The sequence below is a fragment of the Sporolactobacillus laevolacticus DSM 442 genome (assembly GCF_000497245.1).
Lineage (GTDB): Bacteria > Bacillota > Bacilli > Bacillales > Sporolactobacillaceae > Sporolactobacillus > Sporolactobacillus laevolacticus.
In genome coordinates, this window is sequence record NZ_AWTC01000023.1 from 1 (window position 1) to 47,574 (window position 47,574).

The 47,574-nt window shown below is 43.6% G+C and carries 48 protein-coding genes, 2 tRNA genes, 1 other RNA gene and 1 other annotated feature; of the genes, 19 read left to right on the forward strand and 32 right to left on the reverse strand.

The features are described from left to right. Positions 1-98: 98 nt before the first annotated feature. The 16 genes from P343_RS35025 to P343_RS35090 form a co-directional block, all read right to left on the reverse strand. Positions 99-368 (reverse strand): pro-sigmaK processing inhibitor BofA family protein, encoded by a 270-nt coding sequence (locus P343_RS35025; protein ID WP_023511587.1) that lies wholly within the window; start codon positions 366-368, stop codon positions 99-101. Between the two features lie 97 nt (positions 369-465). Then, the gene (locus P343_RS35030) at positions 466-684 is read right to left on the reverse strand and encodes a YaaL family protein (RefSeq protein ID WP_031264241.1); all 219 of its coding nucleotides are present in this window, start codon (positions 682-684) and stop codon (positions 466-468) included. 301 nt (positions 685-985) lie between these two features. Beyond that, entirely contained in the window at positions 986-1,582 is a 597-nt protein-coding gene (recR, locus tag P343_RS35035; protein WP_023511589.1) for a recombination mediator RecR, read from the reverse strand. 113 nt (positions 1,583-1,695) lie between these two features. Next, on the reverse strand, positions 1,696-2,010 hold the full coding sequence (locus tag P343_RS35040) for a YbaB/EbfC family nucleoid-associated protein (protein WP_023511590.1): 315 nt from the start codon (positions 2,008-2,010) through the stop codon (positions 1,696-1,698). Between the two features lie 21 nt (positions 2,011-2,031). Continuing rightward, positions 2,032-3,735 (reverse strand): DNA polymerase III subunit gamma/tau, encoded by a 1,704-nt coding sequence (gene dnaX, locus P343_RS35045; protein ID WP_023511591.1) that lies wholly within the window; start codon positions 3,733-3,735, stop codon positions 2,032-2,034. A gap of 161 nt (positions 3,736-3,896) precedes the next feature. After that, positions 3,897-4,163, reverse strand: an RNA gene (gene ffs, locus P343_RS36870) — signal recognition particle sRNA large type. Positions 4,164-4,184: 21 nt separating this feature from the next. Further along, positions 4,185-4,277, reverse strand: a tRNA-Ser gene (locus P343_RS35055). Between the two features lie 153 nt (positions 4,278-4,430). Next, on the reverse strand, positions 4,431-4,865 hold the full coding sequence (locus tag P343_RS35060; protein WP_023511592.1) for a GNAT family N-acetyltransferase: 435 nt from the start codon (positions 4,863-4,865) through the stop codon (positions 4,431-4,433). Positions 4,866-4,929: 64 nt separating this feature from the next. Beyond that, entirely contained in the window at positions 4,930-5,427 is a 498-nt protein-coding gene (gene tadA, locus P343_RS35065; protein WP_023511593.1) for a tRNA adenosine(34) deaminase TadA, read from the reverse strand. Positions 5,428-5,536: 109 nt separating this feature from the next. Then, positions 5,537-6,808, reverse strand: coding sequence for a uracil permease (gene uraA, locus P343_RS35070; RefSeq protein WP_023511594.1), 1,272 nt, complete (start codon positions 6,806-6,808; stop codon positions 5,537-5,539). 154 nt (positions 6,809-6,962) lie between these two features. Continuing rightward, positions 6,963-7,604: a Bax inhibitor-1/YccA family protein gene (locus tag P343_RS35075; RefSeq protein WP_023511595.1), complete on the reverse strand. Its 642-nt coding sequence runs from the start codon at positions 7,602-7,604 to the stop codon at positions 6,963-6,965. Between the two features lie 200 nt (positions 7,605-7,804). Further along, positions 7,805-7,951 (reverse strand): YpzG family protein, encoded by a 147-nt coding sequence (locus tag P343_RS36875; RefSeq protein WP_023511596.1) that lies wholly within the window; start codon positions 7,949-7,951, stop codon positions 7,805-7,807. Positions 7,952-7,954: 3 nt separating this feature from the next. After that, on the reverse strand, positions 7,955-8,125 hold the full coding sequence (gene sspK / locus P343_RS36880; protein ID WP_236620375.1) for a small acid-soluble spore protein K: 171 nt from the start codon (positions 8,123-8,125) through the stop codon (positions 7,955-7,957). 100 nt (positions 8,126-8,225) lie between these two features. Further along, on the reverse strand, positions 8,226-8,738 hold the full coding sequence (locus P343_RS35080) for a DUF6241 domain-containing protein (RefSeq protein WP_023511598.1): 513 nt from the start codon (positions 8,736-8,738) through the stop codon (positions 8,226-8,228). A gap of 99 nt (positions 8,739-8,837) precedes the next feature. Beyond that, positions 8,838-9,425 (reverse strand): ATP-dependent Clp endopeptidase proteolytic subunit ClpP, encoded by a 588-nt coding sequence (clpP, locus tag P343_RS35085; protein WP_023511599.1) that lies wholly within the window; start codon positions 9,423-9,425, stop codon positions 8,838-8,840. Positions 9,426-9,466: 41 nt separating this feature from the next. Further along, entirely contained in the window at positions 9,467-10,147 is a 681-nt protein-coding gene (locus P343_RS35090; RefSeq protein WP_023511600.1) for a sigma-70 family RNA polymerase sigma factor, read from the reverse strand. Between the two features lie 331 nt (positions 10,148-10,478). On the opposite strand from P343_RS35090, the gene P343_RS35095 reads away from it, so the two are divergent. The 4 genes from P343_RS35095 (at position 10,479) to P343_RS37560 (ending at position 14,235) form a co-directional block, all read left to right on the forward strand. Continuing rightward, complete coding sequence (locus P343_RS35095; protein WP_023511601.1) at positions 10,479-10,901, forward strand: NUDIX domain-containing protein; 423 nt, start codon at positions 10,479-10,481, stop codon at positions 10,899-10,901. Between the two features lie 298 nt (positions 10,902-11,199). Then, positions 11,200-11,640, forward strand: coding sequence for a hypothetical protein (locus P343_RS35100; RefSeq protein ID WP_023511602.1), 441 nt, complete (start codon positions 11,200-11,202; stop codon positions 11,638-11,640). Between the two features lie 278 nt (positions 11,641-11,918). Further along, the gene (locus tag P343_RS35105) at positions 11,919-13,280 is read left to right on the forward strand and encodes a ferredoxin reductase family protein (RefSeq protein ID WP_023511603.1); all 1,362 of its coding nucleotides are present in this window, start codon (positions 11,919-11,921) and stop codon (positions 13,278-13,280) included. Positions 13,281-13,296: 16 nt separating this feature from the next. Next, entirely contained in the window at positions 13,297-14,235 is a 939-nt protein-coding gene (locus P343_RS37560; RefSeq protein ID WP_236620373.1) for a cytochrome b5 domain-containing protein, read from the forward strand. Between the two features lie 180 nt (positions 14,236-14,415). Here the strand turns inward: P343_RS37560 and P343_RS35110 are convergent. After that, positions 14,416-14,488, reverse strand: a tRNA-Arg gene (locus P343_RS35110). Positions 14,489-14,629: 141 nt separating this feature from the next. Next, entirely contained in the window at positions 14,630-14,830 is a 201-nt protein-coding gene (gene cspD, locus P343_RS35115) for a cold-shock protein CspD (protein ID WP_023511604.1), read from the reverse strand. Positions 14,831-15,288: 458 nt separating this feature from the next. Between cspD and P343_RS35120 the strand changes: the two genes are divergently transcribed. Continuing rightward, positions 15,289-15,948, forward strand: a complete 660-nt coding sequence (locus P343_RS35120; RefSeq protein ID WP_023511605.1) for a deoxynucleoside kinase — start codon at positions 15,289-15,291, stop codon at positions 15,946-15,948. Positions 15,949-15,993: 45 nt separating this feature from the next. On the opposite strand, the gene P343_RS37280 is transcribed toward P343_RS35120, so the two are convergent. The 13 genes from P343_RS37280 to dnaA all read right to left on the reverse strand — a co-directional run bounded on the left by P343_RS37280 (position 15,994) and on the right by dnaA (position 32,872). After that, positions 15,994-16,143, reverse strand: a complete 150-nt coding sequence (locus tag P343_RS37280) for a hypothetical protein (RefSeq protein ID WP_023511606.1) — start codon at positions 16,141-16,143, stop codon at positions 15,994-15,996. A 41-nt stretch (positions 16,144-16,184) separates the two neighbouring features. Beyond that, positions 16,185-17,471 carry a serine--tRNA ligase gene (gene serS, locus P343_RS35125; protein ID WP_023511607.1) on the reverse strand — a complete coding sequence of 429 codons (1,287 nt, stop codon included), beginning with the start codon at positions 17,469-17,471 and terminating at the stop codon, positions 16,185-16,187. A 42-nt stretch (positions 17,472-17,513) separates the two neighbouring features. Further along, positions 17,514-17,736 (reverse strand) — a binding site (T-box leader). 50 nt (positions 17,737-17,786) lie between these two features. Continuing rightward, complete coding sequence (gene pdxT, locus P343_RS35130) at positions 17,787-18,362, reverse strand: pyridoxal 5'-phosphate synthase glutaminase subunit PdxT (RefSeq protein WP_023511608.1); 576 nt, start codon at positions 18,360-18,362, stop codon at positions 17,787-17,789. A 14-nt stretch (positions 18,363-18,376) separates the two neighbouring features. After that, positions 18,377-19,261, reverse strand: a complete 885-nt coding sequence (gene pdxS / locus P343_RS35135; RefSeq protein ID WP_031264246.1) for a pyridoxal 5'-phosphate synthase lyase subunit PdxS — start codon at positions 19,259-19,261, stop codon at positions 18,377-18,379. A gap of 179 nt (positions 19,262-19,440) precedes the next feature. Next, entirely contained in the window at positions 19,441-20,793 is a 1,353-nt protein-coding gene (locus P343_RS35140) for a serine hydrolase (protein WP_023511610.1), read from the reverse strand. A gap of 174 nt (positions 20,794-20,967) precedes the next feature. After that, positions 20,968-22,434: an IMP dehydrogenase gene (guaB, locus tag P343_RS35145; RefSeq protein WP_023511611.1), complete on the reverse strand. Its 1,467-nt coding sequence runs from the start codon at positions 22,432-22,434 to the stop codon at positions 20,968-20,970. A gap of 299 nt (positions 22,435-22,733) precedes the next feature. Then, positions 22,734-23,819, reverse strand: a complete 1,086-nt coding sequence (locus tag P343_RS35150) for an HD-GYP domain-containing protein (protein WP_023511612.1) — start codon at positions 23,817-23,819, stop codon at positions 22,734-22,736. Between the two features lie 37 nt (positions 23,820-23,856). Continuing rightward, positions 23,857-26,313 carry a DNA gyrase subunit A gene (gene gyrA / locus P343_RS35155; RefSeq protein WP_023511613.1) on the reverse strand — a complete coding sequence of 819 codons (2,457 nt, stop codon included), beginning with the start codon at positions 26,311-26,313 and terminating at the stop codon, positions 23,857-23,859. A gap of 50 nt (positions 26,314-26,363) precedes the next feature. Beyond that, positions 26,364-28,283, reverse strand: coding sequence for a DNA topoisomerase (ATP-hydrolyzing) subunit B (gene gyrB / locus P343_RS35160; RefSeq protein ID WP_023511614.1), 1,920 nt, complete (start codon positions 28,281-28,283; stop codon positions 26,364-26,366). A 178-nt stretch (positions 28,284-28,461) separates the two neighbouring features. Then, positions 28,462-29,586: a DNA replication/repair protein RecF gene (recF, locus tag P343_RS35165; protein WP_023511615.1), complete on the reverse strand. Its 1,125-nt coding sequence runs from the start codon at positions 29,584-29,586 to the stop codon at positions 28,462-28,464. Between the two features lie 16 nt (positions 29,587-29,602). Beyond that, complete coding sequence (gene yaaA, locus P343_RS35170) at positions 29,603-29,824, reverse strand: S4 domain-containing protein YaaA (protein ID WP_031264249.1); 222 nt, start codon at positions 29,822-29,824, stop codon at positions 29,603-29,605. A 253-nt stretch (positions 29,825-30,077) separates the two neighbouring features. Next, the gene (dnaN, locus tag P343_RS35175; protein ID WP_031264250.1) at positions 30,078-31,217 is read right to left on the reverse strand and encodes a DNA polymerase III subunit beta; all 1,140 of its coding nucleotides are present in this window, start codon (positions 31,215-31,217) and stop codon (positions 30,078-30,080) included. A 236-nt stretch (positions 31,218-31,453) separates the two neighbouring features. After that, positions 31,454-32,872: a chromosomal replication initiator protein DnaA gene (gene dnaA, locus P343_RS35180; RefSeq protein WP_023511618.1), complete on the reverse strand. Its 1,419-nt coding sequence runs from the start codon at positions 32,870-32,872 to the stop codon at positions 31,454-31,456. 884 nt (positions 32,873-33,756) lie between these two features. Here dnaA and rpmH point away from each other — a divergent pair. The 11 genes from rpmH to P343_RS35230 all read left to right on the forward strand — a co-directional run bounded on the left by rpmH (position 33,757) and on the right by P343_RS35230 (position 43,361). Continuing rightward, complete coding sequence (gene rpmH, locus P343_RS35185) at positions 33,757-33,891, forward strand: 50S ribosomal protein L34 (RefSeq protein WP_010025605.1); 135 nt, start codon at positions 33,757-33,759, stop codon at positions 33,889-33,891. Positions 33,892-34,243: 352 nt separating this feature from the next. Further along, positions 34,244-34,597, forward strand: coding sequence for a ribonuclease P protein component (rnpA, locus tag P343_RS35190; RefSeq protein ID WP_023511619.1), 354 nt, complete (start codon positions 34,244-34,246; stop codon positions 34,595-34,597). A 4-nt stretch (positions 34,598-34,601) separates the two neighbouring features. Further along, complete coding sequence (yidD, locus tag P343_RS36885; RefSeq protein WP_084297856.1) at positions 34,602-34,871, forward strand: membrane protein insertion efficiency factor YidD; 270 nt, start codon at positions 34,602-34,604, stop codon at positions 34,869-34,871. A 4-nt stretch (positions 34,872-34,875) separates the two neighbouring features. Next, entirely contained in the window at positions 34,876-35,655 is a 780-nt protein-coding gene (gene spoIIIJ / locus P343_RS35195) for a YidC family membrane integrase SpoIIIJ (RefSeq protein WP_023511620.1), read from the forward strand. After that, positions 35,652-36,272, forward strand: coding sequence for an RNA-binding cell elongation regulator Jag/EloR (gene jag / locus P343_RS35200; protein WP_023511621.1), 621 nt, complete (start codon positions 35,652-35,654; stop codon positions 36,270-36,272). Before spoIIIJ ends, jag begins: the two co-directional genes overlap by 4 nt. 343 nt (positions 36,273-36,615) lie before the next feature. After that, entirely contained in the window at positions 36,616-37,995 is a 1,380-nt protein-coding gene (mnmE, locus tag P343_RS35205; RefSeq protein WP_023511622.1) for a tRNA uridine-5-carboxymethylaminomethyl(34) synthesis GTPase MnmE, read from the forward strand. A 55-nt stretch (positions 37,996-38,050) separates the two neighbouring features. After that, entirely contained in the window at positions 38,051-39,940 is a 1,890-nt protein-coding gene (gene mnmG / locus P343_RS35210; RefSeq protein WP_023511623.1) for a tRNA uridine-5-carboxymethylaminomethyl(34) synthesis enzyme MnmG, read from the forward strand. A 20-nt stretch (positions 39,941-39,960) separates the two neighbouring features. Further along, positions 39,961-40,668, forward strand: a complete 708-nt coding sequence (gene rsmG / locus P343_RS35215) for a 16S rRNA (guanine(527)-N(7))-methyltransferase RsmG (protein ID WP_023511624.1) — start codon at positions 39,961-39,963, stop codon at positions 40,666-40,668. An 86-nt stretch (positions 40,669-40,754) separates the two neighbouring features. After that, the gene (noc, locus tag P343_RS35220; RefSeq protein WP_023511625.1) at positions 40,755-41,615 is read left to right on the forward strand and encodes a nucleoid occlusion protein; all 861 of its coding nucleotides are present in this window, start codon (positions 40,755-40,757) and stop codon (positions 41,613-41,615) included. A 131-nt stretch (positions 41,616-41,746) separates the two neighbouring features. Further along, the gene (locus P343_RS35225) at positions 41,747-42,508 is read left to right on the forward strand and encodes a ParA family protein (RefSeq protein ID WP_023511626.1); all 762 of its coding nucleotides are present in this window, start codon (positions 41,747-41,749) and stop codon (positions 42,506-42,508) included. Then, the gene (locus tag P343_RS35230) at positions 42,501-43,361 is read left to right on the forward strand and encodes a ParB/RepB/Spo0J family partition protein (RefSeq protein WP_023511627.1); all 861 of its coding nucleotides are present in this window, start codon (positions 42,501-42,503) and stop codon (positions 43,359-43,361) included. Before P343_RS35225 ends, P343_RS35230 begins: the two co-directional genes overlap by 8 nt. 74 nt (positions 43,362-43,435) lie before the next feature. Here the strand turns inward: P343_RS35230 and yyaC are convergent, their stop codons facing one another. After that, positions 43,436-44,041 carry a spore protease YyaC gene (gene yyaC, locus P343_RS35235; protein ID WP_023511628.1) on the reverse strand — a complete coding sequence of 202 codons (606 nt, stop codon included), beginning with the start codon at positions 44,039-44,041 and terminating at the stop codon, positions 43,436-43,438. 544 nt (positions 44,042-44,585) lie between these two features. Between yyaC and P343_RS35240 the strand changes: the two genes are divergently transcribed. From P343_RS35240 to ychF, 3 genes are all read left to right on the forward strand, one after another. Then, the gene (locus tag P343_RS35240; protein ID WP_023511629.1) at positions 44,586-45,968 is read left to right on the forward strand and encodes a glycine--tRNA ligase; all 1,383 of its coding nucleotides are present in this window, start codon (positions 44,586-44,588) and stop codon (positions 45,966-45,968) included. Between the two features lie 82 nt (positions 45,969-46,050). Then, the gene (locus P343_RS35245; RefSeq protein WP_023511630.1) at positions 46,051-46,269 is read left to right on the forward strand and encodes a DUF951 domain-containing protein; all 219 of its coding nucleotides are present in this window, start codon (positions 46,051-46,053) and stop codon (positions 46,267-46,269) included. Between the two features lie 99 nt (positions 46,270-46,368). Further along, complete coding sequence (gene ychF, locus P343_RS35250; protein ID WP_023511631.1) at positions 46,369-47,469, forward strand: redox-regulated ATPase YchF; 1,101 nt, start codon at positions 46,369-46,371, stop codon at positions 47,467-47,469. Positions 47,470-47,574 lie beyond the last annotated feature (105 nt).

Sequence of the window (47,574 nt, forward strand, 5' to 3'; positions counted from 1 at the left end):
TCTGTATAACGACTTGTCTTCCACCCGCATAGCGGGTGGTTTTTTGTTTCGCACGCTACGCGTGCTCAACGGACTAAAGTCCATAAAAAAGTTCTCGCTTAAATACCCAGCGAGAACTTGATTACGATTAACGCCGCGATGCCGGGGATTCCGAGCAGCCCGCTGACCCCGGCAGTCGCAAGATTGATGGGAATATGCATACTGAACGATTCACCAATGACATTTAGCAGGAAAAGCAGCAATGCGCCTACTACAAGACGAATCGCTAACCTACCAATCCATTTTATTGGGTGAAATGAAGCACCTGCAGCCATGATCACGATAAATAATACTAGTATACCAAGGATCAGAAATATATAGTTATTCAAAGGACATGCCTCCTCATCCATAGATAAAGAAACTCTGTGTTTATCTTCACCAATGTTTCGTTTATACAATGTATGAAAGCATGTCCTTTTTAGAACCTTATCGATCCATGAATTGTTTCAATTCGCGAACTTCTTTTAATAAGTAGAAATACTTAGCTTCCGCAAGCTTTAGCTGGTGCAGCACCTCATCGGATGGATCAATGCTGGCATCAATCACTTTCTTCTTGGTCATCCATTCTGTTTTGCATTTGTTGAGCAAATCGAGAAGGGATTCAGTCATCTCTTTGCGCAGTGCGCCCTTTTTTCTGCCAAACATCGCCAACATCTCCAATCCCCCTGCAAATCCTTTTGCAGGCGCAAACAGCCGCTAATCTTTTTAGTTAAGGCTCTGTTAAAGTTTTTATGTTGTTTTTCAGCATACAGCTCTATTTACGCATCGGTTGCTCGCATCAACAGGCGCAGCCGTGAGCAGTCCCTGAAGCATCCTCAGGCAAGACATCCGTCTGTGAGGTCTTCCCTGACCTGCATCAACTGTTTTGATCACGGATGAGTCTCGTGCCTCGCATCCTTGCTCGTCTATGGATAAAAAACAACATTAGATTTAAGTATAACTTTAGTTACAGTTCTCTGCGTCCCTCTAGCGCTTTGGAAAGCGTGACTTCGTCCGCATACTCCAGGTCACCGCCGACAGGCAGGCCGTGGGCGATCCGCGAGGTTTTCACCCCGATCGGTTTAACAAGACGCGAGATATACATCGCGGTCGCTTCACCTTCAACCGTCGGGTTGGTTGCAAGAATAATTTCTTTCACGTTTTCATCTTCCAAACGCCTAATGAGTTCTGCTACCTTGATGTCTTCAGGACCAATACCATCCATAGGTGAGATGACACCGTGAAGCACGTGATACAGACCGTGATAATCCCGCATCTTCTCAAGCGCCACCACATCCTTCGGATCTTGCACCACACAAATGGTGGAGTGATCACGAGAGGAATCATCGCAAATCGGGCACGGATCATGGTCACTGATGTTTTGGCACACAGAACAATACACTAATTTACGTTTCACATCGACAAATGCTCGTGCAAAGTCCATGACATCTTCTTCATTCATATCTACCGCAAAAAACGCCAGGCGCACGGCCGTTTTTGGTCCAATACCCGGGAGTTTCATGAAACTGTCTATAAGTTTTGCGATCGGTTCAGGATATTGCATCGCAGAATCTCCTTCCACTGGTTGTCAAAAGACCCCTGAAATGATCAGCAGCGAATTCCGGTTCCAAATTATACGGAATTCGCCGCTTTTCGATTATCAAGAGCGCCCGCGTATTAGAATCCGGGCAGATTTAAACCTTGGGTAAACTTGCCAAGCCGTTTTGTTGCTAATTCATCTGCGTGGGTAAGCGCGTCGTTAACCGCCGCAACGATTAAATCCTGCAGCATCTCCACGTCGTCCGGATCTACAGCCTCAGGCTGAATGGTAACATCGACGATTTCTTTCTGGCCGCTCGCCTTAACTGTTACAACGCCGCCGCCAGCAGTTCCTTCTACGATTTCCTCCTTCAGTTTTTCCTGGGCTTCCGCCATTTGTTTCTGCATTTTTTGCACTTGACGCATCATGTTGTTCATGTTTCCTCGCATCATATCAATCGCCTCCATAATCCATTAATCTTTAATATCAATTAAATCAGGACCAACAAGTTTTTTCGCCTCAGCGATCATTGGATCTTCTTCCGCTTTCTCGCTTTTATCTTCCTGAGAGGATTGCGAACGCTCAATGAAATCTTTTTTCATCTTCGTCCACGTTTCTTCAGGAACAGGGTACATAGTTTTTTGCTTTTTCGTTACGTCCTGTACGATAGACTGGACTAACTCCATAATATTGTTTTTATTCTCCATCACCATTTGGCAATGAAAGTCATATTTAAAAGCCTGAACAAAACCTTGTAAAGAACTGGCAACCGGCTGGCTTTCCAACATCCAGGCATGGGCAGCCACATTTTCGGCGCGGATTTTCGTCATGACTGTCGCCCACACCGATCGCAGCTCACGCAGTTCCTCTTTAGTCGCCTCATCCAGCACATGGTTAATTTGCATCGTAGGAACCCGTAGACCACTGTTTCTTCGCGGCGCACGCGTTTGACTCATTTCCGGCGGCTTTTCCTGCCGAATCATGACTTCCGGTGACTCTGACCATTTTTTTACCTGATTCTCTAATGTGGCAATTCTCTTTTCCAGTGCATCGCCAACAAACGAAGTTTCCGTTGGCACAGCTTGAGAGATATTCGCTGGCAGGCACAAACGAACAACAGCCATTTCAAGTAAAATACGCGGATGATTGGTTCGCTTCATTTCAATAAATGCGTCATTCATCTGGCTGATCACTTGGAAGAGCCGATCTGCAGCGACTCTTTCCGCTTGTTCGCGAAAAGCATCATCGACATGGGGCCGTGTCAGCAGGTCTTCTAAATCTGGTGATGTCTTGTAAAGCAACAGATCTCGATAGTAGAAGATCATTTGCTCAATCAATCGAAGCGGATCCTTACCTTGATCCAGCAGCTCACCTATTTTCCCGACCGCTCGAGCAGCATCGCCAGCTTCCAGTCCGTCGATAAGTTCACGGATCATTTGATCGGAAACCATCCCGGTGACATCCAGCACATCCTGAACCGTCATCGTGCCATCACTATAAGCCACAGTTTGATCTAAAACACTTAGTGCATCGCGCAAGCCGCCTTCGCTTGCTTTAGCGATCAGTTGAAGTGCCTCATCTTCCGCATCAATTTTCTGGTCCTGAACAACAAAATGCAGACGGTCAAAGATCTCAGACGAGGGGATACGTCGAAAATCAAACTGCTGGCATCGCGAAATAATCGTCAGTGGTATTTTCTGCGGCTCAGTTGTTGCCAGAATAAACACTGCATGCTCGGGCGGTTCTTCCAAAGTCTTCAGCAACGCATTAAAGGCACCTGTTGAAAGCATGTGCACTTCATCGATGATATAAACTTTATAGCGAACCTCACTTGGCGCATACTTTACTTTATCGCGAATGTCACGGATTTCATCGACCCCGTTGTTGGAAGCAGCGTCGATTTCAATCACATCGGCGATGCTGCCGCTCGTAATCCCTCGGCATGCTGCGCATTCATTGCACGGCTCAGCGACCGGGGCATGTTCGCAGTTAATCGCTTTTGCAAAAATCTTCGCGGCACTCGTTTTGCCTGTTCCGCGCGGACCGGTGAATAGATAGGCATGAGAGAACTGCTGTTTGGTCAGGGCGTTCTGAAGAGTCTGGGCAATATGCTGCTGCCCGGCAAGATCATGAAAATTCTGGGGCCGGTAGACTCTGTAAAGCGCCTGATAGGCCATCTTCCTCCCCCTTCCACCGAATACGCTCGGCTTGAATGATATACGTTCATTATAACGGTAACCGTGCGTGATTGAAACCGCGGCGGTCATTCTTTCTCCATGAAAAAACAAGGGCTACCGAAAATTTCTTTTCGATAGCCCTTGTTGCTTTATTTTTAACGCCGTGCACCTTTCGTCGATCAAGGCGCCATGAACGCTTCTCAAGTCGTTAGCTCGGCCCAGGCAACCCCGCGGCACACGAAAGGTCTCACTTACTGCTGCTTCCTTCCGGACCTGACAGGGTTCATGAGTTTCCGTTGCGCAGGACCCAAACGTCAACACCACGTGCTTGAGGCTGCTCCACAACGTCGAGACCTCATGAAAGGAATTCAACCTCGCTACAGCGGATTGCGAGTTACAGGGCACCGCTACCTCCCCATCTAGCACGGCTAATTTGATAACAAAAGTAATGGCGGAGGCGAGAGGATTTGAACCCCCGCGGCGCCGAACGACGCCCTAACTGATTTCGAGTCAGTCCCCTTCAGCCACTTGGGTACGCCTCCACAGCCAAATACCGTAACATAGATTCGCTTCCAAAATAAATGTACACGACTCAATTACTGATAATTCGTTACGACGAAGGTTAGTTTAACATAAAAATACAAAATCAGCAAACAGATAAGAAATTATATTGAGCCGCTTGTTCACCTATTACTTTATTTTACGTTATTAGGATCAATCGCCTTTGAATAATAGTTCAGGTCCACTCTTTGTTCCCATCCCTGGGCTTGCCAAAATGATTTTCCTAGTTCATTCGTATCTAGGACCATTAATCCCGCTCGAGTAATGCCGATTTGATCTAACGCATAATATACCGCCTCAAGCAAAGCTTTTCCGATACCACGACCACGGTATGTAGGTTTCACAACCGTATGGTAAATGTATCCTCTTCGTCCATCATTTCCACATAGAATAACACCAATGATTTCACCATTAAGTACTGAAACAAAATTTGTCGTTGGATTTCTCAACAAAAATTTAGCTATTCCGTCTTTTGAATCATCAAGGCTTCTTAATCCCATCCCGCTTGTTGCTGTCCAGATTTGATAAACTTCTTCATAATCATCGATTGTCATCAGTCTAATATCCATTTTTGTCCTCTCCCCTGTTTGAATAGATGTATGAGGAATTCCCTGTTTATTTACTCAAAGACAACTATGACCGTTCTGTCTGCTCCTCACTTTTTCCCTTTTTCTTATTCTCTCGCAGTTTCCTGAAAAAATCGGTTAGCATCTGACCGCATCGGGCGCCCAGAACACCGGCGGCGACCTCGGCACGATGATTGAATCGGTCCTCTTGAACAAGATTCATCAACGTACCTGCGCATCCGGCTTTTGGATCTGCCGCACCATAAACAAGTCGATCAATTCTTGAAAGAACGATTGCGCCGGCGCACATCGGGCACGGTTCTAATGTGACATATAGGGTGCATCCGGACAAGCGCCATGTGCCCAGTTTTCGGCTCGCCTCTTCGATCGCCATCAGCTCGGCATGCGCGGTCGGTTCCTGCAGTGCCTCACGTTTGTTATAGCAACGAGCAATCACTTCACCATCGCTCACAATCACCGCGCCGATCGGCACTTCACCAATTGCTTCTGCTTTTCCGGCTTCAGCGATGGCAAGCTCCATAAACTGTTCATCCTCTGATAACACGGGCACTCCTCCTGTCTGAACAGCAGTATACCGAATGGCAACGTACAATTCAAATCAAAAAAAGAAGCGCCCCGTCAACAGGAACGCCTCCTCTTCAAATTTACAACCGTTATTCTTCTTCGTTAGAAAGATGGAGCTTGTTGATTAGTGCGAAGAACAAGCTGAGCAGTACACCGACAATCGTTGCTAGACCCATACCGTTCAACGGCACCTTGCCAATGTTAATGGTCACACCGCTGAGACCGGCAGCAAAGATTACTGTTGCCAAAATAATATTCTGCGCTTTGGCAAAATCAACTTTTTTCTCAACAAAAATACGGAAACCATTTGACGCAATCACTCCGTACAAGATCAGCGAAATCCCGCCGATGACTGCTAAAGGAATCGACGTGATCAGTGCAGACAGCTTGCCAACAAAAGATAGAACAATGGCAATGACCGCCGCACCGCCAATGATCCATGTCGAATACACTTTGGTAATCGCGAGCACACCGATGTTTTCGCCATAGGTTGTGTTCGGTGTCGATCCGACAAAGCCTGAAATGACCGTCGAAATACCATTGCCGAACATTGAACGGTCAAGACCAGGATCCTTAATCAGATCTTTCCCGACAATATTGCTCGTAACCATCAAGTGGCCGATATGTTCCACAATGACTACCAGCGCAGCCGGAAGAATAATCAAGATGCTGGCCGTATCAAAGGACGGGGTGTAAAAATGCGGTAAAGAAAGCCATTGGGCATCCACAACCGAACTGAATTTCAAGAGTCCCGCCGGCCAGGCAATCAAATAGCCGGCAACGATGCCGATCAGAATTGGAATGATTTTCAAGAATCCGCGGAACAGTACCCAACCGAGAATAGTAATTAAGATCGTCAGTAGCGAAACAAGAACCGTATTCGGGTCCATTGCCCATTTAACCGCTCCTGCCGGTGCAATCAATCCGGCACTTGTTGCCGCCGTAGGAATCAGTTGCAATCCGATTATCGCAACAATTGACCCCATCGTAACCGGTGGAAACACAACATCAATCCATTTCGTACCAACAAGATGAATAATAAATGAAACAATAATAAAGACCAAGCCGACGGCAATAAATCCCCCTAAAGCCGCTTGATAGCCGTGTGTACCAATAACCGCAAGCACCGGCGAGATAAAAGCAAAGCTTGACCCAAGATAAGCCGGGATTTTTCCGCGGCATATCGCAAGATAAATTAATGTGCCTATACCGTTCATCAACAAGATGGTCGCGGGATCAACTTTGAAGATAAGAGGTACAAGAACCGTAGAGCCGAACATCGCAAATAAGTGCTGAAAACTTAAGGGAATACTTTCAACTAAAGGAAGTTTTTCGTCCGTTTGAACAATGCGTCCAGCCATTTGCATCTCCTCCATATATGTATTATGTCCATCTTGTCTAGTATAGCGGAAGTCACGTGTTTCAGAAAAGATTAAAACGAGGGTCATTCAAAAAATTTTTTCCACAAAAAAAAGAAGACGCCTCAGCGCCTCCCTTTTTCATTCTATATTAGGCTTAGTTCTTCGAACCGATGCCGATAAATTGCAGGATATAAAGGAACAGGTTAATGAAATCCAGATAGATTGAAACGACAATCATCGGAATGTCCTGATCGGTAAAGCCGTGAACCGTCAGCCTGCTGAAATCAAACAGAGTGTAACCTACGAAAATCAGGATACCGATTCCAGAATAAATCTGCGCAGTCATGCTGGATACCGGGAAGAACACACTGGATAGCTGAAGCAGCACAAGTGCAATCAATCCCACGAAAAGGAAGCCGCCCAGGAATGAGAAATCACGCTTGCTCAGCATTGCATACACCGCAATTGCACCGAACGATACTGTTGTTACCGCAAATGCTTTAAGAACAAGCGGCCCGCCAAGCAACTGAGTGTAGTGATTGACAGCTGAGTACAAGGTTACGCCCGAAATAAACATAAACCCATACATTAAAGAGTAGCCAACCGCTTTGCGTTTTCTCACAAACATCATCATGAAGATCATGCCCAGTTCCAGGAACCAAAGTGGAAATCTCACAGCATCAGGAACATATTGTCCAAGATAAAGGCCCACTGTGGTCAACAGCAATCCGGAAAAAAATGCTGAAAACAATTTAGAGTACGGCTTTCTGACTGCCTGAGTCGTAAATTCAACCATAAATCTCATCCTCCTTTAAAGGCTTGTAATAAGCATACGCTAAATATTTTTAAAAAGTTTCCGTGTCCCATTATTTTTATGCGATTGTTGTCCTATTTAAAAGGCTTACATTCATTATACAAAGAAAATTTTAAAAAGCAAAAATAAGAAAAAGACGGCTTCCATAAGGAGAACCGTCTTCCTCACCTTTTGACTCGGTCTTATTTTTGATGGCGCCTTGCATTCACTTCAAGAATTTTTCCTGATTGTGTTTGCTGTGTTTCACCGTTCACTTGATAGGGCGAATGCTTAGCATGAGACATGCCATAACGCTTGATCATTTCATCGGTTCTGCCTGGCTCTTTCACCTGTCATCCCTCCGTATGATCGTTATTTCGCTGCTTTTGATGTGCAGAAAACATGCGTTCTCCAGGGCGGTCTTTAATCGTCCCATCAGCACGTTTCGATACGTGCGACGGATCCGCTCCCGGCCACAATTCATCTTCGTTCTGCACACTAAATCGTGTTCCCGGCTTATCCACCAAGGTCAAAACCTCCTTTTCAAAAGGTGGTTTTATTATGTGCCGCATCGTTTTTTCTATTCTAAGCAAGGAAAAATTTTTCCCGTGTTTGATTGATCTTTTACTTCTTACTCTGTGCTTCTATGTAGCGTTTTTCTTCTGAGGGAGACAATAAGCCTGTAGCTTTTCCAATTGTGCCCCCCTGAAGCTTCCAGATTGTATTATGGTCGCGATCGGCCTTTGAAAAATCACCTTTTTTCCATCGCATGAGAATGTCTCGATACGTTTTTTCATAGGCAAATTTGTTTTTATCTAAGGCTTGGAGCAACCAGTCGATTCGATTCTGTGTAATCAGGATCGAGCCCCATTTCTGATCGGCCTTTACTTTTTGATGAGACATTTCATGAATGATCAGTTGCATATCGTCATCGGTTAAATCATTGATCTTTTTTTGTTCGCCAAACGGGTTTTTCTTATCATTAGGATCAGCCTGATTGATCTTTCCAATCATTTTTTCCGCCGTTTTTTCACGCAGCGCGCTATGCTGCTGCTTCTGATAAAACAAATACGCGGTACCACCCAGAATAGCAAAAATGATCAGACAGCCAAGCACGATGAACAATACGTTTTTCATCTCAGACTCCCCCTCTCCGCTTAGCGTACTTGAGAACAGGAAATTACGCAATCAAAAAACCGTCCAACACGCAGGTTGCGCATCAGACGGCATTTTTTCTTATAATTTTTCAATGATTTTATCAACGAAACCATATTCCTTCGCTTGTTCGGCAGTCAGGAAGTTGTCGCGATCCGTGTCCTTCACGATCTGTTCATAACTCCGGTTAGACGTTTCAGAAAGAATCTTGTTCAATTTTTCCTTAGTCTTCAAAATATGTCTTGCGCTGATTTCGATGTCGCTTGCCTGGCCTTGGGCACCACCAAGCGGCTGGTGGATCATCACTTCACCGTTCGGCAAAGAAAGTCGTTTGCCCTTTGTCCCGGATGTGAGGATAATCGATGCCATCGATGCCGCCATGCCAACGCAAATCGTTTGAATATCAGGCTTAATAAAATTCATTGTATCCAAAATGGCGAAGCCCGCAGAAACCGATCCGCCAGGACTATTGATATAGATGGAAATATCCTTTTCCGAATCCTCTGATGCTAAGAAAAGCAACTGAGCAACGATGCTGTTCGCAACCTCATCGTTAATTTCCGAGCCTAGGAAAATGACGCGATCCTTCAGCAAGCGCGAGTATATGTCGTAGGAACGTTCACCCCGATTGGATTGTTCAATCACATATGGAATAAAAAATGATGACACAGTAATTCCTCCCTGTAGTTCATTTCTGATTTTATATAACCTCAAGCAGCGAGTAAACAGCGGATTCCTTGAGGGCCACTTGGCATCCGCTGCGCTTTCGTGCTCCGTGCAGCGGTCTCTTCTCGGTATAAAGCAAGTAGCTGCTCAGTATCGCCGCTTTGAAAGGCTGCGATGTAGCGATCCAACAGCGTCTCATCCAATCGCTGATCCGGATCAGCCAAGCGCGACAGGATTCTTTTTCGCGCTCGATGGTAGATGACGCGTACGTTTCCTTCCGATTCGCCGCATAATTCGGCAACCTCAGATGCAGTTAATCCCCAACCTGCCTGCATCAAGTATACCAGTCTTTGCCTGACATTTAATCGATTCAGCACAATTCTCATCGCTTCTGTCAGCCGCTCGGAAGTTCCAACCCCTTCATTACGACTTGCAACATCGTCAAATGAATCCTTAACAAGCTCAGGAACATGCGCTTTGCGATGGTGATCAATCCACGCATTTGAAATGATGCGGAATAGGTAGGCTTTCGTTACGGTCCTTACTTTATTTGCTCTCCATGCATTAAATATTTTGATCAGTGCACGCTGGAACAGATCGTCACCATCCCATGCAGATCCCGTGAGCGCCATGCAATACCGCCGCATCGATGCCATATAGGGGCGAAGCATCTGTTCAAACTGATCATCCACTGAAATAGTCCTGCCTGCCAGCTGCTCCTTCATAAGCCGCCTCCTTCCTTACGTTATATACTTGAATAAACGAAAAAAGCTTCTTTATTGTTACAATGCTTCTATTTTTTTGATTAGAAGGTTCATTCTTTAATCATATATTTCGAGAACTGTTCGCAAATTCCTCTAGCCAATCATTCGCCGCAGAGACAAGAAACGTACGATCAGCCATAGGATTGCTCCTTTCATCAGAAGCGTCATGCTTATTCTTGACTGTAGCAAAAAAGGAAGCGACATTCAAGAAAAGCAGCTATTCCCTCGATCTAAAAGTAAAATGTTTTATAATGAAAAAATAAACAATTGATTAAAAGAGCGGAGGGATCAGATGTTTCTCGTTATTGTAGAAGCTGCAATTTATCAAGATGGACGCTGGTTGATCATCAAACGGAGCGAAAAAGAGAAACACGCGGCAGGGCTGCTCGCACTCGTCGGCGGAAAAGTAGATCTCGAAGATCATCCAAATGATATTTTAGAGCACGCGATGCGACGCGAAATCAAGGAAGAAATCGCTATCGAGGTGAACGATCTCAGATATGTGAAAAGCGCCTCATTCCTACTTCCCGATGGCCGGTGCGCGCTGGAAACGATTTTCTTTTGTCGCCCGAAATCCGGTATCCCGCACGCCGTCAGCGCCGACGAAGTTGCCGAACTCTACTGGATGACCACAGACGACGTGTTAAACCATCCCAGCGCGCCGGATTACCTCAAAGATCAGATCAGTCAAGCAGCGAAGGTACTACATGATTAAATCATAGCCATTATTAACCCATGAACGTACTGTCTAAACCGATTGGCATCGATTAAAATTCTTTTTCTCCGTACATTGTGTTTTGCTCCCCATCCAACGTTCACGCGCTGTCGTGCTGATCAAAGTGTTTCTTATGCGCCTCCAGTTCGTTTACAGTTCAACGGTACTCTGATTTCAGTTCCCCTCAAAAAAATTAGATTGTTCTTGTTAAATTGTGAACAAATTGTGTATATTTTTTGTCTGTTTTGTGATATTGTTTGTGCCAATGAATTCAAATAGAGTGAGGCATTCATTGACAATGAAAAGTACTTTTTTAAGCAAGCGCATGGGTATTACATTATTGGTTGCAGCAGCAATTGTTATTGCGAGTCTGGCTATTTACGGGGAAGTGGTCGACTATAAGGCTACTCAGAGTATTAAGACAGAGCAATCTGTTGATCGTTATTCATTTCGAAGCAACAGAACAATTTTATTGCAATTAAAAAATGGTTATGTGATTCATTTAGATTTAAGTTCTGTTCCGCTGAACATCCAGCGTGGAAACAAGAACACACTTTATCGTGTTCCCGGTACTCTTTCTAAATATAGCGCCGCGAACAAAAATCGCGGATATGTTTTAACGTTGACACCAAAAGAATATAAATCGTTTAATGAGGAATTCTTAAATAATTATGGCCAAGCCGGAATGTTCGTACATAACAAACAAAATCATTCTGAGTTGGTTTATGTTTCAATCTAGGTTACAGCAATTATTATCATAACTAATTAAAATATCATGTACGATGTAGAAAAAAGAGTGCCATCAGTGCACTCTTTTTTTGGTTAATTTTCATACCCCCATTCCAAGAAGAACTGTTCAAAATCCGCCCAAACGAAGTGAATCCAATTAATACGCAAACCGTACCCTGCTTTCTCTCTTCGTAATTTCTCATCTGATTCTAATGATTTTTTCATTTTATAATTATTATAATTACTTTGCATTCAAATGATTTTGTTACCATTGGAGGAACACAGAACATGTTCAGACGACTCATGAGAACGATGATTTTGCTTGTCTATTTATTAAGCCCTCTCCCTGCAATCTTCATCGTCTATAAAGCAAATCCGCCTGCCTATCAAACACCAAAAGACTTATTACCTATGGTCATTGGTGCTATTGCTTACACTTGGCTGCTTGCAGAACTTGTGATTAGCGCTCGCCCAAAATTTCTTGAACGTTTCTTTGGACTAAATCATTTTTACAAATTTCACGGTAGCGCAGCGCTTGTCGCAATCGTTCTCTCATTTCTTCATAAACAACTCGAAGAAGCCATCTGGTCGAGCTATCTGCAAACGGTTCGCCAATTAGGAGATCTGGCCCTTATCTTGTTTCTCGTTCTTGCGGGCCTCTCACTGATTTTTATGACCGATCTCATAATACGGAAAATAAACGTTCTTCATTTTATTAGGAATTGGTTGGAAAAAAAGCACATTCTCGACTTTAAATATAACGTGTGGATACACAATTTAAATGTGATCGCAATTGTTCTTGTGTTCCTCCATGTCTTTTACTTCAGCGCTTTTTATCGAAAAAATTTCTGGATATGCGGAGTGTATACACTTTACTTTTTTATTGCTTTCGGCAGTTATTTCTACCATAAAGTGTTGAAAATTAAGCACGCCAAACGTCATCCTTATACTCTGATACAAATTACTCCCGAATCACCAATGATACATACATTTGTTTTCAAACGTGAACGGGGTAATGTCCCACATTACAAAGCAGGTCAATTTGTCTTTATTCGGATGCTTGGGGCCGGTATATCTGAAGAAGAACACCCTTTTTCAATAACATCCAACCCAAACGATCGTCGCTATCTGTCTGTCACCGTCAAATCAATTGGCGATTACACTTCTTTTATTCCAAAAGTACCACTAGGGACCCGAGCAATAATTGAAGGACCCTACGGAATTCTCGGAAACAGTGTTTACCATACAAAGTCCGATCTTGTGCTCATTGCAGGAGGTATTGGCATTACGCCGATGCTCAGCATTTTGAAAGATCTCTGCCATCGGAACAGAAAACGCCGTGTTATTCTTTTTTGGAATGTTCCAAGCACGAAAGATTTGATTTCCAAAAATGTATTTAATTACTTAATCGAACAAATGCCTAAATTTACTTTTGTTCCTATATTATCAAGAGAACCTAATAATAATGGTGAATCTGGCCACTTAAATCGTGAAAAGATTGTTCGTTATTTATCAGAACGTCGCTTTAGAATAAAACGTACGCATTATATCATCTGCGGTCCTTCAAGAATGATGGATTCAGCAGTAAAAACGTTACGTGGGCTAAAGGTACACAAAAAGAAAATTCATTTTGAAAATTTTTCAATGTAAAGGGAGACACTCAACCATGTTGTCGATGAAAAAAACAATTGTATATTTTTTACTCATAACCATGCTTATTCTGACAGGCTGCGAGAAACTAACCACACAGTCTATTGGCAAAACGGTACATTCAAAAGCCGGACAATTACATTTAAATAAGAAACGCAAATTCACGCTCTCTCAATTAAGTACGTATAACGGTAAAAATGGACGTTCCGCTTATATTGCCGTAAAAGGAATGGTGTACGATGTAACCCATGCTCCCGATTGGCATAACGGAAACCATCACGGCGTTCAAGCGGGACAAGATCTTACAGCAGCGATTGAGCACTCGCCACATGGAGCTTCAGTCCTTGCTGCTGTCCCCATCGTTGGTTATTTAGTGAATGAGCGCCCTTTGGCTACAAAACAACCATCGAGCGGCACGACATCCCCTTCAAAACAAAGTGATAAACGAACATTCACCTTAGACGCATTAAAGAAATATAATGGGCAGAATGGACAACCTGCCTACGTAGCCGTTAAAGGGAAAATATATGATGTGACTCATGCAGCCGGTTGGCATAATGGACGTCATCATGGGGTACAAGCGGGGCAAGATTTGACCACAGCAATTGAACGTGCACCACATGGCGTATCCGTCTTATCCTCCGTCCCGGTCATCGGCTATCTAGCAAACAAAAAAAATAGCGTTACAAATAAAAACATGACTAAATCAGCTTCAAATCAAAATAATCAACGAACATTCACCTTGGCTGCATTAAAAAAATATAACGGACAAAACGGGCACCCCGCTTATGTTGCTGTTAAGGGGAAAGTTTATGACGTGACACACGCACCCGGTTGGCATAACGGGTACCATCATGGGGTACAAGCGGGGCAGGATTTAACTACAGCAATTGAACATGCACCGCACGGTACGTCTGTGCTCTCATCGCTTACCGTCATCGGATACTTAAAATAACAGACACACCAGTAGGATAAATTTATTTGTAAACAAAACCATGTAATTATTATCTCGTATCATTTATCTCATTGTTCTGTTTAAAACGTATAAACGTCTGTTATTCGTTCTTATTTTGACGAATAACAGACGTTTTACATTGTATTCCTAACCCTACTTGAACGTTTAGACACTATATAATGGCCCTGAGAGGAATCGAACCTCCGACGCACGGTTTAGGAAACCGACGCTCTATCCACTGAGCTACAGAGCCGCAACTCGCACATTTTTTGCGACATAGAGTATTATACAAAAAAAGAAGAGCTTTGAACAGGGCAACGTATGTTAGCGGCACAAATAAAAGCAGCCCTTTTTTAGAGAGGACTGCTTCCGCATCATCGGTTATGGCCGAAGATCACAGTTTTGTAACGTTTGCTGCCTGAGGTCCGCGGTTGCCTTCAACAATGTCGAAGCTAACTTCTTGACCTTCTTCAAGCGTTTTGAAACCGTCGCCTTCGATTGCAGAATAGTGTACGAATACATCATTTCCGCCTTCTACTTCAATGAAACCGTAGCCTTTTTCTGCGTTGAACCATTTTACCTTACCGTTTTGCATCGTATAATTGCCTCCCTAAAACGTTGCGCTGCCCGCGCGTGAACTAAAACCATTCACCATTTAACAACAAAAATGAGCACATAAAAAACAGACCTTTCCAGAAGTAAAAACTACTACACTTCTAGGAAGGGTCTTCATTCTTACATCCAGATCTTATATTAAGTAGTAAAATGGTTTATTACAATATAGCACAATCCCGATTTTGTGTCAATAAAATCCCATTTTTGTAAACGGATACTTCCTTGATATATCAACCTTTATGCTGTCAAGAGCATCGATGGTCCACCCGGTTAACGTGCTGATTCTATAATCGACCCATTTCGATTTTTTTATACATCATTTGCAGACTTTCTTCGTTTTTTTTTCACTTTTTTTTGCATATTAAGCGTGATACACTTAATGAATCGTATAGGTGTTCTTATTTTTATATGTAATTTTTATATGAAAGGGCGTCAAAGATGATTGAATCCGCATTGCCATCAAGTAAACTGATCTCTGTCGCCGGAATGGTCGGCATTGGGAAAACGACTTTTGCCACAGTTCTGGCAGATCGTCTGCACTATCGTACGTCCTTTGAAAAAGTGGATGGAAATCCTTATCTTGATTTATTTTATCAAGACTTTGAACGCTGGGCTTTCCACCTTCAGATTTTCTTTCTCGGAGAACGTTTTAAGGAAACACAAAAGATGACAGGCTGTTCGGAAAGTTTTGTCCAAGACCGGTCGATTTATGAGGATACCGGTATTTTTGCGAAAATGCACTATGAAAAGGGTACGATGTCTAAGGCAGACTATCAAACATATACCAGCTTGTTTGATGCAATGGTGATGACTCCTTATTTCCGTCATCCCGATTTGCTGATCTACCTGCACGGTTCACTTGACGCGACTGTCCGAAGAATCTGCCGACGCGGACGCGGCCTTGAAAAAGAAACGCCAACCAGTTACTGGGAAGAAATGTTCACACGCTATGAACGATGGATCGACCAGTTCACTGTTTGTCCGGTTCTGAAGCTCAATATTGATGACTATGATCTGATCAATAATCCTGTCTCTGTCGACCGCATTGTCACCCGTGTTCAAGAATTGCTAGAAGAAAAAACAAGTTGCAGCCGTTAAAAAAAACTCGTGAGGTGGAATTATTCCGCCACCTTACGAGTTTTTTTATTCATTTTTCTCTTTACTTGTTGTCTGCTTTTCTTGATTTTGCTCTTCATTGGACACTTTCGGTTTTCCCGGATTCAATGTGATTCCAAGATCTTCAATCATTTTCGTCAGTCTGGCGTCATTGTTCACTTTCTGATGAAAAGGCATGGCGCACCTCCTATGATTTTGACCGTTTGAGCTAAGTTTGCTCAGTCCTTAGGTGTAATTTTTTCTAGATTCTTCATGTATGGTCTCAGCACTTCCGGAATGACTACGCTGCCGTCTTTCTGCTGGTAATTTTCCAGGATTGCGGCTACCGTGCGGCCAACAGCGAGTCCTGATCCATTAAGCGTATGCACAAATTCAGGCTTCGCCTTTGGCGCGCGCCTGAAACGAATATTTGCTCGGCGTGCTTGGAAATCTTCAAAGTTACTGCACGAAGATATTTCCCGATATGTGTTCTGGCTTGGAATCCAAACTTCAAGGTCATATTTTTTCGCTGCAGTAAAGCCGAGATCGCCGGTGCAAATGGCAACCACACGATAAGGCAGGTTGAGCAGCCGGAGCACTTCTTCAGCGTGTCCCGTCAATTTTTCGAGTTCGTTATAAGAATCCTCAGGCTTTACAAAACGCACAAGTTCAACTTTATTAAATTGATGCTGGCGGATGATGCCTCGTGTGTCTCGCCCAGCCGAACCTGCCTCAGAACGGAAACAAGCGCTATATGCGGCAAAGGCCACCGGCAGCTGGTCGCCGTTCAGAATCTCGTCACGATAATAATTCGTCACCGGTACCTCGGCTGTAGGGATCAGGAAGAAATCGCGCTCGTCAGCAATTTTAAAAGCGTCCTCTTCGAATTTGGGCAGCTGTCCAGTACCCGTCATGCTGGCTCGGTTCACCATATATGGCGGCATGATGACTTCATAGCCATGCTGATCCTCATGAAGATCGAGCATAAAACTAATCAATGCACGCTCCAGGCGCACGCCCAGTCCTTTATAAAAGACAAAACGGCTGCCTGTTACTTTACCGGCACGCTCGAAATCGAGAATATCTAGATTTGTGGCAATATCCCAATGTGCCTTTGGTTCGTCATCGAATTTGACAGGCTCTCCCCAGAAACGGATCGGTTTATTGTCATTCTCATCATCACCCACTGGAACGCTTTCATGAGGAACATTTGGTATAGACAGCATAACTTGCTTCAATGCTTCCTCAATTTCGTTGAGCTGGCCGTCCAGTTCTTTAATGCTGGCGCTGACTTCGCGCATCGACACAATCAGATCCTGCGCATCTTCCTTTGCCCGTTTTTTGACAGCAACTTGCGCCGAAACTTCATTACGCTTTGCCTTCAGCACTTCAGTTTGGCTGATCAGTTCTCGGCGTTTATTGTCCAATTCAGGAAACTTCTCAAAATCGCTGAGATCTTCACCCCTTTTATTTAATTTTTCCTTGATTTCATCATAATGATCCCGCAATCTTTTCATGTCGAGCATCGTTCTCTGCCTCCTAAAAATAGAAAATCCCGTCCCCTAAAATGAAGGGACGAGATATAACCCGCGTTGCCACCCAAATTGCCGGCTTATCATACACAGTCTGCCGGCCGCTTAATCATCGATAACGGAAATGACCCGTGTCATCAACCTTACAGTTGATCCAACTCTCAGGGATGGATTCCTGCATAACCCTTTACCGCTTTCCACCAAGCGCGGCTCTCTATGTAAGGGCACAGGCAGTACTTATTCCCGTCATTAAGCGCTCAAAATTGACTTATATAAAATCTACACTAATGACGAAAAAAAAGCAAGCGGTTAAATACTTTCTTCTACCATATGGACAAAGTAGCTGTGCATGGCCGGATCATCAGTCAGTTCAGGGTGGAATGCGCAGGCAAGAAAACGCCCTTCACGGCAAGCCACAATATGACCTTCAAAGGTCGCCAGCACGTCCACATTTTCTTCAGCGCTTTTAATATATGGCGCGCGGATAAATACTCCGTTGTAGGATTCACTGATTCCCTTAATTTCCAGATCCGCCTCAAAGCTGTCCACTTGTTTGCCAAAGGCATTTCGTTTCACATCTATATCAAGAAGGCCAAGATGCGGACCTTGTCTTCCTTCGATCTGTTTCGCCATCAAAATCAAGCCAGCGCAAGTGCCAAAAACAGGCTTCTGATCGGCAAAGAGCTTAATCGCTTCAAAAAGTCCGTAGCGATCCATCAGTCGGCGCATCATTGTACTTTCACCGCCTGGAAGAACGAGTCCGTCCACTCCGTCCAGATCCCGCACATCTTTAACTGTTACAACATTTGCACCGGAGAGCTCCAGAGCACGAACATGCTCGCTGACTGCTCCCTGAAGTGCGAGTACGCCAATTTTTACAGACATAGTCTTGCTCCACCTCAGATTCCGCGATCCTGCATACGTTCTGCAGGTTCAAGAGTACTCATATCGATTCCCTTCATGGGCGTTCCGAGTCCTTTTGACAATTCGACAATGCGTTCATAATCCTGATAATAGGTTGTTGCTTCAACAATAGAGCGGGCAAATTTCGCAGGATTTTCCGACTTAAAAATACCTGAACCAACAAAAACGCCGTCAGCTCCAAGCTCCATCATCAGAGCAGCATCTGCAGGTGTCGCAACACCGCCGGCAGCAAAATTGACAACCGGCAGCCGTCCCGCTTCTCTAATCTGAAGGAGTATTTCATAAGGTGCACCCAGTTCTTTAGCAAAAACCATCAATTCATCCGGAGCCATAGCAACAACCTTGCGTACCTGGCTGTTGACAAGCCGCATATGACGAACTGCTTCGACAATGTTGCCAGTTCCTGGTTCGCCTTTCGTACGCAGCATTGCAGCACCTTCACCAATTCTTCTAGCTGCTTCGCCAAGATCACGGCATCCGCACACAAAAGGAACGGTGAATGCTTTTTTATCTATATGAAACACATCATCTGCAGGTGTGAGCACTTCGCTTTCATCGATATAATCCACTTTCATTGCTTCAAGCACGCGAGCTTCAACAATATGACCGATTCTTGCTTTAGCCATAACCGGAATAGAAACCGCATTCTGAACCTGCTCAACAATCGTCGGATCTGCCATTCGTGCTACTCCGCCCGCTTTACGGATATCCGATGGGACGCGTTCCAGTGCCATAACCGCTGTCGCTCCCGCTTCTTCAGCTATCTTTGCTTGTTCGGCGTTGACCACGTCCATGATCACGCCGCCTTTTTGCATTTCTGCCATACCGCGCTTTACGCGTTCCGTACCTCTCTGTGCCACCATAATCCCTCCAGTGTTTTCTCTAAAATAAAATAGTTAGGGTATCTATAGTGTACAATAAACCTTAGTAAATAACTATGTATTTATGATTATTAACTTTTTCCTTTTTTTATTTATAAGAAAAAAACCGGGAATTCTCCCGGTTTCATGAATCTATTATTCAATTCAAAACATTAATCTTAAAAGAGTCCTGCAATCCATGAGAAAATCGAACCAAAGAAGCTGCCGATGCCTTTGAACATACGCACAAACCAGTTGTTTCTGTCTACTTGCTCTGCTGCAATCACAGGAATTTGATTGTTATTATTGTAAAGGTAGCCATACTTGGCGCTTCCATTCGAGGCAAGCGTCGCATAACCAATTTTTTCACCCTTTTTCACAGGGGCTTCAAGTTTGCCGTCTTTGAGCTTTGAACGATCCAGAACGACGTTAAATTTGGATGGCACTTTTTCACCATTAGCTGCCGTAATGCTATAGGATTTTCCAAAAGCTACTTTTACCTGGTCTTTCTTGCCGTTGTGCACAGCTACAGCTTTTTGCCCTTTAATTAGTTGGTTTTTCTTGGCAACAGTTTTCTGCGAGAATTGCTGATAGCCATAATCAAAGAGTGTGCGTGTCTGCTCAAAGCGCTGAGCATCTGAAGTAGTGCCCATAACAACGCTGATCAGACGGTGTCCCCCGCGATTAACGGTTCCGGTAAAGCAATAACCGGCAAGATCTGTATGGCCGGTTTTCAAGCCGTCTACGCCATCATATTTAAATTTATCCATGTTCACACCAAAGCCTGGAAGCATGTAATTCCAGTTGACCATCTGAATCGGTTTATTCGGTGCAACAATGCCCGCTGTAAAATTCTTCAATGGAATCCTAGAGATCGTTAATGCTTCTGGATAGTCCTTAATCACATGATAAGCTAGTTTTACCAGATCGCGGGCAGATAACTTATTGCTGTCATTCGGGCCGCCGTATGGCGCGAACTTGCCTAAGTCTATATTTTCAAGTCCTGAACTGTTGATGTAGTGGGCACTGGTCATGCCAAACTTTTTCGCGGTCTTATTCATCACGTCGACAAAATTCTTTTCTGAGCCGCCGACTTTTTCAGCCAAAGCAATCGTTGCTCCATTAGCGGAATAGATCGCCATTGCTTCGTACAATTCTCTCACTGTGTATTGATAGTCTTTTCTAAGCGGCACATTAGAAAAAGATCGATTCTGCGAAATTTGATACGCATAATCACTGATCGACACTTTTGAATCCCAGGTCAATTTTTTCGAATGAAGCGCCTGCATCACTAAATACTCGGTCATCATCTTCGTCATGCTGGCCGGTGGGTACACTTTATCCGCATTCTTCTCATATAAAATCTGGCCGCTGTTAAAATCAATGAGAATTGCCGACTTGGCCTTTACACCAAGCGTATCTTGCGCCGCATCAGCCTTAGATGCGAATGGCGCTTGAAACGTCAGCGTCAGAACCAACAAAAAAACAAGACCTGCCGCAGCAAAGCGACCCAACTTTTTTCCGAAATTCAACCCCTACACCCCCGAATGAGTTCATGCGTTTTGAAGTAACGCATACATAGAAAACCGAGGCGATACATGCCGTCTCGTGTTTTCTTTATCTATGAAAATAGATACAAATTCTTGTTCACCCGCTTGTCTTACTCTGCCAAAGCAGCCCGATCTGACGGAACAGAAAATCTATTATCACTTAATAGAATAGTTCGGTGCCTCTTTGGTAATCTGAACGTCATGTGGATGACTTTCAAGTAATCCCGCATTAGTAATTCTTGTAAATCTGGCATTTTCACGTAATTCCTGAAGATTTGCCGATCCGCAGTAGCCCATGCCGGAACGTAATCCACCGATTAACTGATAGATCGTGTCCGCCAGTTTGCCCTTATAAGGCACGCGTCCTTCAATACCCTCAGGAACCAGTTTCTTCGCATTTTCTTGGAAATAACGGTCTTTGCTGCCGTGTTCCATCGCACTGACTGAACCCATGCCACGATACACTTTGAACTGTCTGCCTTGATAGATTTCTTTTTCACCAGGCGTTTCATCAACACCGGCCAAAAGTCCGCCGAGCATAACCGCGCTGCCGCCGGCTGCCAGTGCTTTGACGATATCTCCAGAATATTTAATACCGCCGTCAGCAATAATTGCAACACCGTGTTTGTCCGCTTCATTTGCGCAGTCATAGACAGCTGTAATCTGTGGCACACCAACTCCGGCAACAACGCGTGTTGTACAGATGGAGCCTGGTCCAATACCGACTTTGACAACATCAACACCTGCATCAATTAATGCTTTCGTTCCTTCAGCAGTTGCCACATTTCCTGCAATGATGCTGACTTTCGGGAATTGTTTCCTGATGCCGGCAACCTTTTGCAATACGCCTTTTGAATGGCCATGCGCTGTGTCAACAACAATTGCATCGGCACCCGCATCAACGAGTTTCTCAACACGTACAAGTGCATCTGCTGTTACTCCGACAGCTGCTGCAACAAGAAGTCTTCCGTGCTCATCTTTTGCTGAATTTGGGAATTCTACGACTTTTTCAATATCCTTTGTAGTAATAAGTCCCTTAAGCACACCATTTTCATCAACAAGCGGTAATTTTTCGATACGATTCTTGTTAAGAATTTCTTCTGCTTCCTTAAGGCTTGTACCAACCGGCGCAGTGACCAGATTATCTTTAGTCATCATATCGCCGATTCTCAGAGAATAATCCTTAACGAATCGCATGTCTCGGTTCGTTAGAATACCGACCAAATGCTGTTCGGTTTCGTTATCCACAATAGGAACACCTGAAATCCGGTATTTATTCATCAAATGCTCCGCATCGAAAATTTGGTTGTCAGGAGTTAAGAAGAATGGGTTAGTGATAACGCCGCTTTCAGATCTTTTTACCTTGTCAACCTGCTCAGCCTGTTCTTCAATCGACATGTTCTTATGAATAACACCCATACCGCCTTGCCTGGCCATCGCAATCGCCATAGCTGCTTCAGTGACCGTGTCCATGCCCGCACTGATAATCGGAATGTTTAGATTAAGTGTCCGAGTTAATGCTGTCTGAATGGAAACATCTCTTGGCAAAACTTCCGAAGCCGCCGGAATAAGCAATACATCATCAAAGGTCAGCGACTCTTTTATAAACTTATCTTCTCTCATCAATGTTAGATTACCCCCATGAATGATTATCTTAGATTCTACCCGAAAATTTTATTGATAGCTTATCAAGTGCATCAGCCACTGTCAAGAACACAGAATGAAGTTGAATTTTTCTAATAACGGTCAACTATTTTAACGATTCTTTACTAATAAAAAATAGATCCTGCCGATCTCTACGTATTCCCATTCATTATAAACTGATTTTCAATTGATCGCAGGTAGTTTCTTTTTCCAGTGGCTCGTAGAATTCTTTGAAAAACCTATTTACCGAATGATTCAAAAAAGAATCGCCACCATTGTTACATGAAGCGTTCAATGGTGACGTTTCTATTTTCGGCGAGAGAAATAACCTCATTATTTGCCAAATGAATCATCGGCCTTGTCGGCTCTTTAGTCGGAATAAACGTAATTTCACCGGTTTGTCCATCGGAGAGCTGAATGGTCATTCCAATGAAAAGCGTCATAAGTTCATAGCAAAATTTATCCAGTAAATACCTTGATAATTTTCCATAAGAAAACTCTCTCAACGTATCTAATGCTGATAATACATTTCCTGACCTTGATTTTGACATATGGTCCAAAAAGCTGTCGCAAATCATCAGCATTTTTCCATTGAGGCTAAGCTGGTCGCCTTTGATATTAAGCGGAAAGCCGCTGCCGTCTTCACGTTCATGATGCTGAACAACAGCAATCACCGTCTCGTTCTTTAAGGTCTGTAGACCCTTGAGCATTTTATAACTATCAACAGCATGCCTTTCATACAAAGCCCGTTCACTGCCCACATACGCATCTTTTTTATTCAACAATGACGGTGGCAGCTTAGAGAGACCGCAATCGGCGAGCATTCCGGCAAGTCCAAATTGCACAGTGTCACCGGTACTATAATTAGATCTCTTTGCAAAAAATGCGGAAAGCAAACCGAATGTGACACTTCGATCAGCCAGATTTTCTACTCTACCATGCCTGACGAGAAAAGAAGCGAGCCACATCGGGTCTTCGACGAGATCCATGATCAAGGGCATCATTGCGCTTCTGAAATCACCGATAGAAACACTTGCTCCAGACTGCCAGTTGGCAAAGAACACTTGATAGGCTTTCACAGATTGCCAATATTTCTGATCTAATGGACTGAAACTTTGCTTAGGTTCAGAGCTCTTTTTTGAGGGCTTGGCGGTTTCGCGAACTTCTTTTTTTTCAACCGGATTCTTCACAATACCCGGCATGAGGCGATCGACTTCAACTTGTTCAATTAGAAAAGCCTTTAAGAAAGCAATATGCGTTGCATTCAGCACCGTGCCTGCCTTCATTAGCGGCTTCACTGATTTTGAATAAACATCTTTAGTTAACTTGCAACCAGCCTTTAGTGTTTCCGTCTTAACCATCATCCCGGGCTCGCCTCACAATTCCTGGACAACTGTAAAGTTATTCTTCACTCTCGTCCTCAGATTCCTCATCATTGCTCTGAATACGGGCAATTGTTGAAACGCTGTCTCCCTCATCAACCCGAATCAAGGTCACGCCCATCGTATTCCGACCAAGCTTGGAAATTCCGGATACAGGCATGCGAATGATGACGCCATTCGCTGTCATAATCATCAGGTCTTCATTTTCTTCAACGGTTCGAAGCGCAACCAGTTCACCATTTTTTTCGGTAATATTGCACGTCTTCAAGCCTTTTCCACCACGTGTTTGCGGACGATACTCGCTGATGGCCGTACGCTTGCCAAAACCATTTTCCGTGACAATCAATACATCGAGTTGCTCATCAGCTATACCCATACCAACCACTTCGTCGCCTTCATCCAAAGTGATCGCCTTCACGCCTGCCGCTGTTCGGCCCATCGCGCGCACATCGGTTTCATGATAACGGATCGCCATGCCTTTCTTTGTACCGACAATCAGATCACGTTCTCCATCTGTAAGTCGGACAGCAATCAGTTCGTCTTCATCACGCACCGTAATCGCAAACAGTCCGCCTTTTCGTATGTTTGAAAAATCGGAAAGCGGAGAACGCTTCGTGATACCATTTTTAGTCAGAAAAACTAGGAAATGATCGTCACCAAATGCTTCAACTGGGAAGAATGCGGTAATGTATTCATCCTTTTCAATTTGAATCAAATTTATAATCGGAATACCCTTGGCCGTTCTACCGAATTCCGGAATCTGATAGCCTTTAAGCTGGTAAACGCGACCCTTATTGGTGAAAAAGAGGACGTGATGGTGCGTATTCGTCTGGAATAGATGCTCGACAAAATCATCCTCATTGGTTCCCATACCTTGAACTCCTCGGCCGCCTCGGTTCTGGCTTCTATAGGTGTTGACAGGCATCCGTTTAACATAGCCATTATGGGAAACCGTAATCACGATATCTTCGCGTTCGATCAAATCCTCGTCTTCGATCAGATCGTCACCAACCGTGATCTCCGTTCGGCGGATATCGTTATATTTTTCTTTGACTTCACGTAATTCTTTGCGAATAATATGCAGCACTTTCTGCTCGTCAGCCAAAATTGCTTTCAGTTCAGCGATCTTTTTAACTAGTTCAGCATATTCCTGCTCAATTTTCTCTCGTTCGAGTCCGGTCAGTCTTTGCAGACGCATGTCCAAAATTGCCTGAGCCTGAATTTCGGTCAGCGAGAAATTATCCATTAACCCTTGACGGGCAATATCTGTTGTCTTCGAATTTCGGATCAGTGCGATGACCTCATCCAAGTGATCCAGGGCCACTCTCAATCCTTCGAGGATGTGCGCGCGTGCTTCTGCTTTCTTAAGTTCAAATGCCGTCCGGCGGCGAATTACTGTTTCCTGATGTGCCAGGTAATATTGCAGGCATTCTTTAAGCGTCAGAACCCTAGGCTTGCCGTCCACAAGTGCCAGCATATTAATGCCAAAACTCGTTTGTAGACCAGTGTGCTTGTAAAGATTATTTAGCAATACGTTGGCGTTTGTGTCACGGCGGACTTCAATCACCATACGCATGCCTTCGCGATCCGATTCGTCACGCAAATCGGTTATGCCTTCGATTTTCTTATCTCTGACAAGTTCGGCTATGCGTTCAATCAGCTTTGCCTTATTCACTTGATAAGGCAGTTCAGTTACGATGATGGTCTGCTTGCCGTTCGCGTTCTCTTCGATTTCCACCTTTGCGCGAACAATGATCGACCCGCGGCCGGTTCGGTACGCGCGCCTGATGCCCTCACGGCCCAAGATCAAGCCCCCTGTTGGGAAATCAGGACCTGGGATAATTTGCATCAGCTCTTCTGCAGTAATCTCCTGATTTTTGCTGAGCTCCAGCACGGCATCAATGACTTCGCCTAACTGATGCGGCGGTATATTCGTTGCCATACCGACGGCAATTCCTGAAGCGCCGTTAACCAGCAAATTTGGAAAACGTGAAGGCAAAACAACCGGTTCTTCCTCGGTGTCATCATAATTGGGTTGAAAATCAATCGTATCCTTGCGAATGTCGCGAACCATTTCCATTGAAATCTTCGACATGCGTGCTTCGGTATAACGCATGGCCGCCGCCGGATCGCCGTCGACAGAACCGAAGTTTCCATGTCCATCAACCAATTCGTACCGGCAACTGAAATCCTGCGCCAAGCGCACCATTGTATCATAAACGGCCGAATCACCGTGCGGGTGGTACTTGCCGATGACTTCTCCAACAATTCTCGCAGATTTTTTATAAGCTTTATCCGATGTAATACCCAGTTCGTTCATGGCGTAAAGTATGCGCCTATGCACTGGCTTCAAGCCATCGCGAACATCCGGCAACGCGCGGCTGACAATAACACTCATTGCGTAACTCAGGAACGAATCGCGCATCTGTTTGCCTATATTGACCGGCTTGACTCTCCGTTCATCTTGCTCTGCCATTTTGCTTCCTCCTTGCTAAAATCAAAGTGCTTATACGGATGTAGCTGTAATTAAACATCCAGATTTTCAGCGTAACGGGCATTTTGCTGAATAAAATCACGGCGCGGCTCAACACGGTCACCCATCAGCATTTCAAAGGTCTGATCTGCCTCAATCGCGTCTTCAAGATTAACTTGAAGCACAAGTCGGTTCTCCGGATCCATGGTTGTTTCCCAAAGTTGTTCCGGATTCATTTCACCAAGACCTTTGTATCGCTGCAGAGCCGGCTTTACATTCTCTGGAAGCTCGCTCTGGATCCGTTTCAATTCCGGATCATCGTACGCATAGCGCATCGATTTTCCATATTGAACGCGATAGAGTGGGGGCTGTGCAATATAGACATAGCCATTCTCAAGCAGCGGTCTCATAAAACGATAGAAGAATGTTAATAAGAGCGTACGGATATGTGCACCGTCGACGTCCGCATCGGTCATGATGATAATCTTGTGGTATCTCGCTTTTTCAAGAGTGAATTCATCACCTATACCAGTGCCGAGTGCAGTAATCATCGCGCGAATTTCAGCATTGGATAAAATCTTATCCAACCTGGCTTTTTCAACGTTAATGATTTTTCCGCGCAGCGGGAGAATCGCCTGGAACATCCGGTCTCGCCCTTGCTTCGCCGAACCGCCGGCAGAATCACCCTCAACAATATATAATTCTGAAATGCTGGCATCCTTTGATGAACAATCCGCCAGCTTGCCAGGTAGTGAAGATATCTCCAGACTACTTTTTCGCCGCGTCAGTTCGCGCGCTTTCTTTGCAGCTGTACGCGCCCGTGAAGCAACAATACCCTTTTCAACAATGAGCTTTGCCACATCAGGATTTTCTAATAAAAATCTTGAGAAAGATTCCGTAAACAGCGTGTCCGTAATGGTTCGCACTTCAGAATTGCCCAATTTGGTTTTTGTCTGACCTTCGAATTGCGGATCCGGATGCTTGACAGACACAATCGCTGTCAGCCCTTCACGCACGTCATCACCGGTTAGATTGGCGTCGCTGCTCTTAATAAACTGTTTTTTGCGCGCATAATCATTAATCACACGAGTCAGCGCAACTTTAAATCCGTATTCGTGCGTACCGCCTTCATGAGTATGAATATTGTTGGCAAACGAATAGAGCTGGCTCGAGAAACCGCTGTTGTACTGCATCGCGATTTCAACTTTAATTCCATCCTTTTCCCCTTCAAGGTCAATCGGCTGATGGATAACCTCTTTAGAGCGATTCAGAAATTCTACATACGATCGTATGCCGCCTTCGTAATGGAAGGTTTCTTTTTTATCTTCTTCACGCTTGTCTTCAATTGAAATCCGGATATTCTTATTCAAAAAGGCAAGTTCTCTCACGCGAACACGCAGCGTGTCATAATCAAAGATTGTCGTTTCTGTAAAAATTTCCGGATCCGGTTCAAAATGAGTTGTCGTTCCGGTTCTCTCTGAATCACCGATAATTTTTAAGTCAGCGACCGGCTTGCCGCGACGATACTCCTGATAGTAGACATGACCATTTAGATAGACTTTAACCCACATTTTGGTTGACAACGCATTAACAACCGATGCGCCGACGCCGTGAAGTCCTCCGGAAACTTTATATCCGCCACCGCCGAATTTTCCCCCGGCATGGAGCACCGTCATGATGACTTCAACTGCGGGGCGGCCGACCTTCTTCTGAATATCGACAGGAATACCGCGTCCATCATCGATTACTGTAATGCCGCCATCTTTTTCAATAATTACCTGAATATGGCTGGCATAACCAGCAAGTGCTTCATCGATTGAGTTATCCACAATTTCCCAAACTAAATGATGAAGGCCCTTTTCGCCGGTTGTGCCTATGTACATGCCCGGCCGTTTCCGAACCGCCTCAAGTCCTTCGAGAACCTGAATCTGGCTGGCATTATAAGACTGTTTTTTCTCTTGATTTTCGCTCATCTTAACCCACCTAACTTGGTGTTTTCTGAGAATCTTATATTCTCATGCGCAGACATCTGAAATTAGACTTAATCGAGTAAAGTACCCTTGAACTAACAAAACTGCCTGCGAAAAAAATAGATACTGCACGATGAATTGCTGACCATAGAAGGACAAGGGACTCGCCTTGCTCCAATTGTCACTGTTTCACGCATTCTACTTCTCCCTGGTGTATCTGAAAAAGCGTTGCCCGATCGAGCAGGCTCCGGTCAAGCCCGTCGACAGATGTAGTGGTGACAAACGTCTGCACCTTTTGCTTAAACACACCAAGCAGATGCGTCTTTCTGATGTCGTCCAGTTCACTTAAAACATCATCCAGCAAGAGAATAGGGTACTCGCCTACTTCATGCTTGATTAATTCAATCTCCGCCAGCTTGACGGACAGGGCTGCCGTCCGTTGCTGCCCTTGGGACCCAAACGCTTGAACATCCTTGTCATTGACAAAAAAATTCAGATCATCACGATGCGGTCCAATCAAGGTTGTCCCCCTGTCCAATTCCCTCTGCTTCAGTCGCTCATAGCTTTCTTGATAAGCTTTTACTATTTTTGACGAATCGGCATTATCTAATACATCCGGCACCGAAGATTGATAGATAATGGAGAGCTGCTCTCGTCCGTTGCTGATCTCTTGTTGAATCGGTGCCGCCCATTCGTTCAGTTTGCGAACAAAAACTAGCCTGCGGCTTATGATTTCAGAAGCTAGAGCAATTAGTTTTTCAGTCAAAATATCGAGCAAAGTGTCGCTTCCGCCTGAGTGCCTAGAGGATCCTCTTAGCAGGGCATTCCTTTGCTGAAGCACTTTCTGGTACTCACCAAGGCTATGAATATAGACCGGAGCAATCTGTCCAATCTCCATATCGATAAACCGTCTGCGCACCGAAGGACTGCCTTTGACCAGATTCAAATCTTCCGGTGCAAACATAACCGCGTTGCAGAGACCGACGTAGTCACTCAACCTGCGTTTTTCCAAATGATTAGCCTTGGCTTTCTTCCCCTTGCTGGAAATAGTCAGTTCAAGCGGTATTGATTGACCATGTTTTGCGATTCTACCCTTTATTTTACCATATTCCCGGTCCCATTGGATTAAATCTTTATCATGAGATGTTCGGGGAGACTTGGCAATGGCAAGAACATAGATCGCTTCAAGTAGATTGGTTTTTCCTTGCGCGTTCTCGCCTAGAAAAACATTCACAGAGTCAGAAAAAGACAGCTGTAAGCTGTCATAATTTCTATACTGCGCTAATTCTATAGATTCAAGTTTCACAGTGGGGCGTCTCCCCTCAATGGCGGTTGATCATGAAGTCGCCAGAATCGACAATCTTAATCTGATCGCCTTCATACAATTTTTTTCCTCGCCTGTTTTCATGTTCGTCATTGACGAAAATTTCGTGTTCCGCCAGAAAATACTTGGCTTCTCCGCCTGTTTGAATCAAACCGACGTATTTCAGAAACTGTCCTAATGTAATAAACAATTCTCCGTCTTTCAATTTGACCTGTTTCAACGTTCCGCCTCTTTTCTTATTCAATCCGGCATATTTCATTTTATCAGACATAAATTAATGACAAGAGCCTGACATACGTTTCCTTACCGCTATTTTAAAGAGTTTGTTCAAAAAAGAGGACAAAAAGGGCCGAGAAGGTCAAGAAAACGCCGTTTCGAGCACCAGAGCGTATACAAACAATACGTGAGGAGCGGAGAAACAAGTTGACGCAGAGATTCGACAGCAATTTTTCCCGGACTTTTTGAACAACATCTTAAAAGGTTCTAATCGGCAAAATGAGCATCAGGATATGTTCATCACCGATTGGACGGATAATAATTGGTCGCATTGGACCAACAAAATGAATGCGGACACTTTGGGCATCAAGCCTGCTTAATGCATCCATCATGAATTTTGCGCTGAACGAGATACGCAGCGGTTCTCCTTCGAAATTCTCAGTTACAAGTGTTTCATAGGCACGGCCGAGTTCAAGTGATTGCGAGGAAATTTCGACTTGATTGCCTTCCGCGCGTAATTTAACGACGTTGTTCCGTTCTTCTTTCGCAAGGAGTGAGGCACGTTCAATTGCGTGATAGAGTGCCTTCGTACCAAGGTCAATCGTCGTTTTGCTGTCGCTAGGAATCAGGCGACTTGTATCCGGATAGTTTCCGTCAAGCAGTCGGGAGTAGAATTGAACATTTTGGCTTTTAAACAAAATTTGGTTGGTAGTCATAACGATATCAACCATCTGCTCATCATCGTCATCAAGGATTTTGGAAAGTTCGTTGAGACTAGCTCCAGGAATGACAAGGGTGTGAACACCGGAGTCTTCTGCTTTTTCAACAGTTACCGAACGCTGTGCCAGCCGGTGGCTGTCGGTTGCAACACAGCTTAATGTCTCGCCCTGGATGATCCATTTCACGCCGGTCAATACAGGACGTGTTTCGGTAATTGATACGGCATAGACCGTTTGTTTGATCAGATCTTTCAGCAGATCTTTACGGATTCTAAATACATCATTTTCATTAATAATCGGCAGATTTGGATATTCTTCCGGATCTAGGCCATTTAGGCTGAATTCAGTAGTTCCCGATGTAATTTTGGCAATCATCCTGCTGTCTACTTCAATATGGACTTCCTCATCTGGAAGTTTACGTACGAGTTCTGAAAAAAGCCGAGAAGGCAGAACGATTTGTCCAGACTTACCAATCATGGCGTTCTCGTTACCGTCTTCTTCAAGTGGAATAAACGATTTGATTGAAATATCCGAATTGCTTCCGGTCAGCGTAATGCCATCCAATCCAGCTGTGATTTTTACACCTGTCAAAATAGGGATGGTTGTTTTTGAAGATATGGCTTTCATGACGCGATTTACTGCGTCAGCAAGTTTTTCCTTTTGTACCTTACATTCCATAGCGAGCGCTGCATTTGGATTTGTGTCTTGCATTTCTTGCATCTTTATTGCCTCCAAATATTATTTTAAAGAATTAAAAATAGTAATCATAATAGTAGGGCCTGTGAATATGTTAATAAGTTAGTTGAACCTTGGAAAATGGTTTTATCCACATGTTGATAATCTGTGGATAAAATTGGGGGTGTGCCGGATAATTATACACACCCCTGTTTATGCATTTTCATTTTATTGTGATGTTATTGTGCTTTAATTGGTGCTTTGAGCTGGTCAATGAGTCCGTTCACCTTTTTTTGAAGATCACGATCAACAGAGAGCTGCTTGGTAATTTTTTCATGCGCATGAATCACTGTTGTATGATCTCTGCCGCCGAATTCTTCACCAATTTTAGGTAAAGAATAATCGGTGAGTTCTCTTGCCAGATACATCGCAATCTGTCTAGGGAACGCAATCGATTTTGTTCGCTTTTTCGCAGAAAAGTCTTCGAGCTTCAGGCGATATTCTTCACCGACCGCGACCTGTATATCTTGAATGGTGATGGTTTTTGGGCGTGCTGATGGAATAATATCCTTCAATGCTTCAGCAGCCAAATCAACATTAATGTCCTGATTGTTCAACGATGAAAAAGCGATGACACGAATCAGCGCGCCTTCCAGCTCTCGAATGTTGGTGTCAATTTGGTTGGCGATATAGATCATGACTTCATTAGGAATATCCAATCCTTCTGCTTTCGCCTTTTTACGGAGAATTGCAATCCGTGTTTCCAGATCCGGAGGCGTGATATCCGTAATCAGACCCCATTCAAAGCGCGAACGCAACCGATCTTCGAGAGTCGGTATTTCTTTTGGCGGACGATCGCTTGAGATGACGATTTGTTTATATTCCTCGTGTAGGGCGTTAAATGTATGGAAAAATTCTTCCTGCGTCTGTTCTTTACCAGCAAGAAACTGGATGTCATCAATCAGCAAAACATCAACGCTCCGGTACTTATTGCGAAATTCGACCGTTTTGTTGTCACGGATCGAGTTAATAAATTCATTTGTGAATTTCTCTGATGAGAGGTAGACGACTCGTGCCGAAGGATTATGTTCGATCACATAATGGCCGATCGCGTGCATCAGATGGGTTTTTCCAAGTCCGACACCTCCATAAATAAATAGAGGATTATATGCCTTTGCCGGAGCTTCGGCCACTGCCAGTGAAGCGGCGTGGGCAAACCGATTACCTGAACCGATGACAAATGTTTCGAATGTATTCTTTGAATTCAGCATGCTGTTGTTTAACTCGTCCACGCGATGCTGATTTCGCTGGTTCATGCCTCCGTAATTGCCGCCTCGGACATCTTGCGGGTTGAAATTCATTCCATCACTCTTTCCTTTATTCGATATCGCGGCATCATTGTCGGCGTTCTTACTTGGAATGACGAATTGGACATGATAGCGGGAGCCTGTAATCTCATAAAGAATATCGGAAATGAGTTTTGCGTAATGTTCCTCTAGCCAGTCCCGTGAAAATTCATTGGGCACGCTGACAATCATCATCTGACCATTGATGGACTGAGCGCGAGTTTCTTTCAGCCAGGTTTCAAAGCTCGGTTTGCTCAGTTTCTTCTTAATGATGTCCAATGTTTGCTTCCATATCTCTTGAAGGTTGTTCAAAGTTTAGCTGCCCTCCCTAGAAAAATTGCATTGATACAATGAAAATCCAACCCGTCAAGACTTTGTGAGAAAAAATGAGCCGACAAAGGCTCTTCGGATGATTTATGCCTTTAAAATCAAAAATAGCAAAACACAAAGATGCCGAGCAGCGCAGGCGGGCATACTTCCGGCTTTTCTCCCTACTAGTTAGGGCAGGATACAATCAGGTATTTTCATACAATCAATCTTATCTTTCATTATTTACAGATTATATAAATACGATATCTATCCACAGGCGTTAAGAGCGGAAAAGAGACAGGATAATCGTAATATAAGAAAGTTATCAACAACGTGCATACATTGTGGATAAGTGTGAATCACAGGTGTTAGCAAATGTCCACAAAATTATCCACAGCCCGTGGAAAACTTTATGTAGATTCTGTATATTGGTTAAATAAATGCACTATGATCATATCAAAAATTCGCTTTTAAAGCAATGATCGACAAATGTTATCCACAGTGGATATCTTTACACACAATTAAGTTATTCACAGGGTGCATATATGTGAAAATGTTGTCGATAAATGGTGTGGAAAAGCGATTGGTGCAAAAAAATAATCCACAGATGGACTGAATGATTCAACGTAGGGGACAGGATTGACTTTTTGAATCAAAATATTTATAATAAGCCAGACTGGTTTTTGAAATAAGCCGATGAATTTTTGGGGCTGAAAGATGAGAAAAAAGAAACATGAGTGTGTGAATGAATTGCCTTATGGATCCGATTCTCGTCGTGGTGTTTTTGACAGATCGGCTAAATGGATAGAATGAGCGAATGTTGTATTTCGCGATAAAACATTTGATTTGTCAGCAATCCTAACTTTATGCGCTGGGAGGTGTATCAATTGAAACGTACTTTTCAACCGAATAATCGTAAGAGGAAAAAAGTTCACGGCTTCCGCGCGCGGATGGCAACAGCTAATGGCCGCAAGGTATTGGCTGCTCGTCGTCGCAAAGGAAGAAAAGTTCTGTCAGCATAAAGCCACTGTGTGACCAGCAGTGGTTTTTTTATACCATCATAAAGAAATCTTGCAAAATCCAAGAGTCAAGAACAAATAGTAATGATTAAACGTCGGCAGAATTGAGTATCATGGGTCGGGTGAGGTATAAAAAGGGTGCCATCTTTGTACTGCATGTCAGTGAAAGATCCGATACCAACATATTTCGATGTGGAAAACCTTGTTATTCCGAACATATTCTTTATACTGAAAGAGTATAAAACAGAACAGAAACGTTCGTTAAATCGAATAGCAATGGAGGACGCCTTTTGTGTGAAACCTGTATTGCTTAATAATTACTCATGAGTTGAGACGTCCCACATGGAGGGACATAATGAAGACATTAAAGCGATTAAAGAAAAACCAAGATTTTCAAGTAGTATTTAAAGACGGAAAATCCTTTGCGAACAGGCAGTTTGTGGTTTACGTGCTGAAGCAGCCCAATCAGACCTATTCAAGACTAGGGTTGTCTGTCAGCAAAAAAATGGGCAATGCGGTTATGAGGAATCATATTAAGCGGTATATAAAAGAAATATTCCGCGATTTTTCGGACAGGCTGGAGATTGGCAATGATTTTATCATTATCTCTCGCAAACCTGTTAGCACAATGTCTCATCTAGAAATGCAGAAGAGCTTGGAACATGTCATGAAAAAGGCTCGCGTGCTTGCGCCGTCCGCAAGGATATGAAGTAATGAAACATGTATTGATTTTTATCATTCGTTTGTATCAACGGTTCATCTCTCCATATACACCGCCAACCTGTCGTTTTTATCCGACGTGTTCGCAATATGCGATTGAGGCTTTAATGAGGTTCGGTGTGTTTAAGGGAGGGTGGCTTACGGTCAAGCGTCTATTAAAATGTCAGCCTTTTCATCCGGGAGGGATTGATCCTGTCCCCGAAAAGTGCTCCCATAAACAGACGGGCATGTTGAAACATCGTTCGGATCGATCGAGGAGGTAGTGTTTTGAGGAAAAAAGTAGTTGCCATCAGTTCGTTGGTGTTTTTAACCGTACTCTTGGCTGGGTGCACGAATCTTAATGAACCGATAAATGCTCAGAGTACCGGGATTTGGAGTAAATGGTTTGTTTATCCATTGTCTGAATTTATTATTTTCGTCGCAAAAACTCTGTGGAATAGTTATGGACTTGCGATTATTGTAACGACGATTATCGTCCGTCTTGTTCTGATGCCGCTGATGGCCAAGCAAGTAAAGAGTTCTCAGGCGATGCAAGAATTGCAGCCGAAGATTAAAGAACTGCAGCAAAAATACAGCTCGAAAGATCAGAATACGCAAAAGAAGCTTCAAGAAGAGCAGATGAAACTTTTCCAGGAGAATAAGGTAAATCCACTTGCGGGCTGTTTGCCGATCCTGATCCAGATGCCGATTTTGTTTGCGTTCTATCAGGCAATCATGAGAACACAGCAGATTAAAACACAATCATTCTTGTGGTTTCAATTGGGAAATTCGGATCCTTATTATATTTTGCCGGTAATTGCTGCGGTGACAACGTTCCTGCAGCAAAAGATTATGATGGGCAGAATGGGGAACACAAATCCACAGATGGCGATGATGATGTACGTATTCCCGATTATGATTGCCATTCCGGCTTTCTACTTCCCTTCAGCTCTTGCGCTTTATTGGGTTGTCGGTAATATTTTCATGATCTTCCAAACTTATATTATCTATGAAAATCGTTCTGACTCTAAAGATAAGAAGCTAGCGGGAGGCGCTAAGCAAAAGTGAGGGAAGTAACCAAATATGGAAAGACGGTTGCAGAAGCGGTGTCAATCGCCCTCAATGAATTAAATGCGACTTTGGAACAAGTAGACATTCAAGTCGTAGAAAAGCCCAAATCCGGTTTTTTAGGAATTGGTGCGAGGAAGGCTCTCGTAAAAGTCGCACTTAATAAGACACCATTTGATGATGGTGTGGATTATTTAACAGATATTATAAAGCAGAGTGGATTGTCTGTTCACGTGCAAGTCGAAGAACGCAATATGCGGGCATGCCGCTGCCAGCTGGCTGGTAATGACGCATTCCAGTTGATTGGCAAGCACGGAAAGACTCTAAATGCTTTGCAATTTTTGGCGGAACGGGTAGTGAATACTCAGTCGGACCACCGAATCAATTTGATGCTTGATGCCGAGAATTATCGAGAGACAAGAAAGAGAGCGTTAATTGATCTCGCTCAGCGCATCGCAGAAAAAACAATAAAAACCGGCCGTCCGCATCGTTTTGAGCCGATGCCGGCTTTTGAACGTAAAATCGTGCATCATGCGTTGTCAGGCAACAAAAAGATCCAAACGTTTTCAAACGGCGAAGAGCCGAGACGTTACTTAACAGTAGCTCCACACTCTTAACTACTAAACTTGATGATGTGAAGAAAGCACGCAAATTGCGCGCTTTTTTTCATGAAAATTAATAACCATAGCCTATTACTACACTTAAGTCATTTAAAAAGTTGGTTATAGAAGTATGGTAAAGCAAAGTATTTTAAAGTATGGCTGATTTTCTCTTTTTCATTTGATGAAAAAATAATGTATGATAGTCTTGAAAAAGTGCACAGTTTTAAATTTGATGATAATCGCTTTTCTTCGTAAAAGAAGAAGGCGTACGATATAGGTTAGCCTGAATAACTTGAGCCGTACACACAAACAGTGGGTAGCTTTGGAAAAAGGACGAAATTGGAAAGAGGTGATAAAATTGGATTATGATACAATCGCTGCAATCTCGACCCCGATCGGCGAGGGCGCAATCAGCATGGTAAGGCTCAGTGGTCCTGAGGCTGTTTTCGCTGCAGATCAGCTGTTTAGGGGCGGTAAATCGCTTAAAGAGGTTGACAGCCATACGATCCATTATGGAAAAATTGTAGATCCTGATACGGGTAATACCATTGAAGAGGTTATGGTTTCTGTCATGAGAAAACCGAAAACCTTTACCCGGGAAGACGTTGTCGAGATTAATTGTCACGGCGGATTAACAAGTGTGAATCGAGTGCTTGAACTTGTTCTGGATCAACATGTCCGCCTTGCAGAACCGGGTGAGTTTACAAAGCGTGCTTTTTTAAATGGAAGAATTGATCTTTCTCAGGCTGAAGCAGTCATGGATCTCATTCGAGCGAAAACCGATCAGGCGATGAATGTTGCGATGGGCCAGATGGAAGGTAAATTGTCGACTTTGATCCGCAGTCTTAGAGGACAGCTACTGGAAATACTGGCCGCGGTTGAAGTGAATATTGATTATCCTGAATATGATGATGCGGAAGTGATGACCAACACGATTCTTCACGAAAAAGGATCCGAAGTCAGGCGACAATTGGACAGAATTCTATCAACTGCAAGACAGGGGAAGATTTTACGTGAAGGATTATCAACCGTCATTGTCGGACGTCCAAATGTCGGTAAATCTTCGCTGCTTAACCAACTTGTTCATGAATCTAAAGCAATTGTTACTAACGTTCCTGGTACAACGCGGGATGTTATTGAGGAGTATGTTAATGTGCGCGGCGTGCCTTTGAAACTCATTGACACGGCAGGGATTAGAGATACGGACGATATCGTTGAAAAAATTGGTGTTTCACGTTCAAAGGAACTGCTTAGGTCAGCTGAACTGGTACTTCTTTTGATTAATGGTAACGAGGCGCTCACTGAGGAAGATCGCGGACTATTTCAGCTGATCGGCAAAACGCCGGCAATTATTCTTGTAAATAAAGCGGATCTGCCACAAAAAGCTTCATTTGATGAAATAAAGCAGCTTGCCGGGGGTAACCCGGTACTTCAAACATCAATGATTGATGAGAAAGGCCTGGAAGAGCTGGAGAAGGCGATTGCTTCTTTATTCTTCAGTCATGATGTGACAACGAATGGAGAAGCCTATGTGTCCAACACACGTCATATTGCTTTGCTGAAGCAGGCACGTTCAGCGATAAATGATGCTCTTGATGCAGCTGAACAGGGACTTCCTGTAGATATGACACAAATCGACATTAAACGCACATGGGATGTACTTGGAGAAATTGTTGGTGATACAGTATCAGACAGTTTGATTAATGAACTGTTTTCGAAATTTTGCTTAGGGAAATAAACCTTGCAGTTTTCAAATAGAAGCGACACATTTAAAAAGAAATGGAGGATCAGAAATGAAATCATATAATGCCGGTACTTATGATGTCATCGTTGTGGGTGCCGGACATGCTGGAGTTGAAGCGGGACTTGCCTCAGCAAGAATCGGTGCAAAGACCTTGATGTTGACAATAAGCCTGGAGGGTGTGGCTTTTATGCCGTGCAACCCTTCAGTTGGCGGTCCTGCTAAGGGCGTTGTTGTCCGGGAGATCGATGCACTTGGCGGTGAAATGGGGCACAACATTGACAAAACTTATATTCAGATGAGAATGCTGAACACGAGAAAGGGTCCTGCCGTTCGTGCACTGAGAGCACAGGCGGATAAGCAGCTTTATCAGCGCGCTATGAAGGAAACGATTGAAGAGACGGAAAATCTGACTTTACGCCAGGGCATGGTTGATCATTTGATTGTCGAAGATGGTGTGTGCAAAGGTGTTGTTGTCGCAACAGGTGCTGAATATCGCGCCAAAGCCGTTGTTTTGACCACAGGTGTTTATCTAAAAGGAAAAATCATTATTGGAGAACTGCAGTATGAAAGCGGTCCGAACAACATGCAGGCATCGGTAAAATTGTCCGACCATCTCAAAGAACTCGGGTTTGATCTTGTACGTTTTAAGACCGGCACACCGCCACGTGTAAATGGACGTACGGTTGACTACTCGAAAACAGAAATTCAGCCAGGAGATGACGCACCACTGGCATTCTCTTATGACACAAAAGAATTTATTAAAGAGCAGATTCCTTGCTGGCTAACGTACACCAATTTGGAGACACATAAAGTTATCCAAGAGAATCTGGAACGGTCTCCGATTTATTCTGGTGCAATTGTCGGAACCGGACCACGGTACTGTCCATCAATTGAAACTAAGATTGTTCGCTTTAATGATAAAAACAGGCATCAGCTCTTCCTTGAACCTGAGGGTAAAGCAACTAAAGAAGTTTATGTGGATGGTTTATCGACGAGTATGCCCGAAGAGATTCAACGAAAGATGCTCGCTACTATTCCTGGTCTTGAGCACGCGGAGATGATGCGGCCGGGTTATGCCATTGAGTACGATGCCATTGTGCCGACACAGCTCTGGCCATCACTCGAGACGAAGAAAATAAGCGGCCTGTTTACCGCCGGACAAATTAATGGTACCTCAGGATATGAAGAGGCTGCCGGCCAGGGATTGATGGGCGGCATTAATGCGGCAAGAAAAGCGCTCGGCGAAGAACCATTAATACTTGATCGTTCCGAGGCTTATATTGGTGTGCTTATTGATGATCTTGTTACTAAGGGAACAAAGGAACCGTATCGATTGTTGACTTCGCGTGCAGAATATCGCTTGCTGCTGCGCCACGACAATGCTGACCTGCGATTGACAGAAATCGGTCATCAAATTGGATTAATTCCTGATGAACGCTATGATCGTTTCAAAATCAAAAAGCATTTAATTGAACAAGAAAGGCAGTATTTTGCGACAACAACGATTAAGCCTTCGGAAGAAGCTGATCGGCTGTTAGAGGCTAAAGATGCGGCGCCACTTAGAGAACCGACTAAGGCTGACCGGTTGCTGAAACGTCCTGAGCTATCCTATCCTGATGTTGCGAGCCTGCTTCCTGACCATGGGATCATTCCTGCAGAAGTTGGTGAACAAGTTGAGATCCAGGTAAAATATGAGGGATATATCAGCAAACAGCTTCAGCAGGTGGAAAAGATGAAACGTATGGAAAAGAAAAGAATCCCTCAGGATTTGGATTACAGTAAAATTGATGGGATCGCAACGGAAGCTCGTCAAAAACTGGCTAAAGTGCGACCGATATCTGTCGGCCAGGCCTCGCGAGTGTCAGGCGTCAATCCGAGTGACATCGCTATTCTGCTTGTTTATCTGGAAGAGGGCAAACTTGCTAGAAGGACGGGCTGAACATTAGGCGGGAGGCTGTTATGGAACTACTTGAAGAATTGCTGCATGAAAAAAATATTGAGTTAACTGAAGCGCAAAGCCATCAATTTCAACTTTATTACGAGATGCTAATTGATTGGAATGAAAGAATGAACTTAACAGCAATTACCGATCGAAATGAAGTGATGATTAAACATTTTTTTGACTCTTTGACGCCGAGTTTCTATTTTTCACTTAAAGAAACACTGACATTATGTGATGTTGGTTCGGGTGCCGGGTTTCCAGGAATCCCGCTCAAAATTCTCTTTCCTGAATTAAAACTGACGATCGTTGATTCACTAAAGAAGAGACTGACGTTTCTTCAGGCCGTTGTTGATAAGCTGGGTCTTAGTGATGTGACACTTTGTCATGATCGTGCAGAGGATTTTGCACGCAGGTCTGGTATTCGTGAGAGTTTCGATCTTGTGACGGCACGGGCTGTGGCCAAGCTATCTGTTCTCAGTGAATACTGTTTGCCACTCGTTCATCAAGGCGGCTCATTTATCGCTCTTAAAGGTATGAATGCAGACGAAGAAGTGCAGCAGGCAGAAAATGCAATTAAACGTCTCGGAGGCAAGATGATTCACGTTATTTCCTTGGAGCTTCCTGAAGATAGTGGAAAAAGATCTTTGGTGCAGATTGACAAAATAGCGCCAACACCCGCTAAATATCCAAGAAAACCAGGCGTTCCGACAAAAAGTCCTCTTTAAATGTTCCACGTGGAACATTATTTGCAGGAATCACGGATTGTTAGGAGAATATTACAAGGCAGAGAGCAAAAGGTGGTGGCGCGAACATGAAACATCATTTTTCGAAAATATTTAATCATAGCGAAGAAGAAGAGGTAGCGGCTACGCAAGAAATCGAACAGGAACGGGTTCAGGAAATCGAAGTATCATTGATAACACCGAATCAATATCAGCCGCGTTCTGTATTTGACGAAGAAAAGCTCCATGAACTTGCAGCAACAATCGATGAACACGGTGTGATTCAACCCATTGTGCTTAGGCCGTTAGGAGATAAATACGAGATAATTGCCGGGGAGCGTCGTTGGCGAGCGGTTTCTACTCTCGGGTGGGAAACGATACCAGCAATTATTAAGCCGTTGGATGATGATCAGTCGGCATCAATCGCATTGATCGAAAACCTGCAGCGTGAAGAACTGACCGCTATCGAGGAGGCGATGGCTTACGCAAGACTTATCGATATTCATGGATTGACACAGGAAAGTTTAGCTGAAAAATTAGGGAGAGGGCAGTCCACAATCGCCAATAAGTTGCGTTTGCTGAAACTCCCTTCCTCGGTTCAAAGTGCAATTCTTGAAAAGAAAATAACAGAACGACATGCAAGAGCTTTAATTATTCTTAAGGATCCGGTACTTCAGGAAAAAGTGCTTCATGAAATTATTGATAAACAGCTGAATGTTAAACAGACTGAAAATCGAGTCAAACGCTACTTGGAAAAAAGTGCTGAAAACAAAGCCGATGACGAAAAAAAAAGCAAACGTTTTTCACTTAGCAGGGATTCACGGATTGCAGTAAATACAATTAGACAATCTGTTCATATGGTAACTGATTCGGGGCTTGATATTGATACAAATGAAGAAGATATGGGTGACTATTATCAATTCACGATCCGCATTCCAAAACATAAATAATACGAATATGAGGCTGGAACCATCGATGATGGTTCTTTTTTTTGCGCTTAAATTACGCTTTCAATGTCCTGATCGATTCAATTCATGATAGAATGGAATGTAGCGATTGAAGATTGAGAGTAGGTGGAAGTGTGAGCAAGACATTAGCAGTCGCCAACCAAAAGGGCGGTGTCGGCAAAACAACAACCGCGGTTAATCTCAGTGCATGCATGGCTACACTGGGGTGCAAGGTTTTATTAGTCGATGTTGACCCTCAGGGAAACGCCACAAGCGGATCAGGAGTGGACAAGGGCGAGGTTGATGAATGTATCTATGATGTTCTGGTTGATGATGTTGAGATTTCAAAGGTCATCTATAGTTCTGCAATCGAGAATCTTGATGTTGTCCCATCAGCCATTCAACTGGCAGGTGCTGAAATCGAACTTGTTTCGACTATTTCAAGAGAAGTTCGTCTAAAACGCGCCTTGGAAAAGGTCAAAGATACATATGATTATATAATCATAGACTGTCCCCCGTCACTTGGACTTCTAACAATTAACGCACTGACTGCGGCCGACGCCGTCATTATACCTGTTCAATGCGAGTATTATGCATTGGAAGGCCTAAGCCAGTTACTAAATACAGTCCGGCTTGTTCAAAAGCATCTAAATCACCATCTGGCAATTGAAGGTGTTTTATTAACGATGCTTGATGCACGAACAAATCTTGGTTTACAGGTCATTCAAGAAGTGAAGAAATATTTTCAGGATCGAGTATTTAAAACCATCATTCCGCGGAATGTTCGCTTGAGTGAGGCGCCAAGTCATGGACAACCGATAATTACGTATGATTCTAGATCCAAAGGCGCTGAAGTTTATCTTGACTTCGCGAAGGAAGTGATCACGAATGACTAAGGCGTTGGGAAAAGGTTTGGATGCTTTTTTTCCTAAGGCATTTACGCAAGAACTGGATAATGCAGTTGAACAAGTGGAAATAAGCGAGCTGCGGCCAAACCCATATCAGCCGCGGAAGAAATTTGATGAACAAGGCTTAGAAGAACTTGCAACATCTATTCAGGAACATGGCATCATCCAGCCGCTTGTTGTTCGGAAAAGTATTAAAGGATACGATATCGTCGTTGGTGAGCGCCGTTTTCGGGCGGCAAAGCAAACCAACTTGACGACCGTTCCAGTTGTGATCAAAGAACTCTCCGATGAAGAAATGATGCAGATCGCACTTATCGAAAATCTGCAACGTGAAAATCTAAATCCAATAGAAGAAGCGGCTGCCTATAAAAAGCTGATGGAAGGCTTGCGTATGACCCAGGACGAGCTTGCGAAAAAGCTTGGAAAAAGCAGGCCTCATATTACTAACTATTTGCGGTTGCTTACATTGGATGACGCAGTTGCTTCACTCATTGAACAAGGCAAATTATCAATGGGACACGGACGTGCGCTTGTTGGTTTGAAAGACAAGAAGCAAATGGCTCCGGTCGTGGATAAAGTGCTAAAAGAACAGTTGAATGTTCGCCAGTTAGAAGCCTTAATTCAGAGACTTAACCACCATGTTCCACGTGAAACATCGAATAAAAAGCAGTGGGTAATGCCACCTGAATTGAAAGATCGGGTTTATAGTTTAAGAGAACGATATGGCACCTCAATTAAAATCAAACCTGGTACCAGCAAAGAAAAAGGTAAAATTGAACTGGATTATTATTCGGCTGACGATTTATTTCGTTTAATCGAAATCATGGAAGGGCGTCTCTAACGGTCGCTCTTTTTCTTGTTGCTTGACCATTCGCATACGTCACAGCGATCAAATTCAAACAAAAACCACTAACACTAATCCATCAATAGAAGTTTGGAAAGAAGTCGACCTCGTTTTCTTGAAACAAGGGCAACACTTAGACATCTCCCGATCACTTGAGACAAACTCATAACCACATGAAGCCGTGTGTTTTGGAGTACTGAGTATTCCATGAAGCCACTGATATTGACAATGCCTGTAATATTGATATCGCCAACAGGTACGAGCTGTTTCTTTACACCGGCCCCCGGAAGAACTGGACCTTCAGAAACGGTAATGTTGCCAACACTTTGCAGCTTTCCTAGACAAGCATCTATACCTATAATAAAGGGCTTTTTATAAGACGCTTCGATCAGCGCCAATGTTTCATTTAAATTGACGGCATGCACCGGTTTTTCGAGTGTTCCATAAACATATGCGTCCGGAAGGTTATGTTTCTCGAGATAGGAACCAACGAGCGGTCCTAGTGCATCTCCGGTAGAACGATCCGTTCCGATACAGACAATCACAATTGGCGACGTACCGTTTGCCGGAAGAAATCGGCGGATTCCCTGGATAAGTGAGTGATGACTGCTTTGATCTTGATAATGGACGTGAGTGCTTAACCGATTCTCTTGATTTCGATCAAAATTTAGATTCATAGATTTGCCCCTCCAAGTATCAACAGTATATGTGAAAGCTTGTGTTTTTATACGGGGAGGGCACATAAAAGAGTATAAATAGGTGAAAAGCGTTTAATCTGTTTTATGACCAAGCTGCGAAAAAGATCTCTTCGAAACAGCAATGGTAAGTTCTGTGGACTAGAACTCTGTTTTTGTGAAACCCGTTTGTTCTAACCCGTTGGGTAACATAATAATTAGAGAAAAAAGATGACTTCATTAAAAATCTGTCTTTTTCATAAAAAATAGGATATACTATGAATCAGAAAACAAGTGTTGCAACTTAAATATTTTCAAGCGATGAAGGAAAAGAGTACTCATTAAAACTGTTGTGCAGCGATTCGGGGATGATGAAAGCCCGAACACAGTGTTTGAGGAAGGCGTTCTTGAGCTGCGATGTAACAAAGTGGGTGCGTATTAATGCGCACCAATTAGGGTGGAACCGCGTGAGCAAACAAAAGCTTTCGTCCCTAGGCAGTTGCCTAGTGGATGAAAGCTTATTTTATTTGATAAAGGAGCAAGAAAAATGAGTAAAACAATGGAGCAAATTGTTAATCTAGCCAAACAACGTGGCTTTATCTTCCCAGGATCAGAAATATACGGCGGGCTTGCCAATACGTGGGATTACGGCCCGATCGGAGTTGAACTCAAAAACAATGTAAAAAAAGCATGGTGGAAAAAATTTGTCCAAGAATCTCCTTACAATGTGGGCCTCGATGCTTCTATTTTAATGAACCCGAAGACATGGGAAGCATCAGGACATATCACAAATTTTAATGACCCGATGATTGACTGCAAGAAATGTAAGTCAAGGTTTCGTGCAGATAAACTAATTGAAAGCAACATTCCTCAAGAAGAATTGCCCGGAGCGGTTGATGGTCTTGACTTTGCTACTATGGAACAATTAATTGAGGCGCATCAAATTGCATGCCCGGAATGCGGTGAACATGATTTTACGTCCATTCGCCAATTCAATTTAATGTTCAAAACATATCAAGGCGTGACGGAAACTGCAAAAGATGAAATCTATCTGCGTCCTGAAACAGCGCAAGGTATTTTTGTAAACTTTAAAAATGTGCAGCGTACGATGCGTAAAAAAATCCCATTTGGTATCGGCCAAGTCGGAAAATCGTTCCGAAATGAAATCACACCAGGAAATTTCACCTTCAGGACAAGAGAATTTGAACAGCTGGAATTGGAATTTTTCTGCAAGCCTGGCGAAGATGAAAAATGGTTCCAATACTGGCGGACCTTTGGTTATGAATGGCTGAAATCACTTAATGTAAAGGCAGACAATTTGCGCGTTCGCGATCATGAAAAGGAAGAACTGCCGCATTACAGCAAAGCCACAACGGATATTGAATATCTCTTCCCATTTGGTTGGGGCGAGCTGTCCAGTCTATCATCCAGAACTGATTATGACCTGCGCCGTCATATGGAAGTGTCTGGTCAGGATCTTCAATACATTGATCAAAATAATAATGAGCGCTACATTCCTTATGTTATTGAACCATCACTCGGAGCTGACCGTGTTACGCTTGCTTTTCTTGCGGAAGCCTATGAAGAGCAAAAAATCAGCGATACAGACACACGAACGGTCCTGCATTTCCATCCTGCCCTTGCTCCTTATAAAGCAAGTATTCTGCCGCTTTCGAAAAAGCTGGGTGAAGAAGCTATGGCCATTTATCAGGAGTTGGCAAAGGATTATATGGTTGACTATGATGAAACGGGTTCGATTGGCAAGAGATATCGCCGTCAGGATGAGATTGGTACACCATTCTGCATCACATATGACTTTGATTCTAAGACAGACGGAAAAGTGACGGTTAGAGATCGTGATACAATGGACCAGGTACGTCTGCCAATTAGCGAATTGTCCGCATTTATTAAGGAGAAAACAGCTTTTTAATCGAGCAGAATGTCTGAATTAGCAGCAAGGTGCTTGGTCATCATTCTGGCGGTGCAGCATTTTCAATAAAGGAGGAAGGACAATGCCTAATCCCCATATCAGTTTTGGTCTGAATGATGTTGTTGAGATGAAGAAAGCTCACCCATGTGGCGAGAATAAATGGAAGATCATTCGCATGGGTGCGGATATACGCATTAAGTGTCTGGGCTGCGGGCATAGTGTCCTGATGCCACGAAGTGAATTCCAGCGAAAAATTAAAAAGATTATTGAACATGGAACTAAAGATGAAGAAAATAATTAAGTATGTCGTCTCTTTAGCCGTGTGAATGATAAGAACTGGCAATACACCACATGTACGAGAAATGAACATGGAAAGAGAAACCCAGGGGGTTGAACGGAAATGAGTTTGACAACAGGTATTGTTGGATTGCCGAATGTCGGTAAATCAACATTGTTTAATGCAATTACACAGGCGGGCGCTGAAATGGCGAATTACCCATTCTGTACCATCGAACCGAATGTCGGTATTGTAAGTGTACCGGATGAACGACTCGACAAATTGACCGAAATGTACAATCCAAAGAAAACAATCCCGACTACATTTGAATTTACAGATATTGCCGGCTTAGTCAAAGGTGCGAGCAAGGGGGAAGGACTAGGCAATCAATTTCTTGCCAATATCCGGCAGGTGGATGCAATATCCCATGTTGTCCGTTGTTTTGATGATAAGAATATTACACATGTTTCCGGAAAAATTGATCCAATCGATGATATTGAAACCATTAATTTGGAGCTCGTATTATCTGATTTGGAGCAGGTTAATAAGCGATTTGATCGGGTAGCAAAACTAGCAAAACAAAAGGATAAAGCATCCATTGTTGAGTTTGCCGCGCTTCAAAAACTGAAGCAGGCATTTGAAGAAGGTAAACCGGCAAGGCATGTTTCTTTAACGGAAGATGAAGAGGCGGTCATCAAACCCTTCAATTTCCTGACCAAAAAACCGGTGCTTTATGTAGCAAATACATCAGAAGATGATGTTGCGGCACCTGATGATAATCCATATGTTCAGGCTGTTAAAGCTTTTGCTGAAAAAGATGGCGCGGAGGTAGTTGTGATCTCCGCACGTATCGAATCAGAAATTGCTGAACTTGATGGTGAAGAAAAGAAAGCATTCCTCCAGGATTTAGGACTTGATTCATCCGGACTTGACCGCTTAATTGCTAAATCCTATGAACTGCTTGGTCTTGCAACTTATTTTACGGCAGGGGAGAAAGAGGTACGCGCCTGGACATTCCGAAAAGGAACCAAGGCCCCGCAGGCTGCCGGGATTATCCACTCAGACTTTGAACGCGGCTTTATACGAGCTGAAATTGTGTCCTTTGAGGATCTGATTGCGGCTGGGTCGGAAACTGCAGCAAAAGAAATGGGACGTCTCCGTTTGGAAGGGAAAGACTATATTATGCAAGATGGAGACATCGTCAATTTTAGATTCAACGTTTGATTTAGATTGAGAAAAACTTGGCCAGTTGTAAAATCAAATTAGCCAGCTAGGTTGGAGGAATAAAACACCATTATAAAATCCGGTGTTATCATTAAAGTGACCAAA

Bases quoted from the DNA above. Each gene is read 5' to 3' on its own strand.
- yyaC (WP_023511628.1), bottom strand. From the start codon at position 44,041: ATGAATCTAAATTTTGATCGAAATCAAGAGAATCGGTTAAGCACTCAC.
- P343_RS35120 (WP_023511605.1), top strand. From the start codon at position 15,289: ATGATTGAATCCGCATTGCCATCAAGTAAACTGATCTCTGTCGCCGGA.
- guaB (WP_023511611.1), bottom strand. From the start codon at position 22,434: ATGAGAGAAGATAAGTTTATAAAAGAGTCGCTGACCTTTGATGATGTA.
- gyrB (WP_023511614.1), bottom strand. From the start codon at position 28,283: ATGAGCGAAAATCAAGAGAAAAAACAGTCTTATAATGCCAGCCAGATT.
- P343_RS35075 (WP_023511595.1), bottom strand. From the start codon at position 7,604: ATGGTTGAATTTACGACTCAGGCAGTCAGAAAGCCGTACTCTAAATTG.
- P343_RS35230 (WP_023511627.1), top strand. From the start codon at position 42,501: ATGACTAAGGCGTTGGGAAAAGGTTTGGATGCTTTTTTTCCTAAGGCA.
- mnmG (WP_023511623.1), top strand. From the start codon at position 38,051: ATGAAATCATATAATGCCGGTACTTATGATGTCATCGTTGTGGGTGCC.
- P343_RS35240 (WP_023511629.1), top strand. From the start codon at position 44,586: ATGAGTAAAACAATGGAGCAAATTGTTAATCTAGCCAAACAACGTGGC.
- pdxT (WP_023511608.1), bottom strand. From the start codon at position 18,362: ATGTCTGTAAAAATTGGCGTACTCGCACTTCAGGGAGCAGTCAGCGAG.
- P343_RS35030 (WP_031264241.1), bottom strand. From the start codon at position 684: ATGTTTGGCAGAAAAAAGGGCGCACTGCGCAAAGAGATGACTGAATCC.
- dnaN (WP_031264250.1), bottom strand. From the start codon at position 31,217: ATGGAATGTAAGGTACAAAAGGAAAAACTTGCTGACGCAGTAAATCGC.
- ychF (WP_023511631.1), top strand. From the start codon at position 46,369: ATGAGTTTGACAACAGGTATTGTTGGATTGCCGAATGTCGGTAAATCA.
- recR (WP_023511589.1), bottom strand. From the start codon at position 1,582: ATGCAATATCCTGAACCGATCGCAAAACTTATAGACAGTTTCATGAAA.
- P343_RS35060 (WP_023511592.1), bottom strand. From the start codon at position 4,865: ATGGATATTAGACTGATGACAATCGATGATTATGAAGAAGTTTATCAA.
- dnaX (WP_023511591.1), bottom strand. From the start codon at position 3,735: ATGGCCTATCAGGCGCTTTACAGAGTCTACCGGCCCCAGAATTTTCAT.
- P343_RS35105 (WP_023511603.1), top strand. From the start codon at position 11,919: ATGTTCAGACGACTCATGAGAACGATGATTTTGCTTGTCTATTTATTA.
- cspD (WP_023511604.1), bottom strand. From the start codon at position 14,830: ATGCAAAACGGTAAGGTAAAATGGTTCAACGCAGAAAAAGGCTACGGT.
- uraA (WP_023511594.1), bottom strand. From the start codon at position 6,808: ATGGCTGGACGCATTGTTCAAACGGACGAAAAACTTCCTTTAGTTGAA.
- P343_RS35150 (WP_023511612.1), bottom strand. From the start codon at position 23,819: ATGATGGTTAAGACGGAAACACTAAAGGCTGGTTGCAAGTTAACTAAA.
- P343_RS35095 (WP_023511601.1), top strand. From the start codon at position 10,479: ATGTTTCTCGTTATTGTAGAAGCTGCAATTTATCAAGATGGACGCTGG.
- rnpA (WP_023511619.1), top strand. From the start codon at position 34,244: ATGAAGACATTAAAGCGATTAAAGAAAAACCAAGATTTTCAAGTAGTA.
- P343_RS35100 (WP_023511602.1), top strand. From the start codon at position 11,200: ATGAAAAGTACTTTTTTAAGCAAGCGCATGGGTATTACATTATTGGTT.
- serS (WP_023511607.1), bottom strand. From the start codon at position 17,471: ATGCTCGACATGAAAAGATTGCGGGATCATTATGATGAAATCAAGGAA.
- P343_RS37280 (WP_023511606.1), bottom strand. From the start codon at position 16,143: ATGCCTTTTCATCAGAAAGTGAACAATGACGCCAGACTGACGAAAATG.
- P343_RS35080 (WP_023511598.1), bottom strand. From the start codon at position 8,738: ATGAAAAACGTATTGTTCATCGTGCTTGGCTGTCTGATCATTTTTGCT.
- P343_RS35245 (WP_023511630.1), top strand. From the start codon at position 46,051: ATGCCTAATCCCCATATCAGTTTTGGTCTGAATGATGTTGTTGAGATG.
- noc (WP_023511625.1), top strand. From the start codon at position 40,755: ATGAAACATCATTTTTCGAAAATATTTAATCATAGCGAAGAAGAAGAG.
- P343_RS35040 (WP_023511590.1), bottom strand. From the start codon at position 2,010: ATGATGCGAGGAAACATGAACAACATGATGCGTCAAGTGCAAAAAATG.
- P343_RS37560 (WP_236620373.1), top strand. From the start codon at position 13,297: ATGTTGTCGATGAAAAAAACAATTGTATATTTTTTACTCATAACCATG.
- P343_RS35090 (WP_023511600.1), bottom strand. From the start codon at position 10,147: ATGAAGGAGCAGCTGGCAGGCAGGACTATTTCAGTGGATGATCAGTTT.
- gyrA (WP_023511613.1), bottom strand. From the start codon at position 26,313: ATGGCAGAGCAAGATGAACGGAGAGTCAAGCCGGTCAATATAGGCAAA.
- rsmG (WP_023511624.1), top strand. From the start codon at position 39,961: ATGGAACTACTTGAAGAATTGCTGCATGAAAAAAATATTGAGTTAACT.
- yidD (WP_084297856.1), top strand. From the start codon at position 34,602: ATGAAACATGTATTGATTTTTATCATTCGTTTGTATCAACGGTTCATC.